At 72.7% G+C, this 57,671-nt stretch carries 51 protein-coding genes (2 of these 51 cut by a window edge); 6 read left to right on the top strand and 45 right to left on the bottom strand.

The annotated features are described in order from the left end of the window. The 14 genes from ACSU53_RS26310 to pyrR all read right to left on the bottom strand — a co-directional run. Window positions 1-1,751, bottom strand: partial view of a primosomal protein N' gene (locus ACSU53_RS26310; RefSeq protein ID WP_437031616.1) — the 5' portion only. The gene continues 397 nt to the left of window position 1, outside the view; only the first 1,751 of its 2,148 coding nucleotides appear in the window; its start codon is at window positions 1,749-1,751; the stop codon falls past the left edge of the window. A gap of 172 nt (window positions 1,752-1,923) precedes the next feature. After that, on the bottom strand, window positions 1,924-3,132 hold the full coding sequence (gene metK, locus ACSU53_RS26305) for a methionine adenosyltransferase (protein WP_437031614.1): 1,209 nt from the start codon (window positions 3,130-3,132) through the stop codon (window positions 1,924-1,926). Window positions 3,133-3,371: 239 nt separating this feature from the next. Next, a complete protein-coding gene (gene coaBC, locus ACSU53_RS26300) occupies window positions 3,372-4,574 on the bottom strand; it encodes a bifunctional phosphopantothenoylcysteine decarboxylase/phosphopantothenate--cysteine ligase CoaBC (protein ID WP_437031612.1) in 1,203 nt (400 codons plus the stop codon). 105 nt (window positions 4,575-4,679) lie between these two features. Next, complete coding sequence (gene rpoZ / locus ACSU53_RS26295; RefSeq protein ID WP_004933985.1) at window positions 4,680-4,952, bottom strand: DNA-directed RNA polymerase subunit omega; 273 nt, start codon at window positions 4,950-4,952, stop codon at window positions 4,680-4,682. 62 nt (window positions 4,953-5,014) lie between these two features. Next, window positions 5,015-5,608, bottom strand: a complete 594-nt coding sequence (gene gmk / locus ACSU53_RS26290; protein ID WP_437031610.1) for a guanylate kinase — start codon at window positions 5,606-5,608, stop codon at window positions 5,015-5,017. A 37-nt stretch (window positions 5,609-5,645) separates the two neighbouring features. Beyond that, window positions 5,646-5,969 (bottom strand): integration host factor, encoded by a 324-nt coding sequence (locus ACSU53_RS26285; RefSeq protein WP_003977346.1) that lies wholly within the window; start codon window positions 5,967-5,969, stop codon window positions 5,646-5,648. A 256-nt stretch (window positions 5,970-6,225) separates the two neighbouring features. After that, window positions 6,226-7,071: an orotidine-5'-phosphate decarboxylase gene (gene pyrF, locus ACSU53_RS26280; protein WP_437031608.1), complete on the bottom strand. Its 846-nt coding sequence runs from the start codon at window positions 7,069-7,071 to the stop codon at window positions 6,226-6,228. Then, window positions 7,068-8,174 carry a quinone-dependent dihydroorotate dehydrogenase gene (locus ACSU53_RS26275; protein WP_437031606.1) on the bottom strand — a complete coding sequence of 369 codons (1,107 nt, stop codon included), beginning with the start codon at window positions 8,172-8,174 and terminating at the stop codon, window positions 7,068-7,070. The genes pyrF and ACSU53_RS26275 overlap by 4 nt, the downstream gene beginning before the upstream one ends. Before the next feature lie 68 nt (window positions 8,175-8,242). After that, window positions 8,243-11,551: a carbamoyl-phosphate synthase large subunit gene (gene carB / locus ACSU53_RS26270; protein ID WP_437031604.1), complete on the bottom strand. Its 3,309-nt coding sequence runs from the start codon at window positions 11,549-11,551 to the stop codon at window positions 8,243-8,245. Beyond that, window positions 11,544-12,686 (bottom strand): glutamine-hydrolyzing carbamoyl-phosphate synthase small subunit, encoded by a 1,143-nt coding sequence (gene carA / locus ACSU53_RS26265; RefSeq protein ID WP_437031602.1) that lies wholly within the window; start codon window positions 12,684-12,686, stop codon window positions 11,544-11,546. Before carA ends, carB begins: the two co-directional genes overlap by 8 nt. Then, window positions 12,683-13,243, bottom strand: coding sequence for a hypothetical protein (locus ACSU53_RS26260; RefSeq protein WP_437031600.1), 561 nt, complete (start codon window positions 13,241-13,243; stop codon window positions 12,683-12,685). Before ACSU53_RS26260 ends, carA begins: the two co-directional genes overlap by 4 nt. Further along, window positions 13,240-14,526, bottom strand: coding sequence for a dihydroorotase (locus tag ACSU53_RS26255; protein WP_437031598.1), 1,287 nt, complete (start codon window positions 14,524-14,526; stop codon window positions 13,240-13,242). Before ACSU53_RS26255 ends, ACSU53_RS26260 begins: the two co-directional genes overlap by 4 nt. 4 nt (window positions 14,527-14,530) lie before the next feature. Next, window positions 14,531-15,511, bottom strand: a complete 981-nt coding sequence (locus ACSU53_RS26250; protein WP_437031596.1) for an aspartate carbamoyltransferase catalytic subunit — start codon at window positions 15,509-15,511, stop codon at window positions 14,531-14,533. 119 nt (window positions 15,512-15,630) lie between these two features. Continuing rightward, a complete protein-coding gene (pyrR, locus tag ACSU53_RS26245) occupies window positions 15,631-16,200 on the bottom strand; it encodes a bifunctional pyr operon transcriptional regulator/uracil phosphoribosyltransferase PyrR (RefSeq protein WP_437031594.1) in 570 nt (189 codons plus the stop codon). Between the two features lie 296 nt (window positions 16,201-16,496). Between pyrR and bldD the strand changes: the two genes are divergently transcribed. Then, window positions 16,497-17,000, top strand: a complete 504-nt coding sequence (gene bldD, locus ACSU53_RS26240) for a transcriptional regulator BldD (RefSeq protein ID WP_437031592.1) — start codon at window positions 16,497-16,499, stop codon at window positions 16,998-17,000. A 352-nt stretch (window positions 17,001-17,352) separates the two neighbouring features. On the opposite strand, the gene nusB is transcribed toward bldD, so the two are convergent. From nusB to ACSU53_RS26175, 13 genes are all read right to left on the bottom strand, one after another. Continuing rightward, the gene (gene nusB / locus ACSU53_RS26235; RefSeq protein ID WP_437031590.1) at window positions 17,353-17,781 is read right to left on the bottom strand and encodes a transcription antitermination factor NusB; all 429 of its coding nucleotides are present in this window, start codon (window positions 17,779-17,781) and stop codon (window positions 17,353-17,355) included. A 2-nt stretch (window positions 17,782-17,783) separates the two neighbouring features. Then, entirely contained in the window at window positions 17,784-18,350 is a 567-nt protein-coding gene (gene efp / locus ACSU53_RS26230; protein WP_437031588.1) for an elongation factor P, read from the bottom strand. Window positions 18,351-18,405: 55 nt separating this feature from the next. Next, entirely contained in the window at window positions 18,406-19,512 is a 1,107-nt protein-coding gene (locus ACSU53_RS26225; RefSeq protein ID WP_437031585.1) for an aminopeptidase P family protein, read from the bottom strand. Window positions 19,513-19,663: 151 nt separating this feature from the next. Continuing rightward, on the bottom strand, window positions 19,664-20,554 hold the full coding sequence (locus ACSU53_RS26220; protein WP_437031583.1) for a Pro-rich N-terminal domain-containing protein: 891 nt from the start codon (window positions 20,552-20,554) through the stop codon (window positions 19,664-19,666). A gap of 262 nt (window positions 20,555-20,816) precedes the next feature. Further along, on the bottom strand, window positions 20,817-21,911 hold the full coding sequence (aroB, locus tag ACSU53_RS26215) for a 3-dehydroquinate synthase (RefSeq protein WP_437031581.1): 1,095 nt from the start codon (window positions 21,909-21,911) through the stop codon (window positions 20,817-20,819). Then, a complete protein-coding gene (locus ACSU53_RS26210; RefSeq protein WP_437033414.1) occupies window positions 21,908-22,390 on the bottom strand; it encodes a shikimate kinase in 483 nt (160 codons plus the stop codon). Before ACSU53_RS26210 ends, aroB begins: the two co-directional genes overlap by 4 nt. Before the next feature lie 26 nt (window positions 22,391-22,416). Then, window positions 22,417-23,601 carry a chorismate synthase gene (gene aroC / locus ACSU53_RS26205; RefSeq protein ID WP_437031579.1) on the bottom strand — a complete coding sequence of 395 codons (1,185 nt, stop codon included), beginning with the start codon at window positions 23,599-23,601 and terminating at the stop codon, window positions 22,417-22,419. Between the two features lie 274 nt (window positions 23,602-23,875). Next, window positions 23,876-24,703: a shikimate dehydrogenase gene (locus ACSU53_RS26200; protein ID WP_437031577.1), complete on the bottom strand. Its 828-nt coding sequence runs from the start codon at window positions 24,701-24,703 to the stop codon at window positions 23,876-23,878. Beyond that, complete coding sequence (gene mltG / locus ACSU53_RS26195; protein WP_437031576.1) at window positions 24,703-26,487, bottom strand: endolytic transglycosylase MltG; 1,785 nt, start codon at window positions 26,485-26,487, stop codon at window positions 24,703-24,705. Before mltG ends, ACSU53_RS26200 begins: the two co-directional genes overlap by 1 nt. 121 nt (window positions 26,488-26,608) lie before the next feature. Continuing rightward, the gene (ruvX, locus tag ACSU53_RS26190; protein ID WP_437031573.1) at window positions 26,609-27,073 is read right to left on the bottom strand and encodes a Holliday junction resolvase RuvX; all 465 of its coding nucleotides are present in this window, start codon (window positions 27,071-27,073) and stop codon (window positions 26,609-26,611) included. A gap of 11 nt (window positions 27,074-27,084) precedes the next feature. After that, entirely contained in the window at window positions 27,085-29,754 is a 2,670-nt protein-coding gene (gene alaS / locus ACSU53_RS26185; protein WP_437031571.1) for an alanine--tRNA ligase, read from the bottom strand. Next, on the bottom strand, window positions 29,754-30,134 hold the full coding sequence (locus tag ACSU53_RS26180; RefSeq protein ID WP_437031569.1) for a hypothetical protein: 381 nt from the start codon (window positions 30,132-30,134) through the stop codon (window positions 29,754-29,756). Before ACSU53_RS26180 ends, alaS begins: the two co-directional genes overlap by 1 nt. 7 nt (window positions 30,135-30,141) lie before the next feature. Further along, window positions 30,142-30,588: a DUF948 domain-containing protein gene (locus ACSU53_RS26175; RefSeq protein WP_437031567.1), complete on the bottom strand. Its 447-nt coding sequence runs from the start codon at window positions 30,586-30,588 to the stop codon at window positions 30,142-30,144. A 161-nt stretch (window positions 30,589-30,749) separates the two neighbouring features. On the opposite strand from ACSU53_RS26175, the gene ACSU53_RS26170 reads away from it, so the two are divergent. Further along, window positions 30,750-32,909: an ATP-binding protein gene (locus tag ACSU53_RS26170; RefSeq protein WP_437031565.1), complete on the top strand. Its 2,160-nt coding sequence runs from the start codon at window positions 30,750-30,752 to the stop codon at window positions 32,907-32,909. Between the two features lie 21 nt (window positions 32,910-32,930). Here the strand turns inward: ACSU53_RS26170 and rpsD are convergent, their stop codons facing one another. From rpsD to ACSU53_RS26145, 5 genes are all read right to left on the bottom strand, one after another. Next, window positions 32,931-33,545, bottom strand: coding sequence for a 30S ribosomal protein S4 (rpsD, locus tag ACSU53_RS26165; protein ID WP_437031563.1), 615 nt, complete (start codon window positions 33,543-33,545; stop codon window positions 32,931-32,933). Between the two features lie 330 nt (window positions 33,546-33,875). After that, the gene (locus ACSU53_RS26160; protein ID WP_437031561.1) at window positions 33,876-35,231 is read right to left on the bottom strand and encodes a replication-associated recombination protein A; all 1,356 of its coding nucleotides are present in this window, start codon (window positions 35,229-35,231) and stop codon (window positions 33,876-33,878) included. 43 nt (window positions 35,232-35,274) lie between these two features. After that, a complete protein-coding gene (locus ACSU53_RS26155; protein WP_437031559.1) occupies window positions 35,275-35,934 on the bottom strand; it encodes a vitamin K epoxide reductase family protein in 660 nt (219 codons plus the stop codon). 267 nt (window positions 35,935-36,201) lie between these two features. Further along, on the bottom strand, window positions 36,202-37,464 hold the full coding sequence (gene hisS, locus ACSU53_RS26150) for a histidine--tRNA ligase (RefSeq protein ID WP_437031557.1): 1,263 nt from the start codon (window positions 37,462-37,464) through the stop codon (window positions 36,202-36,204). Window positions 37,465-37,475: 11 nt separating this feature from the next. Beyond that, a complete protein-coding gene (locus tag ACSU53_RS26145; RefSeq protein WP_437031555.1) occupies window positions 37,476-38,189 on the bottom strand; it encodes an MBL fold metallo-hydrolase in 714 nt (237 codons plus the stop codon). Between the two features lie 179 nt (window positions 38,190-38,368). Here ACSU53_RS26145 and ACSU53_RS26140 point away from each other — a divergent pair, with 179 nt between their 5' ends. Together ACSU53_RS26140 and ACSU53_RS26135 are read left to right on the top strand one after the other, a co-directional pair. Beyond that, window positions 38,369-39,202, top strand: a complete 834-nt coding sequence (locus tag ACSU53_RS26140) for a peptidylprolyl isomerase (RefSeq protein WP_437031553.1) — start codon at window positions 38,369-38,371, stop codon at window positions 39,200-39,202. A 137-nt stretch (window positions 39,203-39,339) separates the two neighbouring features. Further along, complete coding sequence (locus tag ACSU53_RS26135; RefSeq protein ID WP_437031551.1) at window positions 39,340-40,569, top strand: DUF349 domain-containing protein; 1,230 nt, start codon at window positions 39,340-39,342, stop codon at window positions 40,567-40,569. 98 nt (window positions 40,570-40,667) lie between these two features. Here ACSU53_RS26135 and relA read toward each other — a convergent pair whose 3' ends face one another. The 13 genes from relA to pgsA all read right to left on the bottom strand — a co-directional run bounded on the left by relA (window position 40,668) and on the right by pgsA (window position 54,074). Continuing rightward, entirely contained in the window at window positions 40,668-43,196 is a 2,529-nt protein-coding gene (gene relA / locus ACSU53_RS26130) for a GTP pyrophosphokinase (RefSeq protein WP_437031549.1), read from the bottom strand. A 307-nt stretch (window positions 43,197-43,503) separates the two neighbouring features. Next, window positions 43,504-44,043 carry an adenine phosphoribosyltransferase gene (locus ACSU53_RS26125; RefSeq protein WP_437031547.1) on the bottom strand — a complete coding sequence of 180 codons (540 nt, stop codon included), beginning with the start codon at window positions 44,041-44,043 and terminating at the stop codon, window positions 43,504-43,506. Between the two features lie 401 nt (window positions 44,044-44,444). Further along, window positions 44,445-44,933 (bottom strand): preprotein translocase subunit YajC, encoded by a 489-nt coding sequence (gene yajC, locus ACSU53_RS26120; RefSeq protein WP_437031545.1) that lies wholly within the window; start codon window positions 44,931-44,933, stop codon window positions 44,445-44,447. A 166-nt stretch (window positions 44,934-45,099) separates the two neighbouring features. Beyond that, window positions 45,100-46,170 carry a Holliday junction branch migration DNA helicase RuvB gene (ruvB, locus tag ACSU53_RS26115; protein WP_437031543.1) on the bottom strand — a complete coding sequence of 357 codons (1,071 nt, stop codon included), beginning with the start codon at window positions 46,168-46,170 and terminating at the stop codon, window positions 45,100-45,102. A gap of 31 nt (window positions 46,171-46,201) precedes the next feature. Beyond that, complete coding sequence (gene ruvA / locus ACSU53_RS26110; protein WP_437031541.1) at window positions 46,202-46,807, bottom strand: Holliday junction branch migration protein RuvA; 606 nt, start codon at window positions 46,805-46,807, stop codon at window positions 46,202-46,204. After that, entirely contained in the window at window positions 46,804-47,421 is a 618-nt protein-coding gene (gene ruvC / locus ACSU53_RS26105) for a crossover junction endodeoxyribonuclease RuvC (protein ID WP_437031539.1), read from the bottom strand. The genes ruvA and ruvC overlap by 4 nt, the downstream gene beginning before the upstream one ends. A 155-nt stretch (window positions 47,422-47,576) precedes the next feature. Next, window positions 47,577-48,329: a YebC/PmpR family DNA-binding transcriptional regulator gene (locus ACSU53_RS26100; protein ID WP_362093257.1), complete on the bottom strand. Its 753-nt coding sequence runs from the start codon at window positions 48,327-48,329 to the stop codon at window positions 47,577-47,579. A 49-nt stretch (window positions 48,330-48,378) separates the two neighbouring features. Further along, complete coding sequence (pdxT, locus tag ACSU53_RS26095) at window positions 48,379-48,987, bottom strand: pyridoxal 5'-phosphate synthase glutaminase subunit PdxT (protein WP_437031537.1); 609 nt, start codon at window positions 48,985-48,987, stop codon at window positions 48,379-48,381. A gap of 8 nt (window positions 48,988-48,995) precedes the next feature. Further along, entirely contained in the window at window positions 48,996-49,907 is a 912-nt protein-coding gene (gene pdxS, locus ACSU53_RS26090; protein WP_437031534.1) for a pyridoxal 5'-phosphate synthase lyase subunit PdxS, read from the bottom strand. Between the two features lie 159 nt (window positions 49,908-50,066). Continuing rightward, complete coding sequence (locus tag ACSU53_RS26085; protein WP_437031532.1) at window positions 50,067-50,609, bottom strand: hypothetical protein; 543 nt, start codon at window positions 50,607-50,609, stop codon at window positions 50,067-50,069. Between the two features lie 527 nt (window positions 50,610-51,136). Next, on the bottom strand, window positions 51,137-52,300 hold the full coding sequence (locus ACSU53_RS26080; protein ID WP_437031530.1) for a glycosyltransferase family 4 protein: 1,164 nt from the start codon (window positions 52,298-52,300) through the stop codon (window positions 51,137-51,139). After that, on the bottom strand, window positions 52,297-53,238 hold the full coding sequence (locus ACSU53_RS26075) for a phosphatidylinositol mannoside acyltransferase (RefSeq protein ID WP_437031528.1): 942 nt from the start codon (window positions 53,236-53,238) through the stop codon (window positions 52,297-52,299). The genes ACSU53_RS26080 and ACSU53_RS26075 overlap by 4 nt, the downstream gene beginning before the upstream one ends. Continuing rightward, complete coding sequence (gene pgsA / locus ACSU53_RS26070) at window positions 53,235-54,074, bottom strand: phosphatidylinositol phosphate synthase (RefSeq protein ID WP_437033412.1); 840 nt, start codon at window positions 54,072-54,074, stop codon at window positions 53,235-53,237. The genes ACSU53_RS26075 and pgsA overlap by 4 nt, the downstream gene beginning before the upstream one ends. A gap of 242 nt (window positions 54,075-54,316) precedes the next feature. Between pgsA and ACSU53_RS26065 the strand changes: the two genes are divergently transcribed. Beyond that, complete coding sequence (locus tag ACSU53_RS26065) at window positions 54,317-56,515, top strand: elongation factor G-like protein EF-G2 (RefSeq protein WP_437031526.1); 2,199 nt, start codon at window positions 54,317-54,319, stop codon at window positions 56,513-56,515. A gap of 310 nt (window positions 56,516-56,825) precedes the next feature. Further along, a protein-coding gene (locus ACSU53_RS26060; RefSeq protein WP_437031524.1) for a hypothetical protein crosses the window boundary here: on the top strand, window positions 56,826-57,671 show its 5' portion. The gene runs 810 nt beyond the window's last position; only the first 846 of its 1,656 coding nucleotides appear in the window; the start codon lies at window positions 56,826-56,828; the stop codon falls past the right edge of the window.

Genomic DNA, 57,671 nt, shown 5'->3' with positions numbered 1-57,671 from the left:
GGCTCGGCGACCACCACCACCGTGCCGCCCGCCGACTGCGGCCGGACCAGGGCGGCGGCACCGATCCAGCGCCGCAGGGCGTCCTCCCCGGCCCGCAGATCGGGCCGGTTCAGCATGGCCCAGCCGTCGAGCAGCAGCGCCGCCGCGTACCCGCCCTCGGCCACCGGTTCGGCGCCCGGGGTGCTCACCACCAGCGCGGGCGCCCCCGGCACCGTGTCGAGCACGTGTTCGCGCCCCGAGGTGCGCACCGGGACGGCGGGGAAGGCCCGGCCCAGCTCCTCGGCGGTGCGCCGCGCCCCGACCACCTGGGCGCGCAGGCGGAAGCCGCCGCACTCCGGGCAGTGCCAGCCGCCCTCCTCGCGCCCGCACCAGCCGCAGCGCAGGTCACCCGCGCCGGGTGCCTCGAGCGGCCCGGAGCAGTGGCGGCAGCGCGCGGGCTCCCGGCAGCGGGCGCAGGCCATCCGCGGCACGTAACCGCGCCGGGGCACCTGCACCAGCACCGGTCCGTGCCGCAGGCCGTCGCGCACCGCCTGCCAGGCGAGCGTCGGCAGCCGGGCGGCGCGGGCGGCCTCGTCCCGCGCGAGGTCGGTGTCGCCGACGGTCCGCACCAGCGGGGCCGCCTCGCGGGCCCGGTCCCGTCCGGCGACGAGGGGCCCGGCCCAGCCCGTCTCGACCAGCTGGGCGGCCTCCACGGTGCAGCCGAGGCCGCCCAGCAGGAAGCCGCAGCCGTCCTGGGCGGCGCGCAGCAGCAGGACCTCCCGGGCGTGCGGCTGCGGGGCGTGCGGCTCGCTGTGGCTGTCGTCGCCGTCGTCCCACAGGGCGACCAGCCCCAGGTCGGCCACGGGCGCGAACATCGCGGCCCGGGTCCCGATGACGGCCCGTACCGCCCCGCGGCGGACCGCGAGCCAGCGGGCGTACCGCTTCTCGGGCCCGGCGTCGGCGGTGAGCACCGCGTGCCGTCCCTCGCCGAGCAGGGCGGTGAGCGCGGCGTCGAGGCGGGCGACGCTCCGGCCGTCCGGCAGGACGACGAGGGCGCCGCGTCCGGAGGCGAGGGTGGCGGCGACGGCCCGGGCGAGCTCGTCGCTCCACTGCGGGCCCGGCAGGGCGTTCCACACGGCCCGTGGCGCCCCGCCGCCCGCCAGGGCCCGCAGGAACCCGGGCCCCTGCTCGTAGCGCGCCCAGGAGCCCGGCCCGGGCGCTTCGGGTGGTGGCAGCGGGTCGGGCGAGGGACGCTTCTCGGCGCGGGCGTTGCGCGGGGGCACCGCGAGCTGGAGGACGTCGGCGACGCTGCCCGCGTAGCGGTCGGCGACGGCGCGGGCGAGGCCGAGCAGTTCCTCGCTGAGGACCGGCTCGGGGGAGACGACCTGGGCGAGCGCCGCGAGGGGCCCGGAGTAGTCGGAGTCGGCGCGCCGCTCGACGAGGAAGCCGTCGATCAGTCCGCCGCCCTCGCGCCGCCCGTCGCGGACCCGGTGCCGTCCGGCGCCGAAGCGCACGCGGACGCGGACGCCCGGCTGCGCGTCGGCGTCCAGCTCCTCGGGCACGGCGTAGTCGAAGTAGCGGTCGAGGTGCAGGACGCCCTTGTCGACGAGGACCCGGGCGACCGGCAGCGACCCGGCGAGCGCGGCGCCCCGCCAGGTCCGGGGCTTGGCGCGGGGCACGCGGGCCGTGCGCACGGTCTCCCGGATGAGCGCGAGCTGTTCCGGCGGTGCGTCCCGCGCATCGCCGTCCGGCCGGTCGTTCTCGCTGCTCACGCCTGCATTCTTACCAAACGGCACCGACATTGATGCTGATACTCAGGTTCCGGCGGTCCCGAGGCCGTCCCGCCCGATTCGCCCGGCCGGCACCGCCGGGCCGACGCGCCGGGGCCCGGCACCCCGGCGGTGGGATGCCGGGCCCCGGCGGACGCGGCGGACGGGCGAGGGGTTACAGCCCCGCGGCCTTGCGCAGCGCGTCGACGCGGTCGGTGCGCTCCCAGGTGAAGTCGGGCAGCTCACGGCCGAAGTGGCCGTAGGCGGCGGTCTGGGAGTAGATCGGGCGGAGCAGGTTCAGGTCGCGGATGATCGCGGCCGGGCGCAGGTCGAAGACCTCGTCGATGGCCCGCTCGATCCGGTCGGTGTCGACCTTGGCGGTGCCGAAGGTCTCCACGAACAGGCCGACCGGCTCCGCCTTGCCGATGGCGTACGCCACCTGGACCTCGCAGCGCGAGGCCAGTCCGGCCGCCACCACGTTCTTGGCGACCCAGCGCATCGCGTACGCGGCCGAGCGGTCCACCTTGGACGGGTCCTTGCCGGAGAAGGCGCCGCCGCCGTGGCGGGCCATGCCGCCGTAGGTGTCGATGATGATCTTGCGGCCGGTGAGGCCGGCGTCGCCCATCGGGCCGCCGATCTCGAAGCGGCCGGTGGGGTTGACCAGCAGCCGGTAGTTCTCCGTGTCCAGCTTGATGCCCTCGTCGAGCAGCGCCTTCAGCTCCGGCTCCACCACGAACTCGCGGATGTCGGGGGCCAGCAGCGACTCCAGGTCGATGTCGCTGGCGTGCTGGGAGGAGACCACGACGGTGTCCAGCCGGACGGCCTTGTCGCCGTCGTACTCGATGGTGACCTGGGTCTTGCCGTCGGGGCGGAGGTAGGGGATCGTGCCGTTCTTGCGCACGTCGGACAGACGCTTGGCCAGGCGGTGCGCGAGGAAGACGGGCAGCGGCATCAGTGTCGGCGTCTCGTCCGTCGCGTAGCCGAACATCAGGCCCTGGTCGCCGGCGCCCTGCCGGTCCAGTTCGTCGTCGTCGCCCTCGACGCGGGTCTCGTAGGCCGTGTCGACGCCCTGCGCGATGTCCGGGGACTGCGCGCCGATGGACACCGAGACGCCGCAGGAGGCGCCGTCGAAGCCCTTCTTGGACGAGTCGTAGCCGATCTCGAGGATCTTGTTGCGGACCAGCGTCGCGATGTCCGCGTACGTCTTGGTCGTGACCTCGCCGGCGACGTGCACCAGTCCGGTCGTGATCAGGGTCTCGACGGCGACGCGGGAGGTGGGGTCCTCGCGCAGGAGGGCGTCGAGGATGGTGTCGCTGATCTGGTCAGCGATCTTGTCGGGGTGACCCTCGGTCACGGACTCCGAGGTGAACAGACGACGGGACACGATGCTCCCTGGGGTTGCAGCGGCTGCTGGCTGATCATGGGCGGACGGCGGGGGCTGCACCCGGCGCCGTCCGTCGGACAGTTTATCGGTCGCACTCGGCCACGGGTCATCCCGTCTCGCCTCTCGGGAGTGCTGTGACCTGCGGCACGGGCATTCTGCCCGCAGCCGGGGGTCATTGACCAGAGGCGCCACGCCCGCGCACGGGGCCTTTCGGGGGAGCCCCGGGCGCCGGGGCGCCCTCACGCCAGGCGGCGGGCCACGAGGTCCCACACGGTGTCGGCCAGGGCCTCCTTGGGCCCGTGCGGGACGGGTGTCTCGCTGCCGTCGGCGCCCAGCACCACGGCCTCGTTCTCCTCCGACCCGAAGGTGCGGCGCTCGCCCACCTCGTTGACCACGAGCAGGTCGCAGCCCTTGCGCTTGAGCTTGGCGCGGCCGTTGGCGAGGACGTCGTCGGTCTCGGCGGCGAAGCCGACGACCACCTGGCCGGGGCGGGCCCGGTCGGCGGCGATCTCGGCCAGCACGTCGGGGTTGCGGACCAGGGCGACCGGCTCGGGCTCCCGGCCGTCCTGCTTCTTGATCTTCCCGGCGGCGTAGGCGGCCGGGCGGAAGTCGGCGACCGCCGCCGCCATCACCACGGCGTCGGCGTCCGCGGCCGCCCGGAGCACCGCCTCGCGCAGTTCCAGGGCCGTACCGACGGGGACGACGTCCACCCCGGCCGGGTCCGGCAGGGCGGCGTTGGCGGCGACCAGGGTGACCCGGGCGCCCCGCGCGGCGGCGGTGCGGGCGAGGGCGTAGCCCTGCTTGCCGGAGGAGCGGTTGCCGAGGAAGCGGACGGGGTCCAGCGGCTCGCGGGTGCCGCCGGCGCTGACGACGACGTGCCGCCCGGCGAGGTCGGGGCCGGCGGTGCCGCGGGCGAGGACCCGGCGGCAGACCTCGAAGATCTCCGCGGGGTCGGGCAGCCGGCCCTTGCCGGTGTCGACGCCGGTGAGGCGGCCGACGGCCGGTTCGACGACCACGGCGCCGCGCGCGCGGAGGGTCGCCACGTTGTCCTGGGTGGCCGGGTGCTCCCACATCTCGGTGTGCATGGCGGGGGCGAAGACCACCGGGCAGCGGGCGGTGAGCAGGGTGTTGGTGAGCAGGTCGTCGGCCAGGCCGTGGGCGGCCCGGGCGAGCGTGTCGGCGGTGGCCGGGGCGACGACCACGAGGTCGGCCTGCTGGCCGATGCGGACGTGCGGCACCTCGTGCACGTCGTCCCACACCTCGGTGGACACCGGGTTCCCGGACAGCGCGGACCAGGTGGCGGCGCCGACGAAGTGCAGCGCGGAGGCGGTGGGCACGACCCGGACGTCGTGCCCGGACTCGGTCAGCCTCCTCAGCAGCTCGCACGCCTTGTAGGCGGCGATGCCGCCGCTGACGCCCAGGACGACCTTCGGCTTGTCCACCGTCACTCCCCGATCCGGAAAACGTACGACCCCATGACACACCACAGACCCGGCAGGCACCCTGCCGGGTCTGTGGTGATGTCAGCTGAACGCTGCAACGCCCGCTTACTGACCGGGGCCCTCGACGGCCTCGGAGGTCAGCAGTCCCGCGTTGATCTCGCGCAGCGCGATCGAGAGCGGCTTCTCGTGGACGTGGGTGTCCACGAGGGGACCGACGTACTCGAGGAGACCCTCACCGAGCTGCGAGTAGTACGCGTTGATCTGGCGGGCCCGCTTGGCCGCGTAGATCACGAGGCTGTACTTCGAGTCCGTGGCCTCGAGGAGCTCGTCGATCGGCGGGTTGATGATGCCCTCGGGCGCGGAGATGGAAGAGGACACGCTCTACCTTCCGATGGATGGGAAAGATGCTGTGCGGATGATCACTGCACGATCGCTCAGGATCACTCGACGTTCATCAAGGCTAGCAGCTCGCGGGCCACGTCCTCGACGGAGGTGTTGACCAGGGTCGCGTCGAACTCCGGTTCCGCCGCCAGTTCGGTCTTCGCGGCCAGCAGACGGCGCTCGATGACCTCGGGCGACTCGGTGCCCCGGCCGGTGAGTCTGCGCACCAGCTCCTCCCAGGAGGGCGGGGCCAGGAACACCAGCTGGGCCTCGCGCATCGTCTCGCGGACCTGCCGGGCCCCCTGGAGGTCGATCTCCAGCAGGACGGGCACGCCCGCCTCCAGGCGCTCCAGCACGGCCGCGCGGGGCGTGCCGTAGCGGTTGCCGGCGAACTCGGCCCACTCCAGCAGCTCGCCGTTGGCGATCAGCTTGTCCATCTCCTCGTCGCTGACGAAGTAGTACTGGACGCCGTGCTGCTCGCCGGGGCGGGGCGTGCGGGTGGTCGCCGACACCGAGAGCCAGACCTCGGGGTGTTCCTTGCGCATATGGGCGACGACCGTGCTCTTGCCGACCCCGGAGGGGCCGGAGAGCACGGTCAGCCGCGGACCTGCGTCCGGGGGTTCGGGGGTCGTCCCCCGGGGTGTTGCTGCCATACGGCGATTATTCCAGCTGTCCCTCAGTGCCCGGGACTCAGGAGCCGGTGCTCCCGAACTCGCGCTCCAGGGACGCGATCTGGTTGGACCCGAGACCCCGCACGCGGCGGCTTTCGGAGATGCCCAGACGCTCCATGATCTGCTTGGCACGGACTTTGCCGACGCCGGGCAGGGACTCGAGCAGGGCGGAGACCTTCATCTTGCCGATGACGTCGTTCTCCTGGCCCTGCTTGATGACCTCGTGGAGGGAGGCGCCGGAGTGCTTGAGTCGATTCTTGACCTCGGCCCGCTCCCGGCGAGCCGCGGCGGCCTTTTCGAGCGCGGCTGCGCGCTGTTCAGGGGTAAGGGGCGGAAGAGCCACGCCTACGTCACCTCGGATGTCGAACTGTCGGATACGGACCGGTGAGGAACCTAGTCGCCCCACACCTGGGGAGCCACGAGCAACACGCTTGCCCGTTCACTCTGCGTCGGAGACTAGCGGCCAACTCGGCCAGAGTCAGCGAGAACAGCGGAAAAGTCCAGGTCAGCTCTCATGAGAGCCGACAATCGGGACAAATCGCACCGGATTTGTGGGTGTCTCCAGGTCACCGGCTCCCACGGAACCCCTCGTCGGGAGCTCACGCGGACGCGACGGCGGTCCTGATCTCCTCCGCGAAACGGTCGGTGGCGTCACGCAGCGCGACGACGTCGGCACCGTGACGCAGCACGCCCCGGCTGACGTTCGGCACGACGTTGCGCACCGCGCTCCCGAACACCGCCGGCAGGTCGGCCGCCGTGGCGCCCTGCGCGCCGATGCCGGGGGCCAGCAGGGGGCCGTTGACGTCCAGGTCGTAGGCCGCGAGGTCGCCGAGGGTGGCGCCGACCACCGCGCCGAAGGAACCCAGCGGCTCCTCCCCCGCGTTCTCGGCGGCGAGGTGCCCGAGCACGGTGGCCGCGACGGTCCGGCCGTCGGCGCGCACCGCGTGCTGCACCTCGTGGCCCTCCGGGTTGGAGGTGAGCGCCAGCACGAACAGGCCGGTGCCGCTCTCCCGGGCCAGCGCGACCGCCGGGGCGAGCGAGCCGTAGCCCAGGTACGGGGAGACGGTGAGGGCGTCGGAGAACAGCGGGGCGTCCTCGGCCAGGAACGACTCGGCGTAGGCGGCCATGGTGGATCCGATGTCGCCGCGCTTGGCGTCCATGACGACCAGGGCACCGGCCTCCCGGGCCTCGCGCACCGTCCGTTCCAGCACGGCCACGCCCCGGGAGCCGAACCGCTCGAAGAACGCGCTCTGCGGCTTCAGCACGGCCACCCGGTCCGCGACCGCCTCGACGACGGTGCGGCTGAACCGCTCCAGGCCGGCGACGCTGTCGTCCAGGCCCCACTGGGCGAGCAGGGAAGCGTGCGGGTCGATGCCGACGCACAGCGGGCCTCGTTCGTCCATCGCCCGGCGCAGCCGCAGGCCGAAGGGGTCGAGTCCGCTCATGCCGTGCTCCTCACGTCGGCGCCCACCGCGTCGGCGAGCGTGTCGTACGGGCTGGTGCGCAGCCGGGCGGCCAGCCCCCTGGTCAGGCCGCGGCACCAGAACGGGCCCCGGTAGACGAGCGCGCTGTAGCCCTGGACCAGCGTGGCGCCGGCCAGGATGCGCTGCCAGGCGTCCTCGGCGGTCTCGATGCCGCCGACGCCCACCAGGGTGATGCGGTCGCCCACGCGCGCGTACAGCCGTCGCAGCACCTGGAGGGAGCGTTCCTTGAGCGGGGCGCCGGACAGGCCGCCGGTCTCCTGCACGAGCGTCTCGTCGGAGCGCAGGCCGAGGCCGTCGCGGGCGATGGTGGTGTTGGTGGCGATGATCCCGTCCAGGCCGAGTTCCACGGCGAGATCGGCCACGGCATCGATGTCCTCGTCGGCGAGGTCCGGCGCGATCTTGACCAGCAGCGGAACCCGGCGGGCCGGGACCGCCCGGTCGGCGGCCTCGCGGACGGCGGTCAGCAGCGGGCGCAGGTGGTCCACGGCCTGGAGGTCGCGCAGGCCGGGCGTGTTCGGCGAGGAGACGTTGACCACGAGGTAGTCGGCGTGCGGCGCCAGACGCTCCGCCGACGTCACGTAGTCGGCGACCGCCTCCGCCTCGGGGACCACCTTCGTCTTGCCGATGTTGACCCCGACGACCGTGCGGAAGACGGGCGTGCGGGAGGCGAGGCGGGCGGCGACGGCCAGCGAGCCCTCGTTGTTGAAGCCCATGCGGTTGATCAGGGCCCGGTCCGGCACCAGCCGGAACAGCCGCTGCCGGGGGTTGCCGGACTGCGGCTGCCCGGTCACCGTGCCGATCTCGACGTGGTCGAAGCCGAGCATGGCCATGCCGTCGATGCCGACGGCGTTCTTGTCGAACCCGGCCGCGAGCCCCAGGGGGCTGTGCAGGCGCAGCCCGAGAGCCTCGGTGCGCAGTTCCCGGCGGCGGGGGGCGAGCACGGCGGCGACGAAGGTGCGCAGCACCGGCACGCCCGCCACCCTGCGGATCCAGCGGAAGGCGAGGTGGTGCGCCCGCTCCGGGTCCATCCGCTGGAAGAACAGGCGGAAGAAGAGGTCGTACATCGTCGAATGTGTCCCAGTGTCCTCATGAGGAGGGGGACACCGCGTCGACGGTGTCCCCCTGCTCGCTGCTAGTCGCGGGCGGCGGTCAGGTGTTCCGCGTGTTCCTGGAGCGAGCGGACGCCCACCTCGCCCCGGTGCAGGGCGTCGATGCCCTGCACGGCGGCGGCGAGCGCCTGCACGGTGGTCAGGCAGGGCACGGAGCGGGCCACCGCCGCGGTACGGATGTCGTAGCCGTCGAGGCGGCCGCCGGTGCCGTAGGGGGTGTTGACGATGAGGTCGACCTCGCCGTCGTGGATGAGCTGCACGATGGTCTTCTCGCCGTTCGGCCCGGTGCCCTCGGACTGCTTGCGCACCACCGTGGCGTTGATGCCGTTGCGCTTGAGGACCTCGGCGGTGCCGGAGGTGGCGAGCAGCTCGAAGCCGTGGGCGACCAGCTCGCGCGCCGGGAAGATCATCGAGCGCTTGTCGCGGTTGGCGACCGAGATGAAGGCCCGGCCCTTGGTCGGCAGCGGCCCGTAGGCGCCCGCCTGCGACTTGGCGTAGGCGGTGCCGAAGAGGGAGTCGATGCCCATGACCTCGCCGGTGGAGCGCATCTCCGGGCCGAGGACGGTGTCCACGCCGCGGCCGTGGATGTCCCGGAAGCGGGTCCAGGGCAGCACGGCCTCCTTGACGGAGATCGGCGCGTCCAGCGGCAGCGCGCCGCCGTCGCCGGTGGCCGGCAGCAGGCCCTCGGCGCGCAGTTCGGCGATGGTGGCGCCCAGCGAGATCCGGGCGGCGGCCTTGGCCAGCGGCACCGCGGTGGCCTTCGAGGTGAAGGGCACGGTGCGCGAGGCGCGCGGGTTGGCCTCCAGCACGTAGAGGATGTCGCCGGAGAGGGCGAACTGGATGTTGATCAGTCCGCGCACGCCGACGCCGCGGGCGATGCCCTCGGTGGAGGCGCGCAGCCGCTTGATGTCGTGGCCGCCGAGGGTGATCGGGGGCAGGGCGCACGCCGAGTCGCCGGAGTGGATGCCGGCCTCCTCGATGTGCTCCATGACGCCGCCGAGGTAGAGCTCCTGGCCGTCGTACAGGGCGTCCACGTCGATCTCGACCGCGTCGTCGAGGAACCGGTCGACCAGCACCGGCCGGTCGGGGCTGATCTCCGTCGACTCGGCGATGTAGGACTCCAGCCGGGCCTCGTCGTAGACGATCTCCATGCCGCGTCCGCCGAGCACGTAGGACGGGCGGACCAGCACGGGGTAGCCGATCTCGTCGGCGATGGCCTTGGCCTCGGCGAAGGCGGTGGCGGTGCCGTGCTTGGGGGCGGGCAGACCGGCCTCCTTCAGGACCCGGCCGAAGGCGCCGCGGTCCTCGGCGGCGTGGATGGCCTCCGGCGGGGTGCCGACGATGGGCACGCCGTTGTCCTTGAGCGCCTGGGCGAGGCCGAGCGGGGTCTGCCCGCCGAGCTGGACGACGACGCCGGCGACCGGGCCGGCCTGCTGCTCGGCGTGGACGATCTCCAGGACGTCCTCCAGGGTGAGCGGCTCGAAGTAGAGCCGGTCGGAGGTGTCGTAGTCGGTGGAGACGGTCTCCGGGTTGCAGTTGACCATCACGGTCTCGTACCCGGCGTCGGACAGCGCGAAGGAGGCGTGGACGCAGGAGTAGTCGAACTCGATGCCCTGGCCGATGCGGTTCGGGCCGGAGCCCAGGATGATGACGGCGGGCTTCTCGCGGGGCGCGACCTCGCTCTCCTCGTCGTAGGAGGAGTAGAAGTACGGAGTCTTCGCGGCGAACTCGGCGGCGCAGGTGTCGACCGTCTTGTAGACGGGGCGGATGCCGAGGACCTGGCGGACCTCGCGGACGACGTCCTCGCGCAGCCCGCGGATCTCCGCGATCTGCTGGTCGGAGAAGCCGTGCCGCTTGGCCTCGGCGAGCAGCTCGCGGTTCAGCTCGGGGGCGGCGGCCAGCTCGTCGGCGATCTCCTTGATGAGGAAGAGCTGGTCCACGAACCAGGGGTCGATCTTCGTGGCCTCGAAGACCTCCTCGGGCGTGGCGCCCGCGCGGATGGCCCCCATGACCGCGTTGATCCGGCCGTCGGTGGGGCGGACCGCCTCGCGCAGCAGCTCGGCCTTGTCGCCGGGCTCGCCGACGAAGGTGAACTGGCTGCCCTTCTTCTCCAACGAGCGCAGCGCCTTCTGGAACGCCTCGGTGAAGTTGCGGCCGATGGCCATGGCCTCGCCGACCGACTTCATGGTGGTGGTGAGGGTGGAGTCGGCGCTGGGGAACTTCTCGAAGGCGAACCGGGGGGCCTTGACGACGACGTAGTCGAGGGTCGGCTCGAAGGAGGCCGGGGTCTCGCGCGTGATGTCGTTGGGGATCTCGTCGAGGGTGTAGCCGACGGCCAGCTTGGCGGCGATCTTGGCGATCGGGAAGCCGGTCGCCTTGGAGGCGAGCGCGGAGGAGCGGGAGACGCGGGGGTTCATCTCGATGACGATGATCCGCCCGTCCTCGGGGTTCACCGCGAACTGGATGTTGCAGCCGCCGGTGTCGACGCCGACCTCGCGGATGACCGCGATGCCGATGTCCCGCAGGGTCTGGTACTCGCGGTCGGTGAGCGTCATGGCGGGCGCGACGGTGATGGAGTCGCCGGTGTGCACGCCCATGGGGTCGAAGTTCTCGATGGAGCAGACGACCACGACGTTGTCGTGCTTGTCGCGCATCAGCTCCAGCTCGTACTCCTTCCAGCCGAGGATCGACTCCTCCAGGAGCACCTCGGTGGTCGGCGAGAGGGTGAGGCCCTGGCCGGCGATGCGGCGCAGTTCGTCCTCGTCGTGGGCGAAGCCGGAGCCGGCGCCGCCCATGGTGAAGGAGGGGCGGACCACGACCGGGTAGCCGCCGAGTTCCTCGACGCCCTTGAGGACGTCGTCCATGGAGTGGCAGATGTAGGAGCGGGCGGACTCGCCGTGGCCGATCTTGCGGCGGACGGCCTCGACGACCTCCTTGAAGCGGTCGCGGTCCTCGCCCTTGTGGATCGCCTCCACGTTGGCGCCGATCAGCTCGACGCCGTACTTCTGAAGGACGCCGTTGTCGTGCAGGGAGATGGCCGTGTTGAGGGCCGTCTGGCCGCCCAGGGTGGGCAGCAGGGCGTCCGGCCGCTCCTTGGCGATGATCTTCTCGACGAACTCGGGGGTGATCGGCTCGACGTAGGTGGCGTCGGCGATCTCCGGGTCGGTCATGATCGTCGCCGGGTTGGAGTTCACCAGGACGACCCGCAGGCCCTCGGCCTTGAGGACGCGGCACGCCTGGGTGCCGGAGTAGTCGAACTCGGCGGCCTGTCCGATGACGATCGGGCCGGAGCCGATGACCAGGACGGACCGGATATCGGAGCGCTTAGGCACGCTGGCCCTCCATCAGGGAGACGAAGCGGTCGAACAGGTACGCGGCGTCGTGCGGGCCTGCCGCCGCTTCGGGGTGGTACTGGACGCTGAAGGCCGGCCGGTCGAGCAGCCGCAGCCCCTCCACCACGTTGTCGTTGAGACACACGTGGGACACCTCGGCGCGGCCGAACGGGGTGTCGGAGACCGTGTCGAGGGGGGCGTCGACGGCGAAGCCGTGGTTGTGCGAGGTGACCTCGACCTTGCCGGTCGCGCGGTCCTGCACCGGCTGGTTGATGCCGCGGTGGCCGTACTTCAGCTTGTAGGTGTCGAAGCCGAGGGCTCGGCCGAGGATCTGGTTGCCGAAGCAGATCCCGAACAGCGGGGTGCCGCGCTCCAGCACGCCCCGCATGACGGAGACCGCGTGGTCGGCGGTGGCGGGGTCGCCGGGGCCGTTGGAGAAGAACACCCCGTCGGGTGCGACGGCGTACACGTCGTCGAGGGTGGCGGTCGGGGGCAGGATGTGCACCTCGATGCCGCGCTGGGTCATGCGCTGGGCCGTCATGCCCTTGATGCCGAGGTCGATCGCGGCGACGGTGAACTTCTTCTCGCCCTCCGCGGGGACCACGTACGGCTCGGTGGTGGCGACCTCGCCGGCCAGGTCGGCGCCCTCCATCGCGGGCACCTCCCGCACGCTCGCCAGCAGCGCCGCGTCGTCGCGCACGGCGTCGCCGCTGAAGATGCCGACGCGCATGGCGCCCCGCTCGCGCAGGTGCCGGGTGAGGGCGCGGGTGTCGATGCCGCTGATGCCGACGATGCCCTGGGCGGACAGCTCGTCGTCCAGGGTGCGGCGGGAGCGCCAGTTGGAGGGCACCCGGGCGGGGTCGCGCACGACGTAGCCGGCGACCCAGATGCGCTTCGACTCGGGGTCGTCGTCGTTGACGCCGGTGTTGCCGACGTGCGGGGCGGTCATCACGACGACCTGGCGGTGGTACGACGGGTCGGTGAGGGTTTCCTGGTAGCCGGTCATGCCGGTGGAGAACACCGCTTCGCCGAAGGTCTCCCCCACCGCCCCGTAGGCACGGCCGCGGAAGATCCGGCCGTCCTCCAGGACGAGTACGGCGGGAACCCTGGCGGTCCCCCTGGTGGAGGTTGTCATCGTGCGCCTTCCGTCGTGGAGATCATGTGGTTGAGGGCGTCGACCCACTCGGTGTGCTCGGCCGCCCGGTCGGAGCGGAACCCGGAGTCGATGACCCGTTCGCCGTGGGCCCAGGTCACCACCAGCAGGCCGCCCTCGGTGAGGACCTTGCCGGCGATGCCCTTGTCGAGGCGGGCGCCGCGCAGGGCGGCGGCGGGGACGAAGAAGTCGCCGGCCCCGGGACGGACGACGTCCAGTCCCGCCTCGGTGAGCGTGAGCTCGGCCCGGCTGCGGGTGCCCAGGCCGCGGGCCACGATGCGGTCGAGCCACTGGCCGGCGGTGGTGGAGCCGTGGTACCGGCCGCTCATCGTCAGCGTGGCGGGGCCGGGGTCGTCCGGCGCGGACGGCAGCTCGGGCAGGTCGCCCTGGAGGGTGCCGCGCCACTTCCAGCCCTCACGCATCAGCCAGTAGAGGAAGGCGACGAAGAGGGCGAGGCCGACGATCCAGCCGATGCGGGCGGCCCAGTCGGTCACTTCCGCCGATTGCTTTTCGGCGGCCAGCAGGATTACAGGTGTCACGTGAGCTTCCCGTCGACGAGCGTGGCCTTGCCCCGGAGCCAGGTGTGGGTGACACGGCCCGGCAGCTCGCGGCCCTCGTAGGGGGTGTTGCGGCTGCGCGAGGCGAAGCCCGCGGGGTCCACGGATCCACGGTATGCCGTGTCGACGAGCACGAGGTTGGCGGGCTCACCAGCCGAGACGGGGCGGCCGTGGCCGGCGGCCCGGCCGATCCGGGCGGGTGCGAAGGACATCCGGTCGGCGACGCCGGCCCAGTCCAGCAGGCCGGTGTCGACCATGGTCTCCTGCACCACCGACAGGGCGGTCTCCAGGCCGACCATGCCCATGGCGGCGGCGGCCCACTCGCAGTCCTTGTCCTCGTGCGGGTGCGGGGCGTGGTCGGTGGCGACGATGTCGATGGTGCCGTCGGCCAGCGCCTCGCGCAGGGCGAGCACGTCCCGCTCGGTGCGCAGCGGCGGGTTGACCTTGTAGACCGGGTTGTAGGTGCGCACCAGTTCGTCGGTGAGGAGCAGGTGGTGCGGGGTGACCTCGGCGGTGACGCGGATGCCGCGGGCCTTGGCCCAGCGGACGATCTCGACGGAGCCGGCGGTCGACAGGTGGCAGATGTGGACGCGGGAGCCGACGTGGTCGGCGAGCAGCACGTCCCGGGCGATGATCGACTCCTCGGCGACGGCCGGCCAGCCGCCGAGCCCGAGTTCGGCGGAGACGACGCCCTCGTTCATCTCGGCGCCCTCGGTCAGGCGCGGCTCCTGGGCGTGCTGGGCGACGACGCCGTCGAACGCCTTCACGTACTCCAGGGCCCGGCGCATGATCACGGCGTCGTGGACGCACTTGCCGTCGTCGGAGAAGACGGTGACGCCGGCCGCGGACTCGTGCATGGCGCCCAGCTCGGCCAGCTTCTGCCCCTCCAGGCCGACGGTGACGGCGCCGACCGGCCGCACGTCGCAGTAGCCGTGCTCCTTGCCGAGCCGCCAGACCTGCTCGACGACGCCGGCGGTGTCGGCGACGGGGAAGGTGTTGGCCATGGCGAACACCGCGGTGTAGCCGCCGCTCGCGGCGGCCCGGGTGCCGGTGAGGACGGTCTCGGAGTCCTCGCGGCCGGGCTCGCGCAGGTGGGTGTGCAGGTCGACGAGACCGGGCAGCAGCACCTTGCCGTCGGCCTCGACGACCTCGGCGCCCTCGGCGGACAGGCCGGTGCCGGTCTCGGCGACGGTGCCGCCGTCGATCAGGACGTCCTTGGGCGGGCCGCCGAGCACCTTCGCACCGCGGATCAGGGTCTTGCTCATGGTCTTACTTCTCCTCCGTCGCGCGGGCGTGGGTCAGGGCGGGTTCGTTGCCGCCGAGCAGCAGGTAGAGGACGGCCATCCGGATGGAGACGCCGTTGGCGACCTGCTCCACGACGGTGCAGCGGTCGGAGTCGGCGACGTCGGCGGTGATCTCCATGCCGCGGACCATCGGGCCGGGGTGCATCACGATCGCGTGGTCGGGCATCCGGCCCATCCGGTCGCCGTCGAGGCCGTAGCGCCGGGAGTACTCGCGCTCGGTCGGGAAGAACGCGGCGTTCATCCGCTCGCGCTGCACGCGCAGCAGCATCACGGCGTCGGACTTGGTGAGCGTGGAGTCGAGGTCGTAGGAGACCTGGCAGGGCCACGTCTCGACGCCGACCGGCAGCAGGGTGGGCGGGGCGACGAGGGTGACCTCGGCGCCGAGGGTGTGCAGCAGGTCGACGTTGGACCGGGCGACCCTGCTGTGCAGGATGTCGCCGACCAGGGTGATGCGGCGGCCGCCGAGGTCCTTGCCCAGTCCGGCGTCCCGGCCGACCAGGCGGCGGCGCATGGTGAAGGCGTCCAGCAGGGCCTGGGTGGGGTGCTGGTGGGTGCCGTCCCCGGCGTTGACGACGGTGGCGTCGATCCAGCCGGAGGTGGCCAGCCGGTAGGGGGCGCCGGAGGCGCTGTGCCGGATGACGACCGCGTCGACGCCCATGGCCTCCAGGGTCTGGGCGGTGTCCTTCAGGGACTCGCCCTTGGAGACGCTGGAGCCCTTGGCGGTGAAGTTGATGACGTCCGCGGACAGCCGCTTCTCGGCTGCCTCGAAGGAGATCCGGGTGCGGGTGGAGTCCTCGAAGAAGAGGTTGACGACGGTGCGTCCGCGCAGGGTGGGCAGTTTCTTGATCGGCCGGTCGGCGACCCGGGCCATCTCCTCGGCGGTGTCGAGGATCAGGACGGCGTCGTCGCGGGAGAGGTCGGCGGCCGAGATGAGATGACGCTGCATCTGTCAGGCTCCGTGGGAGGGTTCAGCGGAAGAAGCGGGGGAAACCGGGCGATCCGGGCAGCCGGGGGCAGGGCAGGGCGTCGCCTGCCGGGCACGGCCGCCGACGGGGGTGCGCAGCGCTACTGGGTGGTCTGCTTCGCGCCGAGCAGCACGGTGTCGCGACCGTCCTCCTCGGCGACCAGGACCTTGACCGTCTCCCGCAGCGACGTGGGGAGGTTCTTGCCGACGTAGTCGGCGCGGATGGGCAGCTCGCGGTGGCCGCGGTCGACGAGCACGGCGAGCTGCACCGCGCGCGGGCGCCCGATGTCGTTCAGCGCGTCGAGGGCGGCGCGGATGGTCCGGCCGGAGAAGAGCACGTCGTCGACGAGGACGACCAGGCGGCCGTCGATGCCGTCACCGGGGATCTCGGTGCGGGCCAGGGCACGCGGGGGGTGCATGCGCAGGTCGTCGCGGTACATGGTGATGTCGAGCGAGCCGACCGGGACCTTGCGCTCGGTGATCTGCTCCAGCTTGGCGGCCAGCCGCTGGGCGAGGAAGACACCCCGCGTCGGGATGCCGAGGAGCACCACGTCGTCGGCGCCCTTGGCGCGCTCGACGATCTCGTGGGCGATGCGGGTCAGGACCCGCGCGATGTCGGGGCCTTCGAGAACCGGCCGCGCACCGGGGGGCGCGTCCTGCTGTTCGTCCATGGGAAACGGACCTCCTTCTCCGCCTCACGGGACGGACCTTAAAGGACGTCGGATGTGCGGCCCTACGCTATCAGGTGCCGACCACGTGCCGACACGCGGCCCGGTCACCGCCCGATCACCCCCGAGCCGTCCCTGAATCACCCGTTCGGAGCAACCGGCGGCGAGTAGCACGGAAGAGTCGGTGTGGACCATTCGGCTTGACGGGCGAGAGTAACGCTGCGTAACCTCACAGTGAGTTACCAGCCGCGCGGCCCGGAATCCAGACCGACCGCGTAGACACAGTGCCGGGGAGCTATATGTCCAGCGAATACGCCAAACAGCTCGGGGCCAAGCTCCGGGCGATCCGCACCCAGCAGGGCCTTTCCCTCCACGGTGTCGAGGAGAAGTCCCAGGGACGCTGGAAGGCGGTCGTGGTCGGGTCCTACGAGCGCGGTGACCGCGCCGTGACCGTGCAGCGCCTCGCGGAGCTGGCGGACTTCTACGGCGTGCCGGTGCAGGAGCTGCTGCCGGGTACGACCCCCGGCGGTGCCGCCGAGCCGCCGCCCAAGCTGGTCCTGGACCTGGAGCGGCTGGCCACGGTGCCGGCCGAGAAGGCGGGTCCCCTGCAGCGCTACGCGGCGACGATCCAGTCGCAACGCGGCGACTACAACGGCAAGGTGCTCTCGATCCGCCAGGACGACCTGCGCACCCTCGCCGTCATCTACGACCAGTCGCCGTCGGTCCTCACCGAGCAGCTGATCAGCTGGGGCGTGCTGGACGCGGACGCGCGGCGCGCGGTCGCCGTGCACGAGGAGAGCTGACCGCGCCGCGTCGCGCGGAGAGCAGAAACGTACCGCCGGGGCGGCCGGAACCCTGTGAGAGGGTTCCGGCCGCCCCGGCAATTTTTCGTGACGGGGTGCGGCCCCGGGGGCCCGCGGCGGGCGCGGGGGGGGGCCGGAAGCGCCCCGGCCCAGGGTGTCGCCCCGGCCCCGGCCCCGGCCACACCCTGGGCCCTCGCAGGGCTCGGCCGGACGGGTACCCGGCGGCGGCCGGCCGCCCCCGCTCCCGGCGTGCGAACGGCCCGCGGCGCCTTTGGGGGCCGCGGGCCGTCGGTGGCTGAGCGGGCGGTGCCCGGCGTCGGGTGCGGAACGCGCTCCGGCTGCCGGTACCCCTCTAGTCGCGGCGCAGCGAGGGCTTGAGCTCCTTGAGCCGGCCGAGCAGGCCGTTGATGAACGACGGCGACTCGTCGGTGGAGAACTCCTTGGCCAGCTGCACCATCTCGTCCAGCACGACCGCGTCCGGCGTCCCGTCGACCCAGAGCAGCTCGTAGGCGCCCAGGCGGAGGATGCTGCGGTCGACGACGGGCATGCGGTCGAGCGTCCAGCCGACCGAGTACTGGGCGATCAGCTCGTCGATGCGCTGCGCGTGCTCCGCGTAGCCCTCGACCAGCTGCATCGTGTACTCGCTCACCGGCGGCTGCCGGGTGTCGGTCCGGGAGTGCCGGATCCAGTCCGCGAGGACCGTCAGGACGTCGGCACCGCGCTGGTCGCCCTCGAAGATGATCTGGAAGGCGCGCTTGCGGGCCGTGTTGCGGGCAGCCACGGTTAGCCGTTCACCCGGCCGAGGTAGTCGCTGGTGCGGGTGTCGACCTTGATCTTCTCGCCGGTGACGATGAAGAGCGGGACCTGGATCTGGTGGCCGGTCTCCAGCGTGGCGGGCTTGGTGCCGCCGGTGGAGCGGTCGCCCTGCACGCCGGGCTCGGTCTCCTGGACGGTCAGCTCGACGGCGGCCGGCAGCTCGACCGAGAGCACCTCGCCCTCGTGGGTGGCCACGGTGGCCTCGAAGCCCTCGACGAGGAAGTGGGCGGCGTCGCCGACGACCTTGCGGTCGATGTGCAGCTGGTCGTAGGTCTCCATGTCCATGAAGACGAAGTAGTCGCCGTCCATGTAGGAGAACTGCATGTCGCGCTTGTCGACGGTGGCCGTTTCGACCTTGACGCCGGCGTTGAAGGTCTTGTCGACGGTCTTGCCGGACAGCACGTTCTTCAGCTTGGTGCGCACGAAGGCCGGGCCCTTGCCGGGCTTGACGTGCTGGAACTCGACGACGGACCAGAGCTGGCCGCCTTCCAGCTTGAGCACCATGCCGTTCTTGAGGTCGTTCGTGGAAGCCACGTTGCGGAATCTCCTGGACTGACGTGAGACGACCCGGGGCAGGCACTCGGCGCGGCTACAGCGCGAGCAGCCCCTTGGTCGTGATGGTGAGTAGCTCGGGTCCGCCGTCCGCCTCGGGGCGCACGACGAGCGTGTCATCGATCCGGACACCGCCCCGGCCCGGGAGGTGGACCCCCGGTTCGACGGTGACCGGCACGCAAGCGTCCAGTTTACCCATGGCCGCGGGGCCCAACTGAGGGTCCTCGTCGATTTCCAGTCCGACACCGTGACCGGTGAGCTCCGGAAGGGCCTCCGCGTACCCGGCGGAGTCCAGGACCTGGCGTGCCGCGTGGTCCACGTCGCGGCAGGCGGCACCGGGCACGAGGGACTCCCGGCCCGCCCGCTGGGCTGCGAACACGAGGTCGTACAGCTCGATCTGCCAGGCCGCCGGGGCGGTGCCGATGACGAACGTACGGCCGATCTCGCAGCGGTAGCCGCGGTAGGCGGCGCCGAGGCAGACGGAGAGGAAGTCGCCCTCCTCCACCCGGCGGTCGGTGGGCCGGTGCCCGCGTCGGCCGGCATGGGGGCCGGTGGCGACGGAGGTGGGGAAGGCCGGGCCGTCCGCCCCGTGGTCGACGAGGCGGCGCTCCAGCTCCAGGGCGAGGTGCCGTTCGGTGCGGCCGACGAGGATGGACTCCAGCAGTTCGCCGAGCGCCTGGTCGGTGATCTCGGCGCCGATGCGCAGGCAGGAGATCTCCTCCTCGTCCTTGATCACGCGCAGCTGCTCGACGGCACCCCCGACGTCGGCCAGGCGCAGGCCGGGTGCGACGGAGCCGAGGGCGCGGTGGCGGGCGACGGTGAGGTGGTGTTCCTCGACGGCGAGGGCGTCGGCGCCCTGGCCGGCGGCGAGCTCGGTGGCGGCGACCGCGGGGTCGGCCGCGCCGCCGGGCACGACGTGCCGGCGCAGTGCCTCGTCCGGCCGGGCCTGCGGGAACCGGTCCTCGGGCGGGCCGGCGCAGACCAGCAGGTCTTCGGCCGGGCCGAGCAGGAGGACCGCGCCCTCGGGCGCGGCACCCGCGAGGTAGCGCACATTGGCGGGCCGGGAGACGAGCGCCGCCGCGCTGCCCCCCGCGTTGCAGCATTCCCTGAGCCGCGCCCGGCGGGCCGCGTACACCTCTGACATGACCCGAGCCTATGAGCGCGGGCCGGATGCCGCCGGTCGGGAGGGGCCGAGCGGGGGCCGTCCCGGCATGGCTCCAGGTGGGGCGGCCGGGGCGGCCGACCGAGCGGGTGACGGGCGGTCCCCCGGGCGCTCGCCAGCCCGCCGGCCCGGGTCACCAGGCCGGCGGGCTGGCGAGCGAGCGGGCGAGGACCTCGTCCAGGAGCTTGGCGGTCTCCGGGATGCCGAGCTGGGAGTTGTCGATGATGGGCAATCCGGAGCCGTACCAGCCGGCCATGCGGCCGTGGATGCGGGCGACCTCCTCGTCGCTCAGGCGCCGGTTGCCGCTGCGTTCGGCGTTGCGCTCCAGCACGATGTCCAGGCCGGGCAGCAGGACGACGGGCAGCAGTCCGGGTCCCACGTGCCGCTTCCAGCCGCCGAGGCCCACCACGGGGCGGTCGGGGAAGACGGCGTCGTCGAGGATGCAGGAGATCCCGTTGGCCAGGAAGTTGCGCGCGGCGAAGCCGCAGGTGCGGCGGGCCAGGCGGTACTGGGCCTCGGAGTTGTCGTTCCACCCGGTCTGGGGGTCGGCGAACCCGGAGCGGACCCATTCCCGTACGTCGTCGAGGCTGATGTGGGCGGTCGGCACCCGGCGGTGGTCCGCCCAGTACTTGGCCACGCTGGTCTTGCCGGCTCCCGCGGGGCCTATGAGGAGCACCGCGATGGCCGTCGCCGAGGGATCGGCGGGCGCCGCGGCGGTCTGCGGCGGGGCGGGGACGGCGACCGGGGCGCCGGGCGGCAGCGGCACGTGGCCCGTGGTGTCCGGCGGCGGCGCGGCGGAGGCGTGCCGGGGGCCGGGGGCGGGCTGGGGGGCCGGGGCGTGCGGGGCCGGTCCCGGCGGGGGCACGGGGTAGCCCGGCGGCGGGGGCGGCGCGGGGGCGCGCGGGGGGCCCTGGGGCGCTCCCGGGTGGGGCCCGGGGTGGTGTGCGGCCGGTGACCAGCCTCCGGCCGGTCCGTGCCCCTGCTGATGGGGCGGCGGCAGCGGAGAACCCACTGCGTGCTGCATCCGGTGCCACTCCGTCTCGTACAGGCGATGGGCGCTGACAGCAGGGGGTACCCCGCTGGCCCACAGACTAAAGGCATGGGCACCGCCGTTCGAACAGGACCGCCCCCAGCCGTTGTTGTGGCAACGGCCGGGGGCGATCCGGAGTGCCCGGTTCCGGGGGAGATGTTCCCGCGCGGGATGGTCCGGCGGCCCGGCGGCGGCCCGCCGGGGCTCCCTCGGGCCCGCCGTCCGTGCGTGCGGCGGGACGGCCGGGCCGCGGGTGCTACTCCCCCACCTCGCCGTAGGCGGCGAGCAGGACGGCCGGGTCGGGCCCCTCCAGGACGGTGGGCTTGGCGAGGCCGTCGAGGACGACGAAGCGCAGCAGGTCGCCGCGGGACTTCTTGTCGACCTTCATGGTCTCCAGCAGCCGGGGCCACTGGTCGTGACGGTAGTGCAGCGGCAGTCCGACGGACTGCAGGACCGTGCGGTGACGGTCGGCGGTGGCGTCGTCCAGGCGGCCTGCGAGGCGGCCGAGTTCGGCGGCGAAGTGCATGCCGACCGAGACCGCGGCGCCGTGGCGCCACTTGTAGCGCTCGTTCTTCTCGATGGCGTGGCCGAGCGTGTGGCCGTAGTTGAGGATCTCCCGGCGGCCGGACTCCTTGAGGTCCTCGGAGACGACGTCGGCCTTGACGCGGATGGACCGCTCGATGAGCTCGGCGGTGTGCGGGCCGGCGGGGGTGCGGGCGGCCTGCGGGTCGGCCTCGATGAGGTCCAGGATCACCGGGTCGGCGATGAAGCCGGCCTTGATGACCTCGGCCAGACCGGAGACGTAGTCGTTGACGGAGAGGGAGTCCAGGGCGGCGAGGTCGCACAGCACGCCGGCGGGCGGGTGGAAGGCGCCCACGAGGTTCTTGCCCTCGGCGGTGTTGATGCCGGTCTTCCCGCCGACGGCGGCGTCGACCATGGCGAGCACGGTGGTGGGGACGGCGATCCAGCGCACCCCCCGCAGCCAGGTCGCGGCGACGAACCCGGCCAGGTCGGTGGTGGCCCCGCCGCCCACGCCGACGATGACGTCGGTGCGGGTGAACCCGGACTGGCCCAGCGCCTTCCAGCAGTAGGCGGCCACCTCGGCGGTCTTGGCCTCCTCGGCGTTGGGCACCTGGATCGCGATCGCCTCGTAGCCCTGCTCCGCCAGGTCGGCGCGGAGCGCCTCCCCGGTCTCGGCGAGCGCCTCGGGGTGCAGCACGGCGACCCGCTTGGCCCGGTCGCCGACCAGCCCGGCGAGTTCGCCGAGGAGCTGCCGGCCCACCAGGACGTCGTAGGGTTCGGTTCCCGCGGTGCCGCCGATGGCGATGCGGGTCACGGCCTCGCTGCTCATGCTTGCTTCAACTCCAGTGCGTCCAGGGCGGCTTCGGTGACCTCTTCGGGCGTGCGGCCGTCGGTCGGGACGACGGCCGTGGCGACCTCCTCGTACAGGTGCCGCCGGGCCTGCATCAGCTCGCGCCACTGCTTGCGCGGGTTGACCGCGAGCAGCGGGCGGGCGGTGTTCAGGCCGGTGCGCCGGACCGCCTCCTCGACGTCCATCGAGAGGTAGACGACCCGCTGCGCGGCGAGCAGGGCGCGGGTGCCGGCGTCGAGGACGGCGCCGCCGCCGAGCGACAGCACGCCGTCGTGGTCCTCCAGGGCCGCCCGCACGGCGTCCTTCTCCAGGGCGCGGAAGGCGTCCTCGCCCTCCTCGACGAAGATGTCGGCGATGCTGCGGCCCTGCGCGGCGACGATGTCGTCGTCGGTGTCGCGGTGTCCCACGCCGAGACGGTCGGCCAGCAGCCGGCCCACGGTGGACTTGCCCACCCCCATCGGGCCGACCAGGACGAGGAGCGGGCTCACCGGACGGCCAGCGCGTCGAGGTAGGAGCGCACGTTGCGGCGGGTCTCGGTGACACTGTCACCGCCGAACTTCTCCGCGACCGCGTCGGCCAGCACCAGCGCCACCATGGCCTCGGCCACGATCCCGGCGGCCGGCACCGCGCACACGTCGGAACGCTGGTGGTGGGCGGCCGCCGCCTCGCCGGTGGCCACGTCCACCGTGCGCAGCGCCCGGGGCACGGTCGCGATCGGCTTCATCGCGGCGCGCACCCGCAGCAGCTCGCCGGTGCTCAGCCCGCCCTCGGTGCCGCCGGACCGGCCGGTGGCGCGCCGGATGCCGTCGTCGGTGGCGAGGATCTCGTCGTGCGCCTTCGAGCCGGGCACCCGGGCCAGGTCGAAGCCGTCGCCGACCTCCACGCCCTTGATGGCCTGGATGCCCATCAGGGCCGCGGCCAGCCGGGCGTCCAGACGCCGGTCCCAGTGCACGTGCGAGCCCAGCCCCACCGGCACCCCGTAGGCCAGGACCTCCACCACACCGCCGAGGGTGTCGCCGTCCTTGTGGGCCTGGTCGATCTCCGCGACCATCGCCTTGGAGGCGTCCGCGTCCAGGCAGCGCACCGGGTCCGCGTCCAGCCGCTCGACGTCCTCGGGCTTCGGGTACACCCCGTACGGGGCCTTCGCCGCCGCCAGCTCCACCACGTGCGAGACGATCTCGATCCCGGCCGTCTCCTTCAGGTACGACCGGGCCACCGCGCCCAGCGCCACCCGCGCCGCCGTCTCACGGGCCGAGGCCCGCTCCAGCACCGGACGCGCCTCGTCGAACCCGTACTTCTGCATGCCCGCCAGGTCGGCGTGACCGGGGCGGGGGCGGGTCAGCGGGGCGTTGCGGGCGAGGCCGGCCAGCACCTCCGGGTCCACCGGATCGGCCGCCATGACCTGCTCCCACTTCGGCCACTCGGTGTTGCCCACCATGATCGCGACCGGGGACCCCAGCGTCAGGCCGTGCCGCACACCGCCGAGGAAGGTGATCTCGTCGCGCTCGAACTTCATCCGGGCACCACGGCCGTAGCCCAGCCGCCGCCGCGCCAGGTGGTCCGCCACCATCTCCGTGGTGATCGGCACGCCGGCGGGCAGGCCCTCCAGCGTCGCGACGAGTGCGGGACCGTGGGACTCCCCCGCGGTCAGCCAGCGCAACCTGCTCAACGGTGTGCTCCTCCGTGCTCGCGCCCCGGTACTGCCCTGCGCACACGCGTGGTCGCGTGCGGCTGCGGCGGGGACGGGGTGCGCGGGCCCCGGTCCGCCATGTCCGATCCTCCCACGTCCGGGCGCCGGTCCCGGTCGTCGGTCCATCAGTCGGACGTGCGGCCGGACGCGGGGCCGGAACGCGCGGGAAGGGCACGGGTGCTGGGGCCGTACGGCCCCGGGGACCGCACCGGCGCGCGGCGGAGACCGTACGGGCGCCGGGGCGGGGCGGGCGTCAGCGGGCGGCGAGGGCCCGCTCACCCGCCGCGCGCATGGCGCCCAGCGGGGCCGGGGCACGCCCGGTCATCTGCTCGACCTGGAGCACCGCCTGGTGCACCAGCAGGTCGAGTCCGCCGACCACGGCGCCGCCGTACGCCGACCAGCGGGCGGCGAGGACGGTGGGCCAGGGGTCGTAGAGGACGTCGAAGAGGGCCGCCGGGCGTTCCGGAACGGCCGCCGCCAGCGGGTCGGTGACGCCGGCCGGGGTCGTGGTGACCACCAGCGGGGCGTGCAGGGCTTCCCGGGCGTCGTCCCAGGCGGCGATGCGGACGGTGACCTCCAGCCGCTCGGCCCACTCGCGCATCTCGGCGGCGCGGGCCTCACTGCGGACGTAGACCGCCACCTCACCGGTGCAGACCCGGGACAGCGCGGCCAGGGCGGAGGAGGCGGTGGCCCCGGCGCCGAGGATCGCCGCGGTGTCGACCTTCTCGATGCCGTGCTCGCGCAGCGCGGCGACCATGCCCGGGATGTCGGTGTTGTCCCCGGTGCGGCGGCCGTCCTCGGCGAACACGACGGTGTTGACCGCGTCGACGGAGGCGGCGGTGGCACTGATGTCGTCCAGCAACGGGATCACCGCCCGCTTCAGCGGCATGGTCAGTGACAGCCCCGCCCACTCACGGCCGAGCGTCTCGAAGAATCCCGGCAGCGCCTTCTCGTCGACCTCGAAGCGGTCGTACCGCCAGCCCTCCAGCCCCAGCTCCGCGTACGCGGCACGGTGCAGCACCGGGGAGAGCGAGTGGGCGATCGGGGAACCGAGCACGGCGGCCCGGCGCGGTGCGGTCATCAGTTCTTCCTCGAGGCGTTCCACTGGTCGACCAGTCTCTGGTGCTCGGCGTTGGTCTTGGTGAACTGGCTGGTCTTGCCGTCCATCGAGATGAAGTAGAACCAGCCGTCGTCGGTGGGCTTGAGGGCGCCCTTGACCGCGTCCTCGCCCGGGTTGCCGATGGGCCCGGGCGGCAGGCCCTTGTGGAAGTAGGTGTTGTAGGGGTTGTCGTAGTTGCGGAGTTCCTTGAGCGAGAGGTCGATCTTGCTCTGGTTCTTGACGTAGTTGTACGTCGAGTCGAACTCCAGCATCCCGTTGGTCTCGGTGTTGCCGGGTTCCAGCCGGTTGTAGATGACCTCGGCCATCTTGCGGAAGTCGCTGTGGCTGGTGCCCTCCGCCTGGACCAGGCTGGCGACCGTGATGAGCTGCCAGGGGTTCTCCAGCCCGAGGCTCTCGGCCTTCTTCTCGACGCCCAGCTTCTCGTAGGTCCTGGTGGCCTGCTCGACCATCCGCTTGAGGACGTCCTCGGGCTTCTGGTCCTCGGTCACGCCGTAGCTGGACGGGAAGAGGAAGCCCTCGAGCGGGTCCTTGACGTTCTCGTGGCCCTGCGCCCACTCCGGCAGACCCAGCTTCTCCCAGTCCTCCTTGGCGACCTTGGCGGTGGTGCCCTTCTCGACCTCCAGGCGCTGGTCGATGAGCTCGTAGATCTTGGCGTTGCGCCAGCCCTCGGCGATGACCAGGTTGTTGCGGCTCTTGGGGCTGAGCATCAGGGCGACGGCACTCTCGGCCGACATCTCCTTCTCCAGGGTGTACACGCCGTCCTGGATCGACTTGCCCTCCGGATTGCCCGCCTGGGCGGCGACGAAGGCGTCGACGCTGGCGACCACGCCGGCGTCCTTGAGCAGCTGGCCGATGCGGTTGCCGAACGCGCCCTTGGGGATCGACACGGTGACCTGCTGGCCGTTGCCGTCACCCGCGAAGTCCTCGGCACCGCCGAAACGATCCTGGTAGAACTGCCAGCCGACATAGCTCACCCCGGCCAGACCGCCGCCGAGGACCAGGGCCACCACGAGGCAGGCGCAGCCGGCGCGTTTCTTCTTCTCCTTGCCGCCCCGGCCCCGTCGCTCGTCGCGTCCCCGGCCGTCGTCGGCGTCGTCGGCGTCGCCGTCGTCGTCATCGCCGGCGAAGAAGGCGTGCTCGCCCCGGTCCGGTCCCGGGTCCCAGTCGGTGCGGCCCTCCGCTTCCGGTTCCGCTTCTGCTTCCGCTTCCGGTTCCGGTTCGGGCCCGGGTCCGGGACGGGCGCCCCGGCGGCCGGGGGGTTCGGGCGGCGGGTAGGCCTCGGAGGTGCCGTAGTAGTCGGCCTGCTGGGCCGCGTAGGCCCCGGCCTGCTGCCCGTAGGGGTCGGGGCCGACGGCGTACGGGTCCTGCGGGTGGGCGGCGGCCGGCCAACTGCCGCTGTCGTACGGCTGTTGGTGCTGGTGAGGTTGCTGGTGCTGCTGCTGTTGCTGCTGGGCGGCGTAGGGAGGGCCGTAGGGGTCGTGCTGCGGCTGCTGTCCGCCGTACTGCTGCTGCTCGTAGGGCCGGCCGTACGCGTCGTACTGGGGGTGACGGCCGTAGCCGGTCCGGTCTCCCGCGCCCCACTCGCCGTACTGCTGCTGCGTCTGCGGCTGCTGCGGGTACTGCTGCCGGCCGTCGTAGGACTGCGGGCCCTCCGGGGCCTGCCGGCCTGCCCATCCGCCGTCCCCGTACAACGGGTCGTCCGGATGCCACGGTTCGGAGCCCCGGCCCCGGCCATACTCAGTCATCGATCCCCTAGAGCCGCGAGGTGGCGGTCGCGCGGCTCTGGTTCCGGCGTCCGCCCCGCCTCTTTCTGTGCGGCGGCTGTTCGAACACCGCCGCATCGCGCGGAACGTTACCGTATCGCGATCAGATGACCACTTCGACGCCCTCACCGGGTGGTGTACCTGACACCCGTTCGGATTCGAGGGCCTGCTGGAGGATGATCACAGCGGCCGCCTGATCGATGACGGAACGTCCCTTCCTGGACTTCACGCCCGACGCCCGCAGCCCTTGACTCGCCGTCACGGTCGTCATGCGCTCGTCGAGGAGCCTCACCGGAATCGGGGCGATCATGCCCGCCAGTTCCCGGGCGAAGCCCCGGACCTTGGCCGCCGCCGGGCCCTCGCCCCCCTTGAGGGAGCGGGGCAGTCCGACGACGACCTCGATCGGCTCGTACTCCTCGGCCAGCTGCTTCAGCCGCCGGTGGGCGGCCGGCACGTCCCGGCCGGGGACGGTCTCCACGGGCGTGGCGAGGATCCCGTCGGGGTCGCACGAGGCGACCCCGATCCGGGCGTCCCCGACGTCGATCGCGAGCCGGCGTCCTCTGCGCATCGTCGGCCGTCCTACGCGGCCGTGTCGGCGACGAGCCGCTCGACGGCCTCGACGGCCTCGCCGACGGCGGCCGGGTTCTGACCGCCGCCCTGGGCCACGTCGGGCTTGCCGCCACCGCCGCCGCCGAGGGTCTTGGCGGCCGTGCGGACCAGCTCGCCGGCCTTGAGGCCGCGCTCGCGGGCGGCCTCGTTGGTGGCGATCACCGTCAGCGGCCGGCCGTTGTTCACCGTGAAGAGGGCCACGACGGCGGCCCGGCCGCCCTGGATCCGGCCGCGCACGTCGAGGACCAGCTTGCGCAGGTCGTCGGCGGTCGTGCCGTCCGGCACCCGGCCGGTGACCACAGCGACCCCGCGGACGTCCTTGGCGCCCTCGGCCAGCCCGGCGGCGGCCTGGAGCACCTTCTCGGCGCGGAACTTCTCGATCTCCTTCTCGGCGTCCTTCAGCTTGCCGAGCATGGCGGAGACCTTCTCCGGCAGCTCCTCCGGGCGGCCCTTCAGCAGCTCGGTGAGCTGGTTGACCACGGTGTGCTCGCGGGCCAGGAAGGTGTAGGCGTCGACCCCGACCAGGGCCTCGATGCGGCGCACGCCGGACCCGATGGAGGACTCACCGAGCAGCTTCACCAGACCCAGCTGGGCGGTGTTGTGCACGTGGGTGCCGCCGCACAGCTCCTTGGAGAAGTCGCCGATGGTGACCACGCGGACCCGGTCGCCGTACTTCTCGCCGAACTCGGCGATGGCGCCCTGCTTCTTGGCCTCGTCGATGCCCATGATGTCCGCGCGCACATCGAGGTCGCGGGCGAGCACCTCGTTGATCTTCTGCTCGACGTCCAGCATCACCGTCTGCGGCACGGCGGACGGCGAGCCGAAGTCGAAGCGGAAGCGGCCCGGCTGGTTCTCCGAACCGGCCTGGGCGGCCGTCGGGCCGAGCGCGTCGCGCAGCGCCTGGTGGGTGAGGTGGGTGGCCGAGTGGGCGCGGGCGATGGCCTTGCGGCGGCGGTCGTCGATGGAGGCGTGGGCCCGGGAGCCGACGGTGACCTCGCCGACCTGGACGACGCCCTTGTGGACGTGGACGCCCGGGACCGGCGTCTGGCAGTCGCGGACCTCGACGACGGCGCCGGAGTCGGTGCGGATCCGGCCGGTGTCACCGATCTGACCGCCGCCCTCGGCGTAGAACGGGGTGCGGTCGAGGACGATCTCGACCTCGTCGCCCTCGGTGGCGGCCGGCGAGGAGACGCCGTCGACGAGGATGCCGACGACCGTGGACTCGCCCTCGGTGTCGGTGTAGCCGATGAAGTCGGTGGTCCCGGCGCGGTCGGCGATCTCGCGGTAGGCGCCGAGGTCGGCGTGGCCGGTCTTCTTGGCCTTGGCGTCGGCCTTGGCGCGCTCCCGCTGCTCCTTCATCAGGCGGCGGAAGCCGTCCTCGTCCACGGACAGGCCCTGCTCGGCGGCCATCTCCAGGGTCAGGTCGATGGGAAAGCCCCAGGTGTCGTGCAGCAGGAAGGCCTTGTCGCCGGGCAGCACGGTGGAACCGGCGGCCTTGGTCTCGCTGACGGCCGTGTCCAGGATGTTGGTGCCGGCCTTCAGCGTCTTGAGGAAGGCGTTCTCCTCGGCGAGGGCGACCTTCTCGATGCGCTCGCGGTCGGTGATCAGCTCGGGGTACTGCTGTCCCATCATGTCGATGACGACGTCGACCAGGTCCTTGACGACCGGGCCGGTGGCGCCGAGCAGCCGCATGTTGCGGATGGCGCGGCGCATGATGCGGCGCAGCACGTAGCCGCGGCCCTCGTTGCCCGGGGTGACGCCGTCGCCGATGAGCATGACCGAGGTGCGCATGTGGTCGGTGACCACGCGCAGCGACACGTCGGAGTGCTGGGCGTCGCCGTAGCGGACGCCGGTCAGCTCGGTGGCCTTGTCGATGACGGCCATGGAGGTGTCGATCTCGTACATGTTCTGCACACCCTGCAGAATCATGGCGAGGCGTTCCAGGCCGAGGCCGGTGTCGATGTTCTTGCTGGGCAGCTCGCCGAGGATCGGGTAGTCCTTGCCGGACCCCTCGCCCCGCTCGTACTGCATGAAGACGAGGTTCCAGATCTCCACGTACCGCTCGTCGTTGACGGCGGGGCCGCCCTCGGGGCCGAACTCGGGGCCGCGGTCGTAGTTGATCTCGGAGCACGGCCCGCAGGGGCCGGGGACGCCCATGTCCCAGTAGTTGTCCTTCTTGCCCAGGCGCTGGATCCGCTCGGCGGGCACGCCGACGACGTCGCGCCACAGGCGCTCGGCCTCGTCGTCCTCCTCGTAGACGGTGATCCACAGGCGCTCCGGGTCGAGGCCGTAACCGCCCTTGTCCTGGGGGCTGGTGAGCAGTTCCCAGGCCAGCTCGACGGCGCCCTGCTTGAAGTAGTCGCCGAAGGAGAAGTTGCCGCACATCTGGAAGAACGTGCCGTGCCGGGTGGTCTTGCCGACCTCTTCGATGTCCGGGGTGCGCACGCACTTCTGCACGCTGGTGGCGCGGGCGTAGGGCGGCTTGACCTCGCCCAGGAAGTAGGGCTTGAACGGGACCATGCCGGCCGGGACGAGCAGCAGAGTCGGGTCGTCCGCGATGAGCGACGCCGAAGGGACGACGGTGTGCCCGCGCTCCTCGAAGAAGCTCAGCCAGCGGCGGCGGATCTCGGCCGACTCCATCAGTGGTCCTCATTCCGGTTGTACGGGTACGTCGTGTACGTCTGGTGCGTCGGCCGGATCGCCGAACCCTCGACGTACGGGGCGGTGTTGCGGTTCTCGATGGCGGTGTGGCGCCGGGGCGGGGGCAGTTCGCGGTCCACGGGGGCGGAGAGGCCGAGGGCGTCGCCCAGTTCGGCCTCCCGCCGGGCCATGTTGTCGCGGACCTCGACGGCGAAGTCGGCGGCCCTCTCGCGCAGCCGGCCGCCCGCCTCCAGCGCCTTGTTCGCCACGGTGACGGCGAGGTGCTCGGGCGTGAGCTGCCGGAGTTTGCGGTTGACCTTGGTGGTGGCCCACACGCCGGCGGCGACGCCGGTGCTGAACCAGAAGGTACGGCGGAACATCGCTGGGTCAGTCCCTCTTTCCGCGGGTGCGCTTGGCCCGTCGCGCACCGGGGACGGTGCGGCCGACGATCACGGTGCGCCGCGACGCCCGGGCCGGTGCGTCCTCCTCCTTGCGGCCGCCGATGGCACGGCGCACGCCGTAGCCGAAGGCGGCGACCTTCACCAGGGGGCCGCCGAAGGTGGAGGCGACGGTGGTGGACAGGGCGGAGGCGTTGGAGGTGACCTCCTGGACGTCGGAGGCGATCGCGTCGACCCGCTCGATCTGGGTCTGCGCGGAGCGCACCGCCGCGGAGGCGTCGGCGAGCAGCGGAACGGCCTGGTCGGTCACGTCCGCGACCAGCTTGGTGGTCGCCCTGAGCGTCTGGGCCAGCCTCGCGAGAGCCACCGCGAGGAAGGAGACCAGAATCGCCCAGAACACGGCCACCAGAATGCCGGCCACCTCTCCACCGGACACTGTGCACCCGCTCCCTGTTACCTGCCTGGACATCGCGAAAGTCGTGGCACCGAGCCTATCGCGCCGGTGGTGGGACTCCGTACCGCATTACCGTGCGGCGGTGCGGGAATCGCGGGAAGCGATTGTACGGGGCGAATACGGGCCAGTACGCTCCGTGTTCCATGCAGTCGATTCGGTGTTCCGGCACCCCGGTCAACGGCAATCTCCCCCTGGAACCGGACGTCTTCGTCGGGCGCTCGGCAGAACTCGCCTCCCTCTCCCGGGCTCTCGGGGCGTCGCGTCTGGTGACGGTGACCGGGCCGGGCGGGATCGGCAAGTCCCGGCTGGCCGTCCGGGCCGCCGCGCTCGGGGCGCCCCGGGACGGGGTGTGGCGGGTGGAGCTGGCCGACCTCACCGATCCGGAGTGCGTCGACCACGTGGCGGTGGCGGCCCTGGGCATCACCGACCACACGCGTCGCCCGCCGCGCGAGGTGCTGGCCGGCCATCTCGCGGGCCGTCGCCTGCTGCTGGTCCTGGACGGCTTCGAGCACCTGGTGGACGCCTGCGCCGAGCTGGTGTCCGCCCTGCTCGCCCGGGCGCCGGGGCTGCGGGTGCTGGCGGTGGGGCGTCGGCCGCTGGCGGTGGCCGGGGAGCGGGTGTTCCCGCTGGCACCGATGGCCGAGGACGAGGCGGTGCGGCTGCTGGCCGAGCGGGCGGAGCGGCAGGGGGCGCCGGTCGGGGACGAGGCGGTGGCGCGGGAGCTGTGCCGGCGGCTGGAGGGGTTCCCGCTGGCGGTGGAACTGGCCGCTGGGCGGCTGGGCACGCTGTCGGCCGGGCAGTTGCTGGAGCGGCTCGACGACCGGTTCCGGCTGCTGAGCGGGGGGAACCGGGACGCCCTTGCCCGGCACCGGGCGCTGCGCACCGCGATCGGGTGGAGTCACGAACTGTGCACGCCCCGGGAGCGGTTGCTGTGGGCGCGGCTGTCGGTGTTCGCGGGCGGCTTCGACCTGGAGGCGGCCGAGTACGTGTGCGGCGGGGACGGTCTGCCCGCGCAGGACGTGCTGGACGTGCTCTCGGCCCTGCTCGCCCAGTCGGTGGTGGGCCGCGAGGAGACGCCCGCCGGGGTGCGCTACCGGATGCTGGACACCCTGCGGGAGTACGGCGCCGAGTGGCTGGCCGGGACGGGGGACGAGGAGCGGCTGCGCAGACGGCACCGGGACTGGTACGTGGGTCTGGCCACCTGGTGGGAGCTGGACTGGTTCTCCCCGCGCCAGGCGGAGATCGCCGCCCGGGCGGAGGCGGAGCTGCCCAATCTGCGCGGCGCGCTGGAGCTGGCGCTCACCGATCCGGACGAGGCGCACCTGGGCCAGCACCTCGCGGGTTCGCTGTGGTTCTACTGGGTCGGCTGCGGACGGCTCGCGGAGGGGCGGCACTGGCTGGAGCAGGCCGCCCGCGTCGACTCCGGTCACGAGCCGCCGCGGCTGAAGGCCCTGTGGGTGCTCGGTCACGTGGCGATCCTCCAGGGCGACACCGGGCCGGCGCTGGCCGCGCTGCAGGAGTGCGGCCGGGAGGCGGAGCGGACCGCGAGCCCTCTCGCGGCGGCCTACGCGGAGCACCGGACCGGGTGCGTGGCACTGGTGACCGACGACCTGTCCCGGGCGGAACGGCTGCTGGGTTCGGCGCTGGAACGGTACGGGGAGGCCGGGGAGCTCAACAGCAACGTGCTCATGGGCCAGGTGGAACTGGCCATGGCCCGGGCGTTCCAGGGGCACCTGCCGGAGGCGGTGCGCCGGTGCGAGGAGGTCCGGCGGGTGTGCGACGACCACGGCGAGCGGTGGGCCCGGGGGTACGCCCTCTACGTCCTGGCGTACGCGGCCTGGCGGGACGGTGACCGGGCGTCGGCCCGCGCGCTGCTCGGGGACTGCCTGGCCGGGGCGCACGGCTTCCGTGACCTGCTCGGGTCGGTGCTGGCGCTGGAGCTGCTGGCGCTGGTGACGGTGTCCGAGGGGGACGCCGCCGAGGCGGCGGTGCTCCAGGGGGCGGCGGGCGCGATGTGGCGCCCGGTGGGGCTGCGGCTGTTCGGCTCGGCCCACTACGGGGCGCCGCGGGTGATGTGCGAGGCGCGGGCCCGGCGGGAGCTCGGCGACGCGGTGTACGAGGAGTGCGTGCGCCGGGGGGCGCTGCTGGACCGGGACGCCGCGGTGTCCCGGGCGCTCGGCCGGCCGGGGACCCCGCGGGCCGCGGGGGCGGCGCACCGGGCCGTGCCGCCCGCGCGGTCGGCCTCCGGACCGCACGAACCCGCCGCCTCGCCCGCCCGTGGGGGCGGGGAGACGGCGGGCTGAGGTACCGCGTGCCTGCTGGGGTCAGCGGGCGTAGTACTCGACGACGAGCTGCTCGTCGCAGATCACCGGGATCTCCTTGCGGTTCGGCTCACGGTCCAGGCGGAACGCCAGGGCCTTGAGGTTCACCTGGAGGTAGCGCGGGGTCTCGCCGTCGGGGGCGAAGCCACCCTCACGGGCGATCGTGAAGAGGGTCTTGTCCTTGCTGCGCTCACGGACCTGCACGACGTCGTCCGGGCGGACACGGAAGGAGGGCTTGTCGACCTTCTTGCCGTTGACCTGGATGTGGCCGTGCGTGACCATCTGGCGGGCCTGGTAGATCGTGCGGGCGATGCCCGAACGCAGGACCAGCGCGTCGAGGCGACGCTCCAGCTCGATGACGAGGGCGTCACCGGTCTTCATGGTCGTCTTGGCGGCCCGCTCGTAGGCGCGGACGAGCTGGCGCTCGCTCACGTCGTACTGCGCGCGCAGACGCTGCTTCTCCAGCAGACGGACCTTGTAGTCCGAGTTCTGCTTGCGGCCGCGGCCGTGCTCGCCCGGCGGGTAGGGGCGGGCCTCGAAGTACTTGACGGCCTTCGGGGTCAGCGCGATACCGAGGGCACGTGACTTCTTGACCTTGGGGCGGGACTGATTCGCCACTGTCTCTTTTCGCTTTCCGTTGCGTCGGCTCACCAGGGTTGAGGGAGGTCGCATCCGCAGCCGGGGAAACCCCGCGGGTCCGCTGTGGACCTGCCGGGCAGCCGCTCCCCTGGTCTGGGCACATACGTGCAGCACGCGAGTGGCCCACCGACCGCTCCCGGGTTCCGGGTGGTGGTGGGCTGCCCGCGACACCGTTCGCCGGTGCGCGACGCTCCTGGAGATCCCCGCCCGGGGGCCGGGTCTCCGGCTGGATGTCCCGCTCTGGTGACGCCGGCTCTCCTGACGGGACCGGACAACGGGACGCAGCGCTCAGGAGATTCTACAGGGTGCTCAGGACCGCTTCCGACCGAGGTGCTTCCTGGTCCATTCGACGGCGTCCGCGTACCGCGCCTCGGCGCCGTGCCGGGTGGGTGCGTAGTAGGCGCGGTCCTTCAGGGCGTCCGGGGCGTACTGCTGCTCGGCGATGCCCTCGGGCAGGTCGTGCGGGTAGACGTAGCCCTGGGCGTGGCCCAGCTTGGCGGCGCCCTTGTAGTGCCCGTCGCGCAGGTGCTGCGGCACGGGGCCGGCCAGGCCCTTGCGCACGTCGTCCAGGGCGGCGCCGATGGCGGTGGTGGCGGCGTTGGACTTGGGCGCGAGGGCGAGGGCGATGGTGGCGTGGCTGAGGGTGAGCGCGGCCTCGGGGAAGCCGATCATGGCGACGGCCTGGGCGGCGGCGACCGCGAGGGGCAGCGCGTTCGGGTCGGCCAGTCCGATGTCCTCGCTGGCGGAGATCATCAGGCGGCGGGCGATGAAGCGGGGGTCCTCGCCGGCCTCGATCATCCGGGCCAGGTAGTGCAGGGCGGCGTCCACGTCGGAGCCGCGGATGGACTTGATCAGGGCGCTGGCGACGTCGTAGTGCTGGTCGCCGTCCCGGTCGTAGGTCACCGCCGCCCGGTCGACGGTCTCCTCCAGGGTGGTCAGGGAGATCTCCGGCTCACCCTTGTCGAGCGCGGCCCCGGCGGCGGCCTCCAGGGCGGTGAGGGCGCGGCGGGCGTCGCCGCCGGCGATGCGCAGCAGGTGCTCCGCGGTGTCCTCGGGGAGGGTGAGGGAGCCCTTCAGGCCGCGGTCGTCGGTCAGGGCGCGGGCCAGCAGGCCACGCAGGTCGTCGTCGGTGAGGGGCTCCAGGGTGAGCAGGAGCGAGCGCGACAGCAGCGGGGAGATGACCGAGAAGTAGGGGTTCTCGGTGGTGGCCGCGATCAGGGTGACCCAGCGGTTCTCGACGGCGGGCAGCAGGGAGTCCTGCTGGGCCTTGCTGAAGCGGTGGATCTCGTCCAGGAACAGGACGGTCTCCTGGCCGTACCCGCCGGAGGCGCGGCGGGCGCCGTCGATGACCGTGCGGACCTCCTTGACCCCGGCGGTGATCGCGGACAGTTCGACGAACCGTTTGTTGGTCGCCTTGGAGACGACGTAGGCCAGGGTGGTCTTGCCCGTGCCGGGCGGGCCCCAGAGGATCACCGAGGAGGGGCCGGCGGGGCCCCCGGAGCCCTCGCCGACCAGCCGGCGCAGTGGTGATCCCGGCTTGAGCAGGTGCTGCTGCCCCACCACCTCGTCGAGGGTGCGGGGGCGCATCCGGACCGCCAGGGGACTGCCGGCCGGGTCCTTCTCCTGGCGTTCTTCTGCTGCGGCGGTGAACAGGTCGGGCTCCACGTGGGCAACCCTAAAGGACCGCGCCGACAGTGCGGCGGGGCGGTCAGCCCGTCCAGAGGGTCCACCAGCGGGTCAGGATCAGCATGCCGATCACGCCGATGTGCAGCACCGGCAGGACCCAGGTGAAGTCGCCGAAGAAGTTCCTCACCCCGGCCGGGGCGGGCAGGAAGCCCTGGCGGACGTTGAAGGAGGTGACGTACCAGAACATGAGGATCGTGGCGACCCAGGCCAGGCAGCACCACAGGCACAGGGCGTTGATCCGGTACAGGGACTGGTACATCAGCCAGGCGCAGAACACCGTGCCGAACAGCATGCCGGCGTTGAGGGTGAGCCAGTACCAGCGGGGGAAGCGGGCGCCGGCCAGCAGGCTCATGCCGACGCAGATCACGATGCCGTAGGTGACGAGGCCGAGCATCGGGTTCGGGAAGCCGAACACCGAGGCCTGGTCGCTCTCCATGACGCTGCCGCAGGAGACGATGGGGTTGATGCTGCACGCCGGCGTGTACGTCTCGCCGCGCGCCTTGGCCTCGAGGATCTTGAACTTGTCGAGCGTGATGACCCAGCCCGCGAGCACGCCCGCGGCGCCGGTGATCACCAGGAGCAGGGCGAGGGCCCGGCTCGCGCCCTCCCTGCGTGGTGCTCCGGCGGGTTCCGGCGAGGACTGGGGCTCCATCGAGACGTCCTTGACTGTCGTCTTGCTCATCACGCCGATTCCGTCACTGGGTGGTGGACCTGCTTCGGGCACGGCCATTGTGCCGCACCCCCCTGTGCACGCCCGACCCCGCGAACACATGAACATACGGATACCCGCCCTGAAGCGTGCGGTTCCGGCCAACGTCCGTACCCGGATCGCACACCCGCTCCCCCCGGACCACTCCGGCGGGTGACGACGGCCCTGGGGTTGACGACGGTCCCCGGGCTGACGGCGGCGGCGCCGGGTGCGTCGACACCCGGCGCCGGGAACGCCGTGTCAGCCGAGCCGTGACTCCAGCTCGGCGACGATCTCGTTGACACCGACCGCGCTCTGCTCACCGGACTCCATGTCCTTGAGCTGGACGACGCCCTCGGCGAGGTCGCGCTCGCCCAGCACCAGCGCGTAGCGCGCACCGGAGCGGTGGGCGGCCTTCATGGCGGCCTTGAGCCCCTTGCCGCCGTAGGCGAAGTCGGCGGCGACGCCGTTCTTGCGCAGCTCGGTGACCTTGGTGAACAGCACCCGGCGGGCCTCCTCGCCGAGCGGCACGGCGAACACGCTGGTGGTGGCCGGGAGTTCCAGCTCGACGCCCTCCGCCTGGAGGGCCAGCACGGTGCGGTCGACGCCGAGGGCCCAGCCGACGGACGGCAGGGCGGGGCCGCCGATCATCTCGGACAGCCCGTCGTAGCGGCCGCCGCCGCCCACCGCGGACTGCGAGCCCAGGCCGTCGTGGACGAACTCGAAGGTGGTGCGGGTGTAGTAGTCCAGGCCGCGCACCAGCCGGGCGTCGTCCTCGAAGGCGACGCCGGCCGCCGTGATCAGCTCGCGGACCTCCTCGTGGTACGCCTTGCAGGCGTCGCAGAGGAAGTCGCGCAGCAGGGGGGCGCCGGCCAGCTGCTTCTGCACCGACTCCCGCTTGTCGTCCAGCACGCGCAGCGGGTTGATCTCCGCGCGGCGCAGGGTGTCCTCGTCCAGGTCCAGGCCGCGCAGGAAGTCCTGCAGCGCGGCCCGGTACACCGGGCGGCACTCCTGGTCGCCGAGGCTGTTGAGCAGGATGCGGAACCGGCTCAGGCCCAGCGAGCGGTACGCCTGGTCGGCGAGGATGATCAGCTCGGCGTCCAGCGCCGGGTCCTCCGCGCCGATCGCCTCGGCACCGACCTGCGAGAAGTGGCGGTAGCGGCCCTTCTGCGGGCGCTCGTAGCGGTAGTAGGAGCCGGAGTACCAGAGCTTGACCGGGAGGTTGCCCGCCTTGTGCAGGTTGGCCTCCAGCGCGGCGCGCAGCACGGACGCGGTGCCCTCGGGGCGCAGGGCGAGCCGGTCGCCGCCCTTGGTCTCGAAGGCGTACATCTCCTTGGTGACGATGTCGGTGGACTCACCGACACCGCGCGCGAACAGCTCGACGTTCTCGAAGCCCGGCGTCTCGATGTAGCCGTAGCCGGAGCCCCGCAGCGGCGCGGCGATGGCCTCGCGCACGGCGAGGTAGGTGGCGCTGTCCGGCGGGATCAGGTCGTAGGTGCCCTTGGGGGCCTTGAAGGTGCTCACGGAAGTAGTCGTCACATTCCTCGTCGGGGAGCGTCCAGGTCCGCTCCCTGGCCGGCGTCCGCCACCTGCCGCAGATACGGGTTGGTGGCGCGCTCCCGGCCGATGGTCGTCTGGGGGCCGTGGCCGGACAGCACCACGGTCGAGTCGTCGAGCGGCAGGCAGACGCGTGCCAGCGAGTCGAGCATCTCGGCCATGTCACCGCCGGGCAGGTCGGTGCGTCCGATGGAGCCGGCGAACAGCAGGTCGCCCGAGAACATGACCGGCGGGATGTCCGCCGCCTCGGGCAGGCCGAAGGTCACCGACCCCTTGGTATGGCCCGGTGCGTGCGCGACGGAGAACTCCAGGCCCGCCAGCTTCAGCCGCGCGCCGTCGGTGAGTTCGCGGAGGTCGTCCGGCTCGCCCACGGTCAGCTCGCCCATCAGCGGCATGCCGATGGCGCGGCCGATGCCCTTCTCCGGGTCGCTCATCATGTACCGGTCCTGCGGGTGGATCCAGGCCGGCACGTCGTGCGCTCCGCAGACCGGGACGACCGAGGCGACGTGGTCGATGTGGCCGTGGGTGAGGACGACGGCGACCGGCTTCAGCCGGTGCTTGCGGACCGCCTCCGCGACGCCGTCGGCGGCCTGGTGGCCGGGGTCGATGATCACGCACTCCTCACCGGCGGCGGGGGCGACGAGATAACAGTTCGTCCCCCAGGCCCCGGCGGGGAACCCGGCAATGAGCACGATCGTCCTTCGTTGTGTGGGTACGGGAGGCTTGCGGCGGGCTGCGCCCGTGGTCAGAGCCTACCGGCGCTGCCGATTCCTCAGCGAACCCATATACGGTACGGGGCAGACGCAGGCGGTCGGCTTCACCGCACGCACGCGTACCGGCCGGCACACGAGACGCATGAGGAGACAACCCGGTGGTCAGCCAGGAACAGCGGCGGCGTCAGCTCGCCCGGGAGAAGTTCTTGCGCCAGCAGCAGCGGCGCACCGAGGCACGGCGCAAGGCGCGGACGCGCAACGCGGTGATCGCGTCGGTGCTCGGCGTGGTGCTGATCGGCAGCGGGGCGCTGTACACGGCCGGGGTGTTCCAGCAGGACGACGACACCAGCGCCAACGCGGGCTCGGAGGTCACCCCGAGCGCGGCCCCGACGAGCAAGGCGCCCGACCCGTGCGAGAAGCCGGCGCCGGGCAAGCCGAAGACGAAGACGTGGAAGAAGGAGCCGGCGCTCGAGCTCGACACGTCGGCCTCGTACACGATGAAGCTGGAGACCACCTGCGGCGACATCGACGTGGACCTCAAGGCGAAGGCCGCCCCGCACACGGTCAACTCGTTCCGCTTCCTGCTGGACCAGGGTTACCTGGACCACACCAGGTGCCACCGGCTCACCACCGAGGGCATCTACGTGCTGCAGTGCGGTGACCCGACGGCCACCGGGACCGGCGGACCGGGCTACACGATCCCGGACGAGAACCTCAAGGACAAGAGCCTCAAGGACAACACGTACCCGGCGGGCACGGTCGCGATGGCCAACACCGGGCAGAAGGACAGTGGCGGCAGCCAGTTCTTCCTGGTCTACCAGGACAGCCAGCTCCCGCCCAGCTACACCCCGTTCGGCACCGTCTCCGCCGCGGGCATGAAGGTGCTGAAGAAGATCGCCGCGGCGGGCGCCTCCGGACCCGACCCCACCACGGGCAACACCGCGCCCCACGCGACGGTCGTGATCAACAGGGCGACGGTGACGGAATCCTGACCGTCAACTGGGCAATCCCGGTCGCGCGGGATGCGGACAGGGGTCCCGTCGGTCGCTTATGTTGGCCGTGACGAAACTGTGGACGATGCCCGGGGGAGCTTCGATGCCCCTCGACGGCATCATGTGGAGGAGGCGCTGTGAGCAGCGACCCGTGGGGCCGCGTCGACGAGACGGGCACCGTGTACGTGCGTACGGCCGACGGTGAGAAGGTCGTCGGTTCCTGGCAGGCGGGTTCCCCCGAGGAAGCCCTGGCCTACTTCGAGCGCAAGTACGAGGGCCTGGTTGTCGAGATCGGCCTCCTCGAGAAGCGAGTGAAGACCACCGACCTGTCCTCCAAGGACGCCCGGACCGCCATCGACCACCTGCGCGAGCAGGTCGACGCCCACCACGCGGTGGGCGACCTGGACGCCCTGCGGGTCCGGCTGGACAAGCTGGTGGAGCTGGTGGAGGCGCGGCGCGAGGAGCGCAAGGCGCAGCGGGCCCGGCAGGCCGAGGAGGCCCGCCGGTCCAAGGAGGCCCTGGTCGCCGAGGCCGAGGAGCTGGCGCAGTCCGACCAGTGGCGGGCGGCGGGTGAGCGGCTGCGGGCCCTGGTGGACACCTGGAAGAGCCTGCCGCGGCTGGACCGCAAGTCCGACGACGAGCTGTGGCACCGCTTCTCGCATGCGCGCTCGGCGTTCTCCAAGCGGCGCAAGCAGCACTTCGCGCAACTCGACGCGCAGCGCGAGGAGGCGCGCCGGACCAAGGAACAGCTGGTCGCCGAGGCCGAGTCGCTGTCGAACTCGACGGACTGGGGTGCGACGGCCGCGCGCTACCGCGACCTGATGGCGCAGTGGAAGGCAGCCGGCCGGGCCCAGCGCGAGCACGAGGACGACCTGTGGAACCGCTTCCGCGGTGCCCAGGACGTCTTCTTCGCCGCGCGCAGTTCGGTGTTCGCCGAGCGGGACGCCGAGCAGGCGGAGAACCTGAAGCTGAAGGAGGAGCTGGCCGGGGAGGCCGAGAAGCTCCTGCCGGTCACCGACCTGAAGGCAGCCCGGGCCGCGTTCCGGACGCTCAACGAGCGCTGGGAGGCCATCGGTCACGTGCCGAGGGACGCCCGCCCGAAGGTCGAGGGCCGGATGCAGGCCGTGGAGCGGGCGCTGCAGGAGGCCGAGGAGGCCGAGTGGCGCCGGACCAACCCGGAGGCGCGGGCGCGTGCCGCGGGGCTGACCGGTCAGTTGCAGGCCGCGGTCGACAAGCTGAAGGGCCAGATCGAGCAGGCCCGGGCGCAGGGCAACGACGCGAAGGCGCAGAAGCTGGAGCGGGAGCTCGAGGGCCGTCAGGCGCTGCTCGACCAGGCGCTGAAGGGTCTGCAGGAGTTCGGCGGCTGAGCCGCCGGTCCGCCCGGACACACGGAAGGGGGCTGCCGCACCGGCCGGTGCGGCAGCCCCCTTCCGTGTGCCGTCCCCGAGGTGCGGCTGCCCGTCCCTCAGGTGCGGTTGCGGGCCGAGGTGACCCGGTAGACGTCGTAGACGCCCTCCACGCCCCGGACCGCCTTCAGGACGTGTCCCAGGTGCTTGGGGTCGCCCATCTCGAAGGTGAAGCGGGAGGTGGCGACCCGGTCGCGGGAGGTCTGCACGGCCGCGGACAGGATGTTGACGTGCTGGTCGGACAGCACGCGCGTGACGTCCGAGAGCAGCCGGGAGCGGTCCAGCGCCTCGACCTGGATGGCGACCAGGAACACCGACGACTGGGTCGGCGCCCACTCGACGTCGAGGATGCGCTCGGGCTCCCGGGACAGCGAGTCGACGTTCACGCAGTCGCTGCGGTGCACCGAGACGCCGCTGCCGCGGGTGACGAAGCCGATGATCGGGTCGCCGGGCACCGGGGTGCAGCAGCGGGCCAGCTTCACCCACACGTCCTCGACGCCCTTGACGACCACGCCGGGGTCGGCGCTGGAGCGGCGCTTGCGGCTGCGGGCCGGCGGCACCGACTCGTCGATCTCCTCGGTGGCCGCCTCCTCGCCGCCGAGGGCCTGCACCAGCTTCTGCACGATGTTCTGCGCGGAGACGTGGCCCTCGCCGATCGCCGCGTACAGGGCGGAGATGTCGGAGTAGCGCATCTCGTGCGCCAGGGTCACCAGGGAGTCGCCGGTGAGGATGCGCTGGATGGGCAGGTTCTGCTTGCGCATGGCGCGGACGATGGAGTCCTTGCCCTGCTCGATCGCCTCGTCACGGCGCTCCTTGGAGAACCAGCCGCGGATCTTGTTGCGGGCGCGGGGCGACTTGACGAAGCCGAGCCAGTCCCGGGAGGGGCCGGCGCCGGCCGCCTTGGAGGTGAAGACCTCCACCAGGTCGCCGTTGTCGAGGGTGGACTCCAGCGGGACGAGGCGGCCGTTGACCCGTGCCCCTATGGTGCGGTGGCCGACCTCGGTGTGCACCGCGTAGGCGAAGTCCACGGGGGTGGCGCCGGCGGGCAGCGCTATGACGTCGCCCTTCGGGGTGAAGACGAAGACCTCGTTGCGGGAGAGGTCGAAGCGCAGGGACTCCAGGAACTCGCCCGGGTCCTCGGTCTCCTTCTGCCAGTCCAGCAACTGCCGCAGCCACGCCATGTCGTTGAGGTGGTCGTCCTTGCTCTTGCCGGACGACTTGGGCGCGTCGGTGCGGATCTTGGAGGCACCGGCCACGGCCTCCTGCTTGTACTTCCAGTGCGCGGCGATGCCGTACTCGGCGCGGCGGTGCATGTCGAAGGTGCGGATCTGCAGCTCGACGGGCTTGCCGCCCGGTCCGATCACCGTCGTGTGCAGCGACTGGTACATGTTGAACTTGGGCATCGCGATGTAGTCCTTGAACCGGCCGGGGACCGGGTTCCATCGCGCGTGCACCGTGCCGAGGGCCGCGTAGCAGTCGCGGACGGTGTCCACGAGGACGCGGATGCCCACCAGGTCGTAGATCTCCGCGAAGTCGCGGCCGCGGACGATCATCTTCTGGTAGACGCTGTAGTAGTGCTTGGGGCGGCCGGTGACGGTGGCCTTGATGCGGGCGGCCCGCAGGTCCTGCTGCACCTCGTCGGTGACGACGGCGAGGTACTCGTCGCGCTTGGGGGCGCGCTCGGCGACCAGGCGGACGATCTCGTCGTACATCTTGGGGTAGAGGATCGCGAAGGCGAGGTCCTCCAGCTCCCACTTGATGGTGTTCATGCCCAGGCGGTGGGCGAGCGGCGCGTAGATCTCCAGGGTCTCGCGCGCCTTCTTCTCCTGCTTCTCGCGCTTGAGGTAGCGCATGGTGCGCATGTTGTGCAGGCGGTCGGCGAGCTTGATGACCAGGACGCGGGGGTCCTTGGCCATCGCGACGACCATCTTGCGCACCGTCTCGGCCTGGGCGGCCTCGCCGAACTTGACCTTGTCCAGCTTGGTGACGCCGTCGACGAGCAGGGTGACCACGTCGCCGAAGTCGCGCCGCAGGTCCTCCAGGCCGTACTCGGTGTCCTCCACCGTGTCGTGCAGCAGGCCGGCCATCAGCGTGGCCGGGTCCATGCCCAGCTCGGCAAGGATGGTGGTGACGGCCAGCGGATGCGTGATGTAGGGGTCGCCGCTCTTGCGCTTCTGGCCGCGGTGCCAGCGCTCGGCGACCTGGTAGGCCTTCTCGATCTGGCGGAGCGTGGAGTTCTCGATCTTGGGGTCGTTGCCGCGCACGATCCGCAGCAGGGGCTCCAGCACCGGGTTGTACGGGTTGGCGCGCTGCACGCCGAGCCGGGCGAGACGGGCGCGGACACGGTTGGAGGAGCCGGAGCGGGCCGGCTGGCCGGTGTTCGGGCGGACCGCGGGAACGGAGCGCTCCGGGGGCGGGGACGGCTTGGGCCGCGGCTGCTCGGGCTTGTCGACGGGGGTGGCCTGGGCGTGCTGGACCGGACCGCGGGTGTCGTTCTTGGCCTGCGGCGCGCTGGGCGCGGGCTTGGCCGCGGGCGCCGAGGCTGGCTCGGGCTTGGCGGCGGTCAGGTGCTGGGCCTCGTCTGGCAAGAGGACTCCTCGTGCGCGGTCCGGGTCCCCCGGTCAGGCTCCGGAAGAGTCCATGGTAGCCATGCCGCGCCCGCGGATCGCCCGGGGAGCGGTGTGAGACCGGTCCGATCCCGGGACGCACGGGACGTGGCCCTCCGTCCGCCGGCTGCCCGGCGGCGCCGGGGGCGCACTCCCCGGAGCCGCCCTCACCCCGGGGACGGCCCCGCCCGCCGGGCCGGGTGCGGCCCAGGGCCGCACGGAGCCGCCGGCACCGGTCAGCGGCGGCGATGCCCCCGGCCCCGGTGCGCGACGGCACGGCGGCCGTGGCTCAGACCGTGAGCAGCGCGTCCAGCGGGGCGCCGGACAGGGCCGGTTCCACGCGGGCACGGCCGCCGAGGAAGCCCAGCTCCATCAGCACGGCGAGACCCGCGACCTCGGCGCCCGCCCGGCGGACGAGCTGGAGGGACGCCTCGGCGGTGCCGCCGGTGGCGAGCACGTCGTCCACCACCAGGATCCGGTCGCCGGCGCAGATGTCCTCGGCGTGCACCTCGATCTCGGCGGAGCCGTACTCCAGGTCGTACGCCTGGCTGAGGGTGGCTCCGGGGAGCTTGCCCGCCTTGCGCACGGGGATGAAGCCCAGGCCCGCGCGGACGGCGACCGGGGCGCCCAGGATGAAGCCCCGGGCCTCCAGGCCGACGATCTTCGTGGCGCCCGCACGCGCCGCGATCCCGGCGAGGGCGTCGGTGAGGGCGGTGAAGGCCGCGGGGTCCGCGAGGAGCGGGGTGATGTCCTTGAACATCACCCCCGGCTCCGGGTGGTCCGGCACGTCCCGGATGCGGCTGAGCAGCAGTTCTCGGATGTCGGTCATCGTCGCTTTCCTGAGGGCCGGCCGCGCCCGCGGCTGCGGGAGGCAGGCTGGTTGCGTGGGCCGACGACAGCGGGGGCCACGGCCTCCGGGCCGTCGTGGGGTCCCGCTCCGGCGGGCGGGGGGTGCGAGGGCTCGCCCGGGCGGCGGTGGGCCCGCCGGGCGAGCGCGCGCCTCCTCGGGGACTTCACGGCGGCGCGCGCTCCGCGACGCCTGCGACGAGCGGGGGGAACAATGAAGTCCGGGGAGTACGCGCCCGCGGTGAGGCCGACGGACAGCGAGAGCGAGAAGTCGTTCAGCGGGCCGGCGCCGTGGACGCCGCCACCGGTGAACAGCGGACCGGGACGTGTGCGGGCGGGGGCGCGGGCCGGGCCCGCGCCCCCGCCCGCCCACGCGTGCTGCGCCTACTTGGCGTCGGAACCGCCGTCGGACTTCTTGGCCGTGCCGTCCGCACCGGCCTCGTCGACGGCGTCGGCCGGCTCGTCGGCCGCGTCCTTCTTGCCGAAGTCGACGGGCTTGTCGTCGGTGGCGGCGTCGGAGGACGCGTCGGTCTCCGTGAGGGAGGAGGCGTCGTCCGGCACGAGGTCGCCGTCGGACTTCAGGTCGTGCTCGATGCCGTGGACGATCTGGTTGTACTCCTCGTCACTGAGGACGGCACCGATGGCGTTCTTGGCGAACAGCAGCTCGACGCCCGGTCCGGCGTCGAGCAGGACGGTGTCCTCGCTGACCTCCTTGACCGTGGCGTACATGCCCCCGATGGTGCGGACGCCGGAACCCGGCTGCATCTGGTTCCGCATGTCGATGGCCTGCTGCTGCTTCTTCTTGGCCGACCGGGTCATCAGGAACATGGCCCCGATGAGCACAATGAACGGGAGGAGGGTCAGGAGACTCACGGGTCGGAACTTCCTTCACATGACCGCGCTGGTGAACGGCCTGTTGGTTGGGGGTGTGTGGCGCCGCCCACGGGGGGCGGCATCGGCGGAGTCTAGGCGAGTCCGCGCGCAGGGAACAACGCTCAGCATGGCACCCGGGTTCCTGGTCGGACCAGCGTCGTCGCGGTCAGGTCCCGAACAGGTCCCCTTGTCCGTTTCCGGCGGCCTGTGAACGGGGCGGCACCAGGCCGAGGTGCGTCCACGCCGCCGGGGTGGCGATCCGGCCGCGCGGGGTGCGGGCCAGCAGGCCCTCCCGCACCAGGAACGGTTCGGCCACCTCTTCCACGGTCTCACGTTCCTCGCCCACCGCGACGGCGAGCGTGGACAGGCCGACGGGTCCTCCGCCGAACAGCTTGAGCAGCGCTTCGAGCACCGCCCGGTCGAGCCGGTCCAGGCCGCGGGTGTCCACCTCGTAGACCTTCAGGGCCGCCGCGGCGATCTCCCGGTCGATCCGGCCGTCGGCCTTGACCTGCGCGTAGTCGCGGACGCGGCGCAGCAGGCGGTTGGCGATGCGGGGGGTGCCGCGGGAGCGGCCCGCGATCTCGGCGGCCCCGTCGGCGTCGATCTCCACGTCGAGCAGGCTCGCCGAGCGGTGCACGACCCGCTCCAGCTCGGCGGGCTCGTAGAACTCCATGTGCGCGGTGAAGCCGAAGCGGTCGCGCAGCGGGGGCGGCAGCAGGCCGGCCCGGGTGGTGGCGCCGACCAGGGTGAAGGGGGGCAGCTCCAGCGGGATGGCGGTGGCGCCGGGGCCCTTGCCGACGATGACGTCGACGCGGAAGTCCTCCATCGCCATGTACAGCATCTCCTCGGCGGGCCGGGACATGCGGTGGATCTCGTCGAGGAAGAGGACCTCGCCCTCCTGGAGGGAGGACAGGATCGCCGCGAGGTCGCCCGCGTGCTGGATCGCGGGCCCGGAGGTGATGCGGATGGGCGCTTCCATCTCCGCCGCGATGATCATCGAGAGGGTGGTCTTGCCGAGGCCCGGGGCGCCGGAGAGCAGCACGTGGTCGGCGGTGGCGCCGCGCGCCCGCGCGGCCCGCAGCACCAGGTCGAGCTGCTCGCGCACCTTCTCCTGGCCGATGAACTCGCCCAGGTCCTTCGGGCGCAGGGCGGCCTCGACGGCCTGGTCCTCCCGGTCGGCGACAGGGCCCACCAGCCGCTCGGGAGCGGGGGTGTCGGTCGTGTCGTCCCAGTTCACTGAAAAGGTCTCCTAGCGGATGGGCCGGGGGCTATCGGGCGCGGTTCAGGGTCTGCAGGGCGGCCTTCAGCAGGGCGCCGACCTGGGGAGTGCCGCCGGCCGCCTCGGCCTGGGGGGTGACGGCGGCGACGGCCTCGTCGGCCTCGCGGGTCGCGTACCCGAGGCCGATCAGGGCCGCGTGCAGCTGGTCGCGCCAGCCGCTGGTGACGGGGGCGCCGACGGCCGGGGCGCCGACGGGTTCGCCGAGCCGGTCCTTCAGTTCGAGGAGCAGCTTCTGGGCGCCCTTCTTGCCGATGCCGGGGACGGCGGTGAGCGCCTTCTCGTCGGCGGTGGCGATCGCCCGGCGCAGGGCGTCGGGGCTGTGCACCGCCAGCATGGCCTGGGCGAGGCGGGGGCCGACGCCGCTGGCGGTCTGGAGCAGCTCGAACGTCTGGCGTTCGTCGTCGTCCGCGAAGCCGTACAGCGTCAGGGAGTCCTCCCGGACCACCAGGGAGGTGGCCAGCCGGGCCTGCTGTCCGACGCGCAGGGAGGACAGCGTGTTCGGCGTGCACTGGACGGCCATGCCGACGCCGCCGACCTCGACGACCGCGGCGTCGGGGGCGAGTGCGGCGACCGTGCCGCTGACGAAGGCGATCATGCGGGGCGCCCCTTCGGTGGGTTCGGTGCCGCGGTGGTCCCCGCGGCGGGTGTGCGCGCGGCCGGGCGCCGCGCGGCGGGTCGTCTCTCCGCGGCTGCCGCCCCGGCGTGCCGGGCGACCGCCTGCTGGAGGCGGTTCTGGGCGGGGGCCCGCCAGATGTGACAGATGGCGAGGGCGAGGGCGTCGGCGGCGTCGGCGGGCTTCGGGGGCGCGTCGAGTCGCAGCAGCCGGGTCACCATGGCGCCGACCTGGGCCTTGTCGGCGCGGCCCGAGCCGGTGACGGCGGCCTTGACCTCGCTCGGGGTGTGCAGGGCGACGGGCAGGCCGCGACGGGAGGCGCACAGCAGGGCGACGGCGCTGGCCTGGGCGGTGCCCATGACCGTGCGCACGTTGTGCTGGCTGAAGACGCGTTCCACGGCGACGAACTCCGGCCGGTGCTCGTCCAGCCACTGCTCCAGGCCCTCCTCCAGGGCGACCAGGCGCCGGCCCAGGTCGGCGTCGGCGGGCGTCCGCACGACCCCGACGCCGAGCATGGTGAGCGGCCGTCCGGCGACTCCCTCGACCACCCCGACGCCGCACCGGGTCAGCCCCGGGTCCACCCCCAGTACGCGCACGCTCCACCTTCCCTGGCCGTCGTCCGTCCGTGCAGGCTATCCGCTGCCACCGACAACGCCGGGCAAGGCGACGGGCCGACGGGATCTCCCGTCGGCCCGGTGTGCCGTTCCACCGCGTCCGTACCGCGCCGTCCCGGTGCGGGCTACGGCTACGGCTACGCGTCGACCTTCTCCATGATCTCGTCGCTGACGTCGAAGTTGGCGAAGACGTTCTGCACGTCGTCGCTGTCCTCCAGCGCGTCGATCAGCTTGAAGATCTTCTTCGCGCCCTCCTCGTCCAGTTCGACCTGCATGGTCGGGACGAAGTTGGCGTCGGCGGACTCGTAGTCGATGCCGGCGTCCTGGAGCGCGGTGCGCACCGCGACCAGGTCGGTCGGCTCGCTGATGACCTCGAAGGACTCACCGAGGTCGTTGACCTCCTCGGCGCCCGCGTCGAGCACCGCACCGAGCACGTCGTCCTCGGACAGTTCGCCCTTGGGGACGATCACCACGCCCTTGCGGTTGAACAGGTACGACACGGAGCCCGGGTCGGCCATGGAGCCGCCGTTGCGGGTCATGGCCACGCGGACCTCGGAGGCGGCACGGTTGCGGTTGTCGGTGAGGCACTCGATGAGCACCGCGACACCGTTCGGGCCGTAGCCCTCGTACATGATCGTCTCGTAGTCCGCTCCGCCGGCCTCCAGGCCCGCGCCACGCTTGACCGCGGAGTCGATGTTCTTGTTGGGAACCGACTGCTTCTTGGCCTTCTGGATGGCGTCGTAGAGCGTGGGGTTGCCTTCGGGGTCGGCACCACCCATCCGGGCCGCGACCTCGATGTTCTTGATCAGCTTCGCGAAGAGTTTGCCGCGCTTGGCATCGATGACGGCCTTCTTGTGCTTCGTCGTGGCCCATTTAGAGTGGCCGGACATCTGCCTGTCTCCTTCGCGTAACCCATCCCTGCAACGAACGCATGGAATCCTACAAGGACCCGGCCCCGCTCCACGCGCGCGTCATCCGGACGAACAGTGCGTGCACGCGGTGGTCGCCGGTCAGCTCGGGGTGGAACGAGGTGGCGAGCGCGTTGCCCTGACGGACCGCGACGATGTGGCCGTCGTGCTCGGCGAGCACCTCCGCGCCGGCCCCGACGGACTCGACCCACGGGGCACGGATGAACACCCCGTGCACCGGATCGCCCGGGACGCCCCGCACGTCGACGGCCGCCTCGAAGGACTCGTTCTGCCGTCCGAAGGCGTTGCGGCGCACGATCATGTCGATGCCGCCGACGGTCTCCTGCCCGGAGCGCGGGTCCAGGATCTTGTCGGCGAGCAGGATCATCCCGGCGCAGGTGCCGTACACGGGCAGGCCCTCGCGGACGCGGGCGCGCAGCGGCTCCAGCAGGCCGAAGAGGATGGCCAGCTTGGAGATGGTGGTCGACTCGCCGCCGGGCAGGACGAGGCCGTCCACCCCGGCGAGTTCCTCGGGGCGCCGCACGGGCCTGGCCACGGCGTCGGCCGCGGCCAGGGCCACCAGGTGCTCCCGTACGTCGCCCTGGAGGGCCAGGACGCCGATCACAGGTGAAGCGGGCATCCGGGCGCCTACCAGCCGCGGTTGGCGTAGCGCTCGGCCTCGGGGAGGGTGTCGCAGTTGATGCCGACCATGGCCTCACCGAGGTTGCGGGACGCGTCCGCGATGATCTTCGGGTCGTCGTAGAAGGTGGTCGCCTTCACGATGGCGGCGGCGCGCTTGGCCGGGTCGCCGGACTTGAAGATGCCGGAGCCCACGAAGACGCCCTCGGCGCCGAGCTGACGCATCAGGGCGGCGTCGGCGGGCGTGGCCACACCGCCGGCGGAGAACAGCACGACGGGCAGCCTGCCCAGCTCGGAGACCTCCTTGACCAGCTCGTACGGGGCGCGCAGCTCCTTGGCGGCGGCGTACAGCTCGTGGTTGTCGTAGCCGCGCAGCCTGGCGATCTCGTTCTTGATCTGGCGCAGGTGGCGTACCGCCTCGACGACGTTGCCGGTGCCGGCCTCGCCCTTGGAGCGGATCATCGCGGCGCCCTCGGCGATCCGGCGCAGGGCCTCGCCCAGGTTGGTGGCGCCGCACACGAACGGCGTGGTGAACGACCACTTGTCGGAGTGGTTGACCTCGTCGGCCGGGGTCAGGACCTCGGACTCGTCGATGTAGTCGACACCGAGCGACTGCAGCACCTGGGCCTCGACGAAGTGGCCGATGCGGGACTTGGCCATCACCGGGATGGACACCGCGTCGATGATGCCCTCGATCATGTCCGGGTCGGACATGCGGGCCACGCCGCCGTCCTTGCGGATGTCCGCCGGGACCCGCTCCAGGGCCATGACGGCGACCGCACCGGCGTCCTCGGCGATCTTCGCCTGCTCCGGCGTGACGACGTCCATGATCACACCGCCCTTGAGCTGCTCGGCCATGCCGCGCTTCACGCGGGCGGTGCCGGTCTCGGGGGCCTGGTTCTCGGAGAGCGTGCTGGACACGAGTGACCTCACTGAGGGGATGGGGAGGATTCCTGCTGCACCGAGGAAACGTGAGCGGACCAGTCCACAGCAAGGGCCAATGGGAAGCCGGTGGATCGTTTTCGCGGGCCGCCGGCCGGTACGGGACGGGACGGGCGGATGTCGTCGCCAGGCCGCCCGTCAGGCCGCCCGTTCCACCAGGGGGGCGGGGGGCTCGTCGTCCATCTCGAAGGCCATCGGGAACGGTGCGTGCCCCGCCAGCCGGAACCAGCGCACCTTGCGGTGGCGGCGCAGCGCGCGGGCCGCCCGCACGGCGTCGTTGTGGAAGCGGCGGGCCATCGGCACCCGGCGCACGGCCTCGGAGAGCTCCTGGGCCGCGGCCTCTCCCCCGGGCGCCTCACGGACCACGTCGACCTGCGGCGCCTCCGCGAACACCGCGCGCAGGGCCTGGCTCAGCTCGCTCTCGGCGACCTCGCGCTGCTCCTCCACCGCCTGCCGGGCGGCGTGCGCCGCCTCGTACAACACGATCGAGGCGGCGGGGTCGAGCACGCCCGAGGTGGCCAGTTCCTGCGTCACCGAGGCGCGGCGCAGCAACTGGGCGTCCAGCGCGGCCCGCGCGGCGTCGATCCGCGCGTGCAGCCGGTCCAGGCGTCCGGCCGTCCAGCTCAGGTACAGGCCGATCAGGACGAGGGCGACGAGGATCCAGATGAGGGTTGCGGTCACGGGCGGCAAGGCTACCGGGGCGCTCCGCTGGGGGTGCGGGTGGTGTGACGTGCCGTCGGCTGTCGGCGCGCCGTCCCCGGGGGCTGCCGTCCCCGGACCCCCGCGTCGGCCTCAACGGCCTCGTCCTCAAACGCCGGACGGGCTGAAAAGCCACACCCCGCGGCGACGACGGCACCCCGGGGCTCCGCCGCGCGCCGGACGGGCGGAGTGAGCGCACCCCCGCCGCAGGCACCGCCCTCAGGGGCTGCCGCCCCCGGACCCCCGCATCGGCCTCAACGGCCTCGTCCTCAAACGCCGGACGGGCTGAAAAGCCACACCCTGCGGCGACGACGACACCCCGAAGCTCCGCCCGCACGCCGGACGGGCAGAAGGAGCCCCACCCATCGGCACCAGGGGCGCCCGCAAGCTCCGCCGCACGCCGGACGGGCAGGGTGAGCCCCCTGACAACAGGCGCCCCAAGCCTCGGCCCCACGCCGGACGGGCGGTGGATGAGCCCGCCCCCTGACCTGCGGGCACCCCCGGAAGGTTCAGTCCCGGGCCAGGCCGAAGCGGGACCACAGGCCCGTGGTGCGGTCGTCGGCCGCTACGGCTGCCGCGCCGGCGGTGACCGTCTCGTAGACGGAGAGGATGTCGGCGCCCACGGTGGACCAGTCGAAGCGGCGGACGTGGGTGCTGCCTCGGTCGCGAAGCTTGGCGCGGCGCTCGGGGTCCCCGAGGAGCCGTACGGCCGCCGAGGCGAGTGCGTCGGCGTCCTCGTTGGGGAACAGCTCGCCGGCCTCGCCGCGGTCGAGGACCTGCGCGAAGGCGTCGAGGTCGGAGGCGAGGACGGGGGCGCCGGCGGACATGGCCTCGACGAGGATGATGCCGAAGCTCTCGCCGCCGGTGTTGGGGGCCACGTAGAGGTCGACGCTGCGGAGCAGGCGCGCCTTGTCCTCGTCGCTGATCATGCCGAGGAACTCCACCCGCGAGCGCAGCTGTGCGGGAAGCGTCTCCACGGCCTCCTCCTCGTCGCCGCGTCCGGCCACCAGGAGCCGGGTCTGCGGGCGGGCGGCGAGGATCTTCGGCAGGGCCCGCATCAGCACGGGCAGGCCCTTGCGGGGTTCGTCGATCCGGCCGATGAAGCCGATGGTGTCGCCCTGCCACTCGGGCTTCGGCTCGGCCCGCGCGAAGAAGTCCACGTCGACGCCGTTGGGGATGACCACCGCGTCGCCGCCCAGGTGCTCGACGAGGGTGCGCCGGGCGTACTCGCTGACCGCGATCCGCGCGCTGATCTTCTCCAGGGCCGCCTGGAGGATCGCGTACGCGGCGATCATGGCGCGCGACCGCGGGTTGGACGTGTGGAAGGTGGCGACGATCGGCCCCTGGGCGGCCCAGCAGGTCAGCAGGCCCAGCGACGGAGAGGTCGGCTCGTGGATGTGGATGACGTCGAAGGCGCCCTCGTGCAGCCAGCGCCGTACCCGGGCCGCCGACAGGAAGCCGAAGTTCAGCCGGGCCACCGAGCCGTTGTAGGGCACCGGTACCGCACGGCCGGCGGAGACGACGTACGGCGGGAGCGGGGTGTCGTCGTCGGCGGGGGCGAGCACGGAGACCTCGTGGCCCAGGCGGATGAAGTACTCGGCCAGGTCCCGGATGTGGAACTGGACGCCGCCGGGGACGTCCCACGAGTACGGGCAGACGATGCCGATTCTCACGGGGTGTCCTCCCGGGCCTGCGGGGTTCGCCGGGCGGGGTCACGGGCGGGGTCGAGGTCCTTGAGCCACAAGCGCTGGAGCATGTGCCAGTCCTCCGGATGGGCGGCGATCCCGGTGGCGTAGGCGTCGGCCAGCGCCTGTGTCATGACGGACGTCTTCTCGGCGCGCGTACCTGACTCGGGCACCTCGACCGGCGGGTGCACACGGCCCCGCATCACGGGCGAGTCGTCGTACCAGAGGGTCACGGGCAGCAGCCGCGCCCCGGTCTGCTGCGCGAGCAGGGCGGGGCCGGCCGGCATCCGCGCGGTCTCGCCGAAGAAGTCCACCTCGACGCCCGAGGCGGACAGGTCCCGGTCGGCGACCAGGCAGACCAGGCCGCCGTCGCGCAGCCGTCGGGCCAGGGTGCCGAAGGCCGTGCCGCCGCTGTGCGGCAGGACCTCCATGCCCAGGCCCTCGCGGTAGGCGACGAACCGGTCGTACAGCGTCTCCGGCTTCAGGCGCTCGGCGACGGTGGTGAACGGGATGCCCAGCCGGGTGGTGACCCAGGCGCCGGCGAGGTCCCAGTTGGCGAGGTGCGGCAGTGCCAGGACGACGCCCTTCCCGGCCGCCATGCCCTCGGTGAGGTGGTGCAGGTCGTCGGGTTCGAAGCCGTTCCTGATGCGCTCCTCGCTCCAGGCGGGCAGCCGGAAGGACTCCATCCAGTAGCGCAGGTAGGACCGCATGCCCGCGCGGGACAGTTCGGCGAGCCGCCGCGGGCCCGCGTCGGGCACCACCCGCGCGTAGTTGCCCTCCAGGCGCAGCACGCCGGTGCCGCGCCGCCGCCACGCGAGGTCGGCGATGGTCCGGCCCAGTCCGGCGGCGACGGGCTCGGGCAGCTTCTTCACCGTGCTCCAGCCGGCGCCGTACAGGCCGTCGGTCAGGCGCTCCCGGGCACTCACGTCGCCGCCCCGCTCCCCCGGCGGCCGCCGCGGTCCGCGACCGCGCCGCCCGCGGTGCCCTCCTCGCCGGTGCGCGGGCCGGCCGCACCGGTGTCCGGCGCCGTCGCGTCACCGGCGGCCGCGTCCCCGGCCGCGGTGCCGTCGGCCGCCGCGTCCGCCTCGGCGGCCTCCCGGCGCACCGTGACGACCCGCTGGACCAGCGTGACGAGGCTGCCGACGGCGACGATCCACAGGGCGACCGGCAGCAGGTACTGGATGCCGGGCACGCCGAACGCGTGCAGTCCGGCGAGACCGGCGGCGACCAGGGAGATCACCAGCCGCTCGGCCCGCTCCACCAGTCCGTTCACCGCGACCGGCAGGCCGATCGACTCGCCGCGCGCCTTGGTGTACGACACGACCTGGCCGCTGGCCAGGCAGAAGATCGAGACGGCGCACAGCACCGTGTCGTCGCCCCCGGCCGCGTACCACAGGGCGAAGCCGCCGAAGATCGCCCCGTCGGCGACCCGGTCGAGGGTGGAGTCCAGGAAGGCGCCCCAGCGGCTGGAGCGGCCCAGCTGGCGGGCCATGTTGCCGTCGACCAGGTCGGAGAACACGAAGAGCGTGATCACGACCGTGCCCCAGAAGAACTCGCCCATGGGGTAGAAGACCAGCGCACCCGCGACCACGCCGGCGGTACCGATGAGCGTGACCGTGTCGGGGCTGACCCCCCGCCGGATGAGAAACGCGGCGAACGGCGTGAGGACACGCGTGAAGAATGCACGCGCGTACTTGTTCAGCATGGCCTTCCCGACGGTCGGTGTGGCCGCGCGGCCCCTGCTGGCCACCGGCTGGCCCATCGTAGTCACGCGGCCGCACGGGCGGCCGGGCACCCGCCCCGACGGCCCGCGGGGGCACGGGACATCGGGACGCGGGAGCGCTGCGCGCAGCCGTCCCGGCGCACGGCGCGCGTCCTCCGTATGGACGCACCGTGACCGGAGTGGAAAGCTCGGAATACCGCGGGCGCCGCCGGAGCCGCACCGCACGCGGATTCCGCCGGTCCGCGCCCACAGCGACCTCACCGTGCACGGGAGGCAGGACCATGGGCGACAAGGCGCACACACACCCCGGAGCCGCCGGCAGGGCACAGGCGGCCGACCACCCCGCGTCCGTACGGAATGTGGTGCTGGTCGGCCACTCCGGAGCGGGCAAGACAACCCTGGTGGAAGCTCTCGCACTGACCGCGGGAGCGGTGAACCGGGCGGGCCGCGTGGAGGACGGCGGCACGCTCTCCGACTACGACGAGATCGAGCACCGGCAGCAGCGCTCGGTGCAGCTCTCCCTGGTGCCCGTCGAATGGGACGGCATCAAGGTCAACCTCCTCGACACCCCCGGATACGCCGACTTCGTCGGTGAGCTCAGGGCCGGTCTGCGCGCGGCGGACGCGGCCCTCTTCGTCGTCTCCGCCTCCGACGGCGTGGACGGCTCCACCCGCATGGTCTGGGACGAGTGCGCGGCCGTCGGCATGCCCCGCGCCATCGTCGTCACCCACCTGGAGGCGGCCCGCGCCGACTTCGAGGAGATGACCCGGGTGTGCGCCGAGGCGTTCGGCGGTGACGACCCCGACGCCGTCCTGCCGCTCTACCTGCCGCTGCGCGGCCCGGAGGGACCCGACGGGCACGCCCCCGTGACCGGCCTGACCGGGCTGCTGTCGCAGAAGCTGTTCGACTACTCCACCGGCGAGCGCAAGGAGTCCGAGCCCGGCCCGGACCAGCTGCCGCTCATCGCGGACGCCCGCAACCGGCTCATCGAGGGGATCATCGCCGAGAGCGAGGACGAGACCCTCATGGACCGCTACCTCGGCGGCGAGGACATCGACACCGGCATCCTGATCGAGGACCTGGAGCGCGCCGTGGCCCGCGGGGTGTTCTTCCCCGTCCTGGCCGCCGCCCCCGCCGCCGACGGGGCCCGCCAGGGCCTGGGCACGGTCGAGCTGCTGGACCTGGTCACGGGCGGGTTCCCGACGCCCCTGGAGCACGGCACGCCCCGGGTCACCACGGTCGACGGCAGGCCGCGCGAGCTGACGCCCTGCGACCCCGGGGCCCCGCTGGTCGCCGAGGTCGTGAAGACCTCCTCCGACCCCTACGTGGGCCGGCTGTCCCTCGTCCGCGTCTTCTCCGGCACCCTGCGCGCCGACCAGACCGTCCACGTCTCCGGGCACGGCCTGGCCGACCGCGGTCACGAGGATCACGACGTCGACGAACGCATCGGCGCCCTGACCACGCCGTTCGGCAAGCAGCAGCGCCCGGTGCCGCACGTCGTCGCCGGGGACCTGGCGTGCGTGGCGAAGCTCGGCCGCGCCGAGACCGGCGACACCCTGTCCGCCAAGGACGACCCGCTGCTGATGGAACCGTGGGAGATGCCCGACCCGCTGCTCCCGCTGGCCATCCGGGCCCACAGCAAGCCCGACGAGGACAAACTCTCCCAGGGGCTGTCCCGGCTCGTCGCCGAGGACCCCACCATGCGGCTCGAACAGAACCAGGACACCCACCAGGTGGTCCTGTGGTGCCTGGGCGAGGCGCACGCCGACGTCGCCCTGGAGCGGCTGCGCAGCCGCTACGGCGTCCAGGTCGACGTGGTGCCGCACCAGGTGGCGCTGCGGGAGACCTTCGGCTCCCCCGCGTCCGGGCGGGGCCGGCACGTCAAGCAGTCCGGCGGGCACGGCCAGTTCGCGATCTGCGAGATCGAGGTGGAGCCCCTGCCCGGCGGCTCCGGCATCGAGTTCGTCGACAAGGTCGTCGGCGGCGCGGTGCCGCGGCAGTTCATCCCCTCCGTGGAGAAGGGCGTGCGGGCGCAGGCGGCGAGGGGTGTGGCCGACGGGCATCCGCTGATCGACGTGCGGGTGACCCTGCTGGACGGCAAGGCGCACTCGGTGGACTCCTCCGACGCCGCCTTCCAGACGGCCGGCGCGCTGGCCCTGCGGGAGGCCGCGGCCCAGGCGACGATCCACCTCCTGGAACCCGTCGCCGAGGTCACGGTCCTGGTCGGCGACGACTACGTGGGCCCGGTGATGAGCGACCTGTCGGGCCGCCGCGGCCGGGTCCTGGGCACCGAACAGTCCGCTGCCGGGCGCACCCTCGTCCGCGCCGAGGTGCCCGAGATCGAGATCGGCCGGTACGCCGTGGACCTGCGCTCGCTCTCGCACGGCACCGCCCGCTTCAGCCGCCGCTACGCACGGCACGAGCCGATGCCGCCGCAGGTCGCGCAGCGCCTCCGTCAGGAGGTCCGGGCGGCGTCGTAGGGCGAGCGGCGGCCTCGTCGTGCTCCGTGGCGCGCGCGGTGCGGTGGGTGCGGCCCGGGCGGCGGCGTGGGGCGGCGCCCGGCGCCCGCGCGAACCGTCGCCGGGCGCCCGCGCACGCGCCTCCCGCTCCGCGCGCCGCGGAACGCTTCACCCCGTGCCGCAGCGGGCCGGCCCCGTCCGCGCACGGTTTGTCACCGTCCGCAGACGAACGGGCCCGGCGGCGGATACGCTGAAGACCTGATCAACAGGTGTGCGCAGCAGGGAAGTCGGGAAGGCCGCAAGACGACAGTCGCGGCGATCGGGGGCGGGAATGACCGTTGAGAGCGGTTACGCGGACTTCTTCGGTCCGCAGGTGCCGCGCACGGGTGACGAGGGGCACACGCCGACCTTCGCGCTGGCCTCGGCGGCCTACCGGGACAACGAGGCCGACGAGATCCTCAAGGCCAACAACGAGTGGCACGCGTCGGCCGTCTCACCGCCCCGGATCAAGCTGTTCCGGCCGAACCTGGGCGAGGCGTTCTCCCGGGCGGTCATCGACCGGATGCTGGGCTCCGGACGGGCGCCGCTCGTCCAGTCGTTCGGCACGCAGCCGCACGTGGTCGTCGAGCACAGCCTCGCCGCCCACCGCATCCGCCGGGAGCGCGACAACTGGCTCAGCGCCGTCATGGTCCTGTGCGGCGTGCTCTTCCTGCCGGGCCTGCTCGTCTGGCTGCTGGTGTTCCAGATCCGCACCACCATGACCAAACGCGAGGACAAGCGCGCCGGGGCCCTGGCCACCACGCTGCTCGTCGGCGTGGGCGCCCTCGCGGTCCTCTTCCTGCTGCGCATGCCCTTCGACGGGTTCTGGGGCTGGTACGCCCGCGCCTGCGTCGTCGCCCCCGTCATCGGCTGGTTCTGGGCGAAGCGGATCTGCGAGCGCACCGCGCACGACCTGCGGGAACGCTGGGAGAGCCTGCTCTCCGGCGGCAGCGTGGGCGCCAAGGTCCCCGAGGCGGTGCCCAGCAGCCCCGGCGAGACCGCCGCCGAACAGCTGCGCCAGTCCCTGGCCCGGCTCAGCGCCGAGCAGCAGTCCAACTCGGTCTTCTACGCGGGCCCCAAGGGCATACTCGGCATGGGCACCCGGTGGGGCAGCTGGCAGCTCGCCGAGGAACTGGTC

Origin of the sequence: Streptomyces sp. enrichment culture, from assembly GCF_964273255.1 — a bacterium.
Lineage (GTDB): Bacteria > Actinomycetota > Actinomycetes > Streptomycetales > Streptomycetaceae > Streptomyces.
Note: the sequence above shows the minus strand (reverse complement) of the source record. Positions and strands in the feature narration are given on the sequence as shown.

What these genes read in the sequence shown, in the direction of transcription:
- aroB (WP_437031581.1), bottom strand. Translation starts at nt 21,911, where the DNA reads ATGAGCAGCGAGGCCGTGACCCGCATCGCCATCGGCGGCACCGCGGGA.
- pdxT (WP_437031537.1), bottom strand. Translation starts at nt 48,987, where the DNA reads ATGCCCGCTTCACCTGTGATCGGCGTCCTGGCCCTCCAGGGCGACGTA.
- mltG (WP_437031576.1), bottom strand. Translation starts at nt 26,487, where the DNA reads ATGACTGAGTATGGCCGGGGCCGGGGCTCCGAACCGTGGCATCCGGAC.
- carA (WP_437031602.1), bottom strand. Translation starts at nt 12,686, where the DNA reads ATGACAACCTCCACCAGGGGGACCGCCAGGGTTCCCGCCGTACTCGTC.
- ACSU53_RS26155 (WP_437031559.1), bottom strand. Translation starts at nt 35,934, where the DNA reads ATGAGCAAGACGACAGTCAAGGACGTCTCGATGGAGCCCCAGTCCTCG.
- gmk (WP_437031610.1), bottom strand. Translation starts at nt 5,608, where the DNA reads ATGGCAGCAACACCCCGGGGGACGACCCCCGAACCCCCGGACGCAGGT.
- ACSU53_RS26200 (WP_437031577.1), bottom strand. Translation starts at nt 24,703, where the DNA reads ATGACCGCACCGCGCCGGGCCGCCGTGCTCGGTTCCCCGATCGCCCAC.
- ACSU53_RS26225 (WP_437031585.1), bottom strand. Translation starts at nt 19,512, where the DNA reads ATGTCAGAGGTGTACGCGGCCCGCCGGGCGCGGCTCAGGGAATGCTGC.
- ACSU53_RS26100 (WP_362093257.1), bottom strand. Translation starts at nt 48,329, where the DNA reads ATGTCCGGCCACTCTAAATGGGCCACGACGAAGCACAAGAAGGCCGTC.
- ACSU53_RS26250 (WP_437031596.1), bottom strand. Translation starts at nt 15,511, where the DNA reads ATGCAGCGTCATCTCATCTCGGCCGCCGACCTCTCCCGCGACGACGCC.
- bldD (WP_437031592.1), top strand. Translation starts at nt 16,497, where the DNA reads ATGTCCAGCGAATACGCCAAACAGCTCGGGGCCAAGCTCCGGGCGATC.
- ACSU53_RS26210 (WP_437033414.1), bottom strand. Translation starts at nt 22,390, where the DNA reads ATGGGGGTGGGCAAGTCCACCGTGGGCCGGCTGCTGGCCGACCGTCTC.
- ACSU53_RS26220 (WP_437031583.1), bottom strand. Translation starts at nt 20,554, where the DNA reads ATGCAGCACGCAGTGGGTTCTCCGCTGCCGCCGCCCCATCAGCAGGGG.
- ACSU53_RS26180 (WP_437031569.1), bottom strand. Translation starts at nt 30,134, where the DNA reads ATGTTCCGCCGTACCTTCTGGTTCAGCACCGGCGTCGCCGCCGGCGTG.
- pyrR (WP_437031594.1), bottom strand. Translation starts at nt 16,200, where the DNA reads ATGGACGAACAGCAGGACGCGCCCCCCGGTGCGCGGCCGGTTCTCGAA.
- ACSU53_RS26275 (WP_437031606.1), bottom strand. Translation starts at nt 8,174, where the DNA reads ATGTACGACCTCTTCTTCCGCCTGTTCTTCCAGCGGATGGACCCGGAG.
- alaS (WP_437031571.1), bottom strand. Translation starts at nt 29,754, where the DNA reads ATGGAGTCGGCCGAGATCCGCCGCCGCTGGCTGAGCTTCTTCGAGGAG.
- pyrF (WP_437031608.1), bottom strand. Translation starts at nt 7,071, where the DNA reads ATGAGCGGACTCGACCCCTTCGGCCTGCGGCTGCGCCGGGCGATGGAC.
- ruvA (WP_437031541.1), bottom strand. Translation starts at nt 46,807, where the DNA reads ATGATCGCCTTCGTCAGCGGCACGGTCGCCGCACTCGCCCCCGACGCC.
- ACSU53_RS26170 (WP_437031565.1), top strand. Translation starts at nt 30,750, where the DNA reads ATGCAGTCGATTCGGTGTTCCGGCACCCCGGTCAACGGCAATCTCCCC.
- ruvX (WP_437031573.1), bottom strand. Translation starts at nt 27,073, where the DNA reads ATGCGCAGAGGACGCCGGCTCGCGATCGACGTCGGGGACGCCCGGATC.
- pgsA (WP_437033412.1), bottom strand. Translation starts at nt 54,074, where the DNA reads ATGGGCCAGCCGGTGGCCAGCAGGGGCCGCGCGGCCACACCGACCGTC.
- ACSU53_RS26255 (WP_437031598.1), bottom strand. Translation starts at nt 14,526, where the DNA reads ATGAGCAAGACCCTGATCCGCGGTGCGAAGGTGCTCGGCGGCCCGCCC.
- ACSU53_RS26125 (WP_437031547.1), bottom strand. Translation starts at nt 44,043, where the DNA reads ATGACCGACATCCGAGAACTGCTGCTCAGCCGCATCCGGGACGTGCCG.
- ACSU53_RS26065 (WP_437031526.1), top strand. Translation starts at nt 54,317, where the DNA reads ATGGGCGACAAGGCGCACACACACCCCGGAGCCGCCGGCAGGGCACAG.